The following is a 42,785-nucleotide window of genomic DNA, read 5'->3' as shown; positions in this document are numbered from 1 at the left end:
GCGATGCCCTTGATCTGGTCGTTCAGGCCCCACCATTCCTGGATCACGATGATGCCGGGCTTTCCGGCGCCCGCCTCGGCCAGATAGCCTTTGCAGGTCGAGCCGTCGGGACGCTTGAAGTCGATCATGCTGCCCATGTCCTTCTCCTCCTCTTGCTTATCGTGCCGTAGACGATCCTGGTCTTGCCTCAGATGCGAAAGCGATTCCCAGCCAGAGATGAATAGATGAGTTTAGCCACAGATGAACACAGATAAACACAGATGAAGAGATCAAGAAGGGATGCTCGTGCTCAGAGCGAGATTCTCCGGACTTCGACGCGGGGCTTGCCGAAGTTGAGCAGCAGGCAGAGCCGCAGCCCGGTTGCCTTGAGATAGTTCAGGCATTGCGCCAAGTGCACGTCATCGACAGCGCGAGCATGCTTCAGCTCGACCAGCACGAGCGATTCGACGAGAAGATCGGCTACGTATTCGCCGACGACGACGCCATCGTACTTCGCGACCATTGCGTGCTGCTGAACGACCGACAGCCCCGCCTTGCGCATCTCGTGAGCCAGCGCGTTCTCGTAGACCTTCTCGAGGAAACCGCTGCCAAGGCCGTTACTCACGGCAAATGCGCACCCCAGGATCCTTTCCGAAATCTGATTGAGGCGTGCCCACTCAGCAGTCATCTCAGGCATCCGTCTTCATCTCTGCATCTGTGTTTATCTGTGTTCATCTGTGGCTAATTCTTCTCAGTGAAACATCGGCAACGCAGATGCGGTCGGCTCAGGCGAAGACTCACTAAAGCAGCTTGCGCAGCTCGGTCTTGAGGATCTTGCCGTAGTTGTTCTTCGGCAATGCCTCGACGAACCTGTAGTCCTTCGGCCGCTTGAAGCGGGCGATGTTGTCGAGGCAGAGCTGGTCGAGCTCGCCCGGCGCCGGCGAGCTGCCGTCGCGCGCCACCACGAAGGCCACCACCTCCTCGCCCCACTCCGGATGCGGGCGGCCGACCACGGAGCATTCGGCCACCGCGGGGTGGAGGTTCAGCACGTCCTCGATCTCGCGCGGGTAGATGTTGGAGCCGCCCGAGATGATCATGTCCTTGGAGCGATCCTTCAGGGTGAGCAGCCCTTCCTCGTCGAACGCACCGACATCGCCGGTCCACAGCCAGCCGTCGCGCAAGGAACGCGCCGTCGCCTCGGGATTGTTCCAGTAGCCCGCCATCACCGTGTCGCCCTTGACGATGATCTCGCCGACCTCGCCCACCGGGAGCTGCCGCCCTTCCTCGTCGACCACCCGCACCGTGACGCAGGAATCGGGACGGCCAGCCGAGGCCAGGCGCTGCTCCCAGCGCGGATGCCGGCGGTCGGCATGCATCTCGCGGCTGAGATGGGTGATGGTCATCGGGCTCTCGCCCTGGCCGTAGAGCTGGCAGAGCTTGTTGCCCAGGAGGTCGAGGCCACGCTTGAGATCGGACACATACATCGGCGCGCCGCCATAGGAGACCAGGCGCAGCGCCTCGGGCCGCAGATCGCCGACGCTGGCGTGCTCGATCAGCCGCTTCACCATGGTCGGTGCCAGGAAGATGCTGCAGTCGGGCCAGCGGTTCATCAGCTCAATGGTTTCCGGCACGTCGTACTTGCCGCTTTCGGGAAAGACCTGGACCGCGCCGCGCGCCAGCGTCGGAAAGCTCCACAGGCCCGAGCCATGACTGATCGGCGCGGCATGCAGGATCGAGCCGCCGGGCTGCGGCCGGTCGACGTCGGCATAGTAGTTGAGCGTCATCGCCAGCAGGTTGCGATGAGTGAGCGTGGCGCCCTTCGGCCGCCCGGTCGTGCCCGAGGTATAGAACAGCCAGGCCGGATCGGTCGGCTCGGCATCCGCCAATGCCGTCGGATCGCCGACCGCCATGAAGGTATAGGACCGCGTCGTCACGTCGACGATCTCGCGCAGCGCGGGCGCCTCCCGGGCCGCCTCGGCGATGGTGTCGGCGAGGTCGGGCGTGACGAAGCACAGCCGGGCGCCCGAGTTCTCCAGGATGAAAGCGAATTCCCTGGCGTGCAGCTTGGCGTTCATCGGCACGGCACAGAGGCCGGCGTGCCAGATGGCGTACATCACCTCGATCGACTGCACGCAGTTCGACATGGCGAAGGCCACGCGATCGCCGCGCTCGAGCCGGAAGCGGGTCGTGAGGTGCATGCTCATCACCGAGACCCGGCGCCACAGCTCGCGAAAGCCGAGATGGCGCGAGGTGCCGTGCGCGAGCGCCGGCAGATCGCGGAATTCGCGCGCTGACCCCAGGAGAAGATTGGCGATGTTCATGGCAGGCCGGTCCGTCGGACCGACTATTGCAGGCGTGGCGACGAGCTTGCAATGTGCGGCTCATGCAGCATTTCGATTTCGCCGTCGTCGGCGCCGGCATCGCCGGGGTTTCCGCCGCCTATCACCTCGCCCCGCACGCCCGCGTGGTCATCCTGGAGCGCGAGCACGTCGCGGCCTACCACACGACCGGCCGCTCGGCGGCGTTGCATTCCGAGACCTATGGCAGTGCCGAGATCCGCGCCATCACCGTGGCGTCGGGCCGCTTCTACCGCAAGCCGCCGCCGGGCTTCACCGATCATCCGCTACTGACGCCGCGCGGCGCCCTGATCGCCGGCCGCGCCGAGCAGCAGGCCGACCTTCAGAAGGCCGCCCGGGACTATGCAGGCCTGGTGCCGAGCGTGCGCTGGCTCGACCCGGCGGAGACGCTCAGGCGCCAGCCGCTGCTCAAGCCCGAAGCCGCCGCCGGCGGCGCCATCTTCGAGGAGGCCGAGGACATGGACGTGGCGGCGATCCACGGCGGCTTCCTCAAGGGCGCGCGGGCGGCAGGGGCGGTGCTGCGCCTCGATGCCGAGGTCACTGGCCTCGATCGCAAGGACGGACGCTGGACGATCCGGATGCGCGACGGCGAGAGCGTGACCGCCGCCACCATCGTCAACGCCTCGGGCGCATGGGCCGACGGTCTTGCCGGCCTGGCCGGCGCGGCGCCGGTCGGGCTGGTCCCCAAGCGTCGTACCGCCTTCACCTTCGACGCGCCGGCGGGTCTCGAACTCGCGCACCTGCCGATGGTCATCGACTTCGACGAGACCTGGTACGTCAAGCCCGAGGTCGGCCAGTTCCTGGGCTCGCCCGCCGATGAGACGCCGTCGCCGCCGTGCGACGCGCAGCCGGAAGAGCTCGACATCGCGATTGCCGTCGAACGCATCGAGTCGGCGACGTCGCTGCAGATCCGACGCATCAAGAACAAGTGGGCGGGTCTGCGCAGCTTCGTCGCCGACAAGAACCTGGTCGTCGGCTACGACCCGGGCGTCGAGGGCTTCTTCTGGCTGGCCGGCCAGGGCGGCTACGGCATCCAGACCGGCGAAGCGGCGGGCCGGCTGGCGGCGAGCCTGGCGCTGGGCCGTGGCCTGCCGCGCGACGTCGCCGAGCTCGGCGTCGTCGAGGCGGCCCTCTCGCCGGCGCGCTTCACGCCGCGGTGATCAGATCTTCACGTCGCATCGCCAAGGCCTGACTTCACGACTGGTGCCGGGCGAGTCATGCTCCTCATGGAACGCTGACCGGCGTTTCGCGAGGCGTTTCAACGAGGGAGTGACACATGACCAGGAAGGCTCTTATCGCGACCGCGACGGCGATCTTCGCAGCCAGCAGCTTCGCGGCCACGGCACAGGCCGGCGTGAAGTGCACCGGCGTCAATTCGTGCAAGGGCACGAGCGCGTGCAAGACGGCGACGTCGGCCTGCAAAGGTCAGAATGCCTGCAAGGGCCAGGGCTGGACCGAGACCACCGACGTGATCAGCTGCACGACCCAGGGCGGCAAGGTTACGCAGTAGCGATATCAACCCTCCTCCCCAGCTTCGCTGGGGAGGTGTCCGCGTCATCGCGGACGGAGGGGTCGAAAGCCCCACTGAGACTCCTGACCCCTCCGTCTCGGATTACCGAGACACCTCCCCAGCAGAGCTGGAGGAGAATGAAACCGGCGCCGCGATCGCTCGCGGCGCCTTCGTCTTTTGCAAGTCTGAATCCCGCACGCGATGCATCCTCGCTGCATCACTGCGCGAACAAGCCAGCAGACCCGTCGCTTTGGCGCATTCATTGAAAGTGTAGGTGCGCTGCACCTTCAAATCCTTTTGATGCGACGCCTGCAACCCGTGCTCTTCAACCGATTCGCTGCTTGCCTCAGCCTGCCGATCAGGACGCGGGGTAGCGTCTGCTGCGTCGTCACGGACGAGGCAGGTAGCGTCACGAGGGAGTAGTACGATGAAGAAGTCGTTCGTGGTTGCCGCATCGGTGTTCGCGGCGGGAACGCTGGTCGCCGGATCGGTCTATGCGCAGTCCACTCATAACTGCGCCGGCGTCAATGCCTGCAAAGGGCAGTCCGCCTGCAAGACGGCGAACTCATCCTGCAAGGGACAGAATGCCTGCAAGGGCCAGGGCTGGGTCGAGACGTCAACGACGCTCGAATGCGTCGCCATCGGCGGCCGCCCGATGAACTGAGGAAGCGTCCGGCCGGACAGCCGGCCGACCGACAGGAGTGATGGCGTCGCGGCCGGCCGCGACGCCGTATCCTCACACAAGCGTGACTCTCCCTGCTCGATCGGGCTCTGCGCCTCCCGCGTACAAGGGATGCAGGGGACGATCCTGCGGCGCTGGCGCCTCGCCATCGTGTGCCTGACAGGGAGATAGAGTCATGACCAAGCGTCAGCTCGCAGTGACTGCCGCCACCATGTTTGCCGTCGGCACCTTCGCCGTCGCCGCCCAGGCCCAGGTCCCGTGCCCGGGAGGCAATGCCTGCAAGGGACAGAGCGCCTGCAAGTCGGCCAACTCCTCGTGCAAGGGCCAGAATGCCTGCAAGGGTCAGGGATTCGTCATGACCGGCACGCAGTTCGAATGCACGGTGATCAAGAGCAAGTAGCGGAGTGGCCACCTTTCGAATCCCTCCCCGATGACGGAGCAGGGCATTCGCACATGGGCGCTCTCTCAATTTCCTCCCCAGCGTCATCGCTGGGGAGGTGTCGCCGTCTTCGGCGACGGAGGGGTCATGAGCAGCGAGACTGGGGCCCATGACCCCTCCGCCCCGTATGACGGGGCACCTCCCCAGCGAAGCTGGGGAGGTGAGTGAAAAGCGCGCCCATATGCGATTGCGCTGGCAATGACGGGGAGGCGAGCAAGATGCGAGCTCGGGCGCCTCTCATTTTCCGCCCGTCGCGATTTGCGAGTAGAATGGCGTCATGTCGAACGGCGAGATCGGCTTTGGCCTCGGGCTGAGGCCTGAGCACTACGAGGAGATCGCCGACAGCCCGGGCCGGGTCGACTGGTTCGAGGCGCTGTCGGAGAACTACATGGTGCCGGGCGGCAGCCCGCTGCATTGGCTGGACCGTATTCGCCGCGACTATCCGATGGCGCTGCACGGCGTGTCGCTGTCGATCGGTTCGATCGATCCGCTCGACCGTCGCTATCTCGACGCGCTCAAGGCGCTCGCCGACCGCGTGCAGCCACTCTGGGTCTCCGACCATCTCTGTTTCACCGGCTTGCGCGGCACCAACATGCACGACCTGCTGCCGCTGCCCTACACCGAGGAAGCGCTCGATCACGTCGCCGAGCGCGTGCGCGCCGTGCAGGATCACCTCGGCCGTCGTCTGGTGCTGGAGAACGTGTCGAGCTACGTCACCTACGCCGCCTCCGAGCTCAGCGAATGGGAGTTCATCGCCGAGCTGGCGCGGCGGGCCGACTGCGACATCCTGCTCGACGTCAACAACGTCTATGTCAGCGCCTTCAACCACGATTTCGATGCCCGCACCTTCCTGCACGCCATGCCGCGCGAGCGGGTGCGCCAGTTCCATCTCGCCGGCCACACCCACAAGGGCAGCCACATCATCGACACCCACGACCATCCCATCGTCGCCGATGTCTGGTCACTCTACGAGGAGGCGGTGCGGCTGTTTCCCGGTGTTCCGACCATGATCGAGCGCGACGCCGACATCCCGCCCTATGTCGAGCTGCTGGCCGAGCTCGACATCGCGCGTCGACTGGCCGCCGGCACGCAACGCGCCGCCGCCGAATGAGCGCCCGGGCCGGCAGCAATGGCGGGTCGCTGGGCGACCTGCAGCGCGCCTTCCAGGATTACCTGCTGGAAAGGAGCGACGGCTTCCAGGCTGCCGTGCGCGACAGCCGCAAAGCCGACCGCGCGACCCTGCTCGATGTCTACCGCGACGGCTATGCGCTCCGTCTGATCGAAGCGCTCACGACGGATTATCCCGGCCTGATGGCGATGACCGGACCGGCCGACTTCGACCACGTGGCGCGCGCCTATATCACCCGACATCCTTCGCACCATCGTTCGATCCGCTGGTACGGCAAGGACCTCGCCGGCTTCATGGCCAACACCGCGCCCTACAGCGGCAGCCCGGCCGCGGTCGAGATGGCGCGCTTCGAATGGGCGCTGGGCGAGGCCTTCGACTCGCCGGACGTGACCCCGGTCAAGGCCGAGGCGCTGATGGCCCTGGCGCCGGAAGCCTGGGAAACACTTTCCTTCACGGCCCTGCCCTCGCTGCGCCGCCTGCAGCTTGCTTTCGAGGTGCCGCAGGCCTGGCAACGCCGCGCCGAGGTCGAGCCGGGCAACCTCGAGGTCGAGCGCGCCGCCGCCGGCCCTGTGACCTGGGCGATCTGGCGCCCCGAGCTGGTCTCCAACTTCCGCTCGCTCGAGCTCGACGAGGCCGCCATGCTCGATGCCCTGACCAGAGGCTGCACCTTCCCGGACCTCTGCGAGGCGGTCGCGGCCTTCACCGGCGAGGACGAAGCGCCCGCCCGCGCCGCCGGCCTTCTGCGGGCCATGGTCGAGGGCGGCATGATCGCGGGCTTCACCCACTGAGCCGGCGGATGACACGCTGCGCGCGTGCCCATATGGTCCTGCCGCCGCCCGCTTGATGGAATGGTAGACATACGAGACTTAAAATCTCGAGGCCGCGAGGCCGTGCCGGTTCGAGTCCGGCAGCGGGCACCAATACGGCCTGAATGGCGGCAAGAAGCTCGACGACTTTGCCATTTAGGCTCTCACTCTTTCTCGGGGCTAAGTCGTCCATTGCTTGACGGCTACTGCCGGACCGTCACGCTCGAGGCCATGCTCGCCGAGATCGCGGCGTCGGCGAAGACAGCCCGGGTGGATTAGCAGGGTATTCGCATATGGGCGCTCCTTCTTTTTCCTCCCCAACTCTGTTGGGGAGGTGTCGCCGTCTTCGGCGACGGAGGGGTCATGAGCAGCGGGACTGAAGCTCATGACCCCTCCGCCCCGTATGACGGGGCACCTCCCCAGCGAAGCTGGGGAGGAGAGTGAAAGGCGAGCCCCTATGCGAATGCCCCGGGCGGATCAGGGCGTCTCCTGCCCCGCGGGGCAAAGCGAGAGCTCATGCTCTTCGGACCGCGAGCGTCCCGCTCGCTCATGACTTTGAGCGAGTGGGACCCTTCGACAAGCGCAGGGCAAGCGCTCGCGGTCCGGAAGAGCAGACTAAGAGCCCGCGATGGCCCGCCTCGCCTTGTCCACGCTCTCCGCCTGAATGGCGCCGGCGAGGTCGGCGAGCCGGGCCTTGTCGGCGGCGTCCTTCACCGGGATCGAGAACTCGCAATGGGTAACGACCGGGCCGTAGCGGTCGCAGAGCTTGCGGCCGATCGTGTCGTAGGTGCCGATGGTCACGAAGGTATCCAGCACCTCGTCGCTGATGTGCTGCGGCATCTCCTCCCAACGCTGGGCGCGCGACAGCAGCTTCAGCCGATCGGCGAACTCGCCGAGGCCGAGATGGTCGAAGGCGGCGCGATATTGCGGAGTCGAGGCGTAGAAGGCGATGCGCGCCCGCACGTCGCGCACCTTGGGAACCAGCTCGGCCTCGCTCGCCGCCGCCGCGACCAGGGGCTTCATGCAGACCGCGAAGTCGGCCAGCGAGCGGCCCGACTTGGCCGCGCCGGCGCGAACGGCGGGCAGCATCACCTGGGCGATGTAGGACGGCGTGCACACCGGATGCGGGCGGATGCCGTCGGCCACCTCGCCCGCCACCTGGCACATCACGGCATTGACCGCGGCCAGCTGGATGGGAATCCGCGGATGCTCGATCGGGCCGGGATTGAACAAGGGCACCATGAGGTCGAGCTTGTAATGCCGGCCGCGCACCGCGAGCGGCGCGCCGTTCTGCCAGCATTCCCACACGGCGCGCACGGCGCCGACATACTCGCGCATCCACGGGCCGGCCGGCGACCAGGCCAGGCCATAGCGGCGCTCGATGTGCGCCTTGACCTGGGTGCCGAGGCCCAGCGTGAAGCGGCCATGCGACAGCTTCTGCAGGGTCCACGCGCTCATTGCGGTCACGGCAGGGCTGCGCGGAAAGGCGATGGCGACCGAGGTCGCGAGCTTCAACCGCGTCGTCGCCTGGGCGGCCAGCGCCATGATGACGAACGGATCGTCCTTGGTCTCCTCGACGACCATGCCGTCATAGCCGATAGCCTCGAGCAGGCGGGCGTCATCGCCGATCGTGGCGAGATCGAGCGGAATCTCGGGGGCGCGCAGGCCGGGATCGACCTTGCCGAGCGGCAAAAGAGTTTCTAGGAGCACTGTGTCACGAGGATAGAAGCGGCCGGGGCGCTCCGACAAGAGCGCGATGCGGCGAGGGAGACAGGGGCCATGAAGGATTTCGCAGGCAGGATCGCGGTCATCACCGGCGGCGGCACCGGCATGGGGCGCGAGCTCGCGCGCCAGCTCGTCGCCGAAGGCTGCAATGTCGCGATGTGCGACGTCTCGGCCGCCAACATGGCCGAGACCAGGCGGCTGTGCGAGGTCGAGCGGCTGCCGCAGGGCCTGCGCATCACCACCCATGTCGCCGACGTCGCCAGCGAGGACGACCTCAAGCGCTTTGCCGGCGAGGTCGCCGAGCAGCACGATACCGACAAGATTCACCTGCTGTTCAACAATGCCGGCATCGGCGGCGGCGGCAGCATGATCGCCAACAGCCGCGAGGAATGGGAGCGCACTTTCAACATCTGCTGGTTCGGCGTCTACTACGGCACGCGCACCTTCCTGCCGATGCTCCTGAAGGCCGACCAGGGCCACATCGTCAACACCAGCAGCATCAACGGCTTCTGGGCCTCGGTCGGCCCGATGGTGCCGCATACCTCCTACAGCGCGGCGAAGTTCGCCGTGAAAGGGTTCAGCGAGGCGTTGCAGACCGACCTGCGCCTCAACGCGCCACACATCAAGTGCTCGGTGGTGATGCCGGGCCACATCGGCACCTCGATCGTGTCGAACTCGCGCAAGATCCAGAGCGGCAACCTCAGCGACACGATGAACGCCACCGAGATCGCCCAGATCCGCGCCCGCATCGCCTCGATGGGCTTCGACGTCACCAGGCTGTCGGACGACGACGTCGCCCGGCTGGCGGCCGCGCGTGCCCGCAGCTTCCTCGAGGACGCCCCGACCAGCGCCGCCCAGGCGGCAACGATCATCCTCGACGGCGTCAAGGCCGAGCGCTGGCGCATCCTGGTCGGCGCCGACGCCGAGAAGATCGACCGCCGCGTGCGCGAGACACCGGAACAGGCCTATGACGTCGAGTTCTTCCAGTCCTTCGCCAAGGAGGTCGGCTGGAAGCTCGGCACGCAGTGACGATCAGCCCTCCTCCCCACGCTTTGCGTGGGGAGGTGTCGCCGTCTTGCGGCGACGGAGGGGTCATGAGCCTCAGTCCCGCTGCTCATGACCCCTCCGTCGCGTATGACGCGACACCTCCCCAGCGAAGCTGGGGAGGAGGATGAGAAGGAACCCATCCCGCCGCCGCCCGTTTCCCGGCATCGGGAACAGGAGTGGCGTCATGATTGGAACATCAGGGCGGCGCACGTTGCTGCGTGCGGGTGTGGGAGCAGCAGGTCTGGCTACGGCGGCACTGGCTCTGCCCGGCCAGGCGCAGGACACCAAGAAGAAGCATTCCGACGAAACCATCTCGCCGGCCGAGAGGCTGATGCGCGAGAACGCGGTGCTGGCCCGCATCCTGCTGATCTACGAAAGCGCCATGCGGCGGCTCGGCCAGGGCGAGGATATCGATCCGGCGGTGATCGAGGTCTCGGCCCGCATCGTCCTCGACTTCATCCACGGCCATCACGAGAAGCAGGAAGAGGAGCTGGTGTTCCCGCGCTTCAAGACCGCCGGACGCATGGTCGAGCTGGTCAACCTCCTGATCATCCAGCACGCCGCCGGACGCAAGCTCACCGAGCGCATCGTCGCCGCCGCGCCGCAGGCCCGCAATCGGCAGCCGCGCGAAGCCATGGCCCCCGACATCCAGGCCTTCATCATCCTGTACCGGCCGCACATGGCGCGCGTGGCGACCGACGTCTATCCGACGCTGCGCCACCTCGTGACCCGCGACGAGTACCAGGAGATCGCCGACCAGATGGAGAAGAGCCAGCGCCAGGCCTTCGGCGCCGACGGCTTCGAGAAGGTCGCCAAGAAGGTGCACGAGATCGAGAAGTCGATCGGCCTCGGCGACCTCGACGTCTTCACACCGAAGGGGTGAATTCCCGATTCAGACTCCTCTCTCCACTTGGGCAGAGCATTCGCATATGGGCGCGCTTTCACTTTCCTCCCCAGCTTCGCTGGGGAGGTGCCCCGTCATACGGGGCGGAGGGGTCACAGGCCTCAGTCCCGCTGCTCATGACCCCTCCGTCGCCGAAGACGGCGACACCACAGGCTTTTGGCCGCTTGCGGCCAAAATGCCGACCCCAACAGAGTTGAGGAGGAAAATGAGAGAGCGCCCATATGCGAACGCCCTACCGTCCTCAGCCTCTGTAGTGGCAGGACACCCAGTGGCCGGGGCGGCTTTCGCGCAGCTCGGGGACGCGCTGGGCGCAGTCGGGCCTGGCGATCGGGCAGCGCGTGTGGAAATGGCAGCCCGACGGCGGCCGGATCGGATTGGGCACGTCGCCCTGCAGCATGATGCGCTTGCGCTTGACCGTGGGATCGGGGATCGGCACGGCCGACAGCAGCGCCTCGGTATAGGGGTGCAGCGGCGTCTCGTAGAGCTCGCGCGCCGGGGCGATCTCGACCACGCGACCGAGATACATCACCGCCACCCGGTTGGAGATGTGCTCGACCACGCTGAGATCGTGGGCGATGAACAGGTAGGTGAGGCCGAACTGCTCCTGCAGATCCTCCAGGAGATTGATCACCTGGGCCTGGATCGAGACGTCGAGCGCCGACACCGGCTCGTCGCACACGATCAGCTTGGGCTCGACGGCGAGCGCGCGGGCGATGCCGATGCGCTGGCGCTGGCCGCCCGAGAACTCGTGCGGGAAGCGGCGCATGTGGTCGGGCTGCAGGCCCACCGTCTCGAGCAGCTGGACGACGCGGTCTTCCTGCGCCTGGCGCGAGCCGGCGAGCTTATGGATCGTCAGCGCCTCGCCGATGATGGCGCCCACCGTCAGCCGCGGATTGAGCGAGGCGTACGGGTCCTGGAAGATGATCTGCATGTCGCGCCTGAGCGAGCGCAGCGCCGTGGCGTCCATGCGCGTGACGTCGGCCCCCTTGAACGTGATCTCGCCCGAGCTGGGCTCGATCAGCCGCAGGATGCAGCGGCCGGTCGTCGACTTGCCGCACCCCGACTCGCCCACCAGCCCCAGTGTCTCGCCGGCGCCGATGTCGAAGCTCACGCCGTCGACGGCGTGCACGCGATCGATCTCGCGCACGAACACGCCGCCCTTGACGGCGAAGTGCTTGCGCAGGTTGCGCACCGAGAGGAGCGCGTCGCCCGCGCCGGCTTCCTGGACACTCACAGCACGCACCGCACGAAGTGGCCGGGCGACACCTCCTTGAGGGGTGGCATCTCGTGCACGCAGATGTCGCTGGCGTAGCGGCAGCGCGCGGCGAAACGGCAGCCCGGCGGCGGGTCGAGCAGGCTGGGCACCGTGCCCGAGATCGCCTCCAGCCGCTGCTTCTTCTCGGCCGCCCGGTCGACGCGCGGGATCGAGCGGATCAGGCCCTGGGTATAGGGATGGCGCGGCTGGCCGAACAGCTCGCCGACCGGCGCCTCCTCCACCACCTTGCCGGCGTACATCACCGTCACCCGCTGGCAGGTCTCGGCGACCACTCCCATGGCATGGGTGATCAGCATGATCGCCATGCCGAAGCGCTCCTTCATCTCCTGCATCAGCTCGAGGATCTGCGCCTGGATGGTGACGTCGAGCGCCGTCGTCGGCTCGTCGGCGATCAGGAGCTTGGGCTGGCACGACAGCGCCATGGCGATCATCACGCGCTGGCGCATGCCGCCCGAGAACTGGTGCGGGTAGTCGTGCACGCGGCGCTGCGGGTTGGGAATGTTGACCAGGCGCAGCATCTCGGCGGCGCCCGCGAGGGCCTGCTTGCGTCCCAGCTTCTGGTGCAACCCGATCACCTCGGCGATCTGGTCGCCCACCGTGTAGACCGGGTTGAGCGAGGTCATCGGCTCCTGGAAGATGATGGCGATCTCGCGGGCGCGGATCTTGTTCATCTCCTCGTCGCCGAGCGGGATCAGGTCGCGGCCGCGCCACAGGATCCTGCCGTCCTCGAAGCGGCCGGGCGGCATGTCGATCAGCTTCAGCACCGAGCGCGCGGTCACGGTCTTGCCGCAACCCGATTCGCCCACCACCCCCACGGTCTCGCCGTGGTCGATCCGCAGGTCGACGCCGTCGACGGCGCGAACCATGCCGTCGTCGGTCTTGAACCAGGTTTTCAGCCCGCGAATCTCGAGCAGCGTTTCGACCACGGACCCCTCAGATGACGCGGCGCGGGTCGAGCGCGTCGCGCAGCCCATCGCCGATGAAATTGATGGACAGCACGGTGAGGAAGATCGCGGCGCCTGACGCCAGCGCCCAGTGCGGCGCGATGTCGAGATAGTCCTTGGCATCGGCCAGCAGGCGGCCCCAGGTCGGGATGTCGGGCGGGAAGCCGAGGCCGAGGAACGACAGGGTCGATTCCTGGATGATCGCGGCGGCGACGTCGATGGTGGCGGCCACGATCACCGGCCCCAGGGCATTGGGCAGGATGTGCTGGATGACCTGCCGGCTGCGCGAGGCGCCGAGAGCGCGCGCCGCCTCGACGAACTCCTTCTCGCGCAACGACAGGAACTGGGCGCGCACCAGGCGGGCCGCCGGCATCCAGCGCAGGCCGCCGATCACGATCACGATCATGATGAAGATGCCGCCCTCGACGCCGAACACCGCCTTCAGCGAATCGCGAAACAGGTAGATGATCAGCAGCAGCAGCGGCAAGGTCGGCAGCGACAGGAACAGGTCGGCGAGCCACATCAGCACGGCATCGACCTTGCCGCTCGCCATGCCGGCGACCGCGCCGACCAGCACGCCGACGAAGATGGCGACGACCATCGCCGCCAGGCCGACGGCAAGCGAGATGCGCCCGCCATAGATCATGCGGGCCAGCACGTCCTGGCCGAGATCGTCGGTGCCGAGCGGGTGCGCCCAGCTCGGCCCCTGCAGCTTGGCGGCGAAGTCGATCTCGTTGATCGGCACCGTCCAGACGAGCGGCCCGAAAACGACCGTGGCGACGATCAGGCCCAGCACGACCGCGCTCGCCAGGGCGAGCCGATGACGCCGGAAGCGACGCCACACCTCCTGCCAGGGCGAGAAATGCTGTTTCCTGCGCGCCGGCGTTGCTGCCGCCGCTGCAGGCTGGGCGGTGGCACGGGTTGGCGCACCCTGGGTGACGGTCATGGGCGCGCCTCAGCGGTAGGAGATGCGGGGGTCGAGCCAGGCATAGAGGACATCGGCGATCAGGTTGCAGAGGACGACGAGGCAGGAGAAGACGAAGGTGACGGCCATCACCACCGGCGTGTCGTTGGCCAGCATGGCCGAGATCAGGAGCGAGCCGATGCCGGGGACGCGGAAGATCTGCTCGGTGACGATGGCGCCGCCGAACACCACCGGCATCTGCAGCATGACCAGCGTGACGACCGGGATCAGCGCATTGCGCACCACATGCTTGGTGATCACCTTGCGCTCGCCGATGCCCTTGGAGCGCGCCGTGATGACGTAGTCCAGGCGGACGACGTCGAGCACCGAGGAGCGCACGTAGCGCACCAGGGAGGCGCCCTGGAACAGGCCGAGCACCATGACCGGCATGATCGACTGCTTGACGTGCTCCCAGTAGAATTTCCAGCCGGTGGCGTTGATGTCGGCCCGGTAGACGAAGGGCAGCCAGTCGAGCTGGATCGAGAACACCAGGATCAGCAGCAAACCGGTGAAGAAGGTCGGCAGCGAGAAGCCGATGAAGGCCAGCGTGTTGGCGATCTGGTCGAAGATCGAATAGGGCCGGATGCCGGCCAGCACGCCGACCGGCAGGGCGACCAGGATGGCGATGAGCTGGGCGGCGCCGATCACCACCAGGGTGGTCGGCAAGCGCTGCAGGATCAGCGTGTCGACATCCATGCGGCTGACGAAGGAGAAGCCCCAGTCGCCGCGCAGCATCGCCGTGAACCAGTGGCCGTAGCGGACCCACACCGGATCATCGAGGCCGAACTTGGCCCTGAGCGCTGCCGCCACCTCGGGCGGCACCGCCGGATTCTGCGCCAACTCGGAGAACGGATCGCCCGGCGCAAGGGCCAGCACGGTGTACAGGAGGACGCTGATCCCGAGCATGGCCGGGATCACCAGCAGTATTCGGCGGATCATCCATTGTCGGGACACTCACAGCCTCCGCTGCTCAATCGTCACGACCCGCGCCTCAGGTCTCCTTGTACCAGTTCTGGATGTCCCAGGTGTTGTTGTCCCAGCCGCTCATGGCCGCCTGGAGCTGGTTGCTGATCGCCTGCACGGCCGGGCGGGCCACCACCGGGATCACCACCTGGTCGTTCACCACCATGTCGTTCAGCTTGATGAAGGCCGCGGCGCGCTTGATCGGGTCGACCTCGACCTGGGCGGCCTTGAAGACGGCGTCGTACTCCTGGTTGCGCCAGCGCGTGATGTTGCGGCCCTGCCACTTGTTGTCCTTGGCGGACGCTTCCCACGAGGCGAACTGCAGCATGAACACTTCCGGGTCCGGCTGCGTCATCGTCGTCGTGTACATCTGCAGGTCGGTATAGAAGTGCGGATAGGTGTCCGGATTGGCCACGTCCGAGGAGAAGAACACCGACGCCGTCACCGCCTTGACCTCGATGTCGATGCCGGCCTTCTGGCAGGCCTGCTTGACGATCGCCTGGGTCTTCTGCCGCGGCTGGTTGATCGAGGTCTGGTAGACGAACTTCAGCTTCTTGCCGTCCTTGGCGCGGATGCCGTCGGCGCCCTTCTTCCAGCCTGCCTTCTCCAGGATGTCGTTCGCCTTGTCGACGTTGAACTCGAACTTGGTGTTCTTGGAGCGGAACTTCTCGGGATTGTTGACGAAGTTGGCCGTCGCGTTGCCGGTGCGGCCGTAGATGAACTTCTCGACCGAATCCTTGTCGACCAGCACCGAGAGGGCCTGACGCACCGCCGGATCCGACAGGGTCGGATGCTTGGTCTTGAGGCTCGAACGCTCGCCGTCGACCTCGGTCCACGGGTCCGTGGTATTGAGCTGGATGTGCTCGATGTTGCCGCCGGGGGAGATGACGACCTTGCCCTTGCCGCCCTTCTCCAGGCGCTGGAGGATCTCATCCTCGACCTGCATGTTCCAGGCGAAGTCGAACTCGCCGGTCTGCAGCACCGCGCGCGCCGCCGACACGGCGTCGCCGCCGCCCTTCATCTCGAAAGCATCGAAGTACGGGCGGTTGGGCATGTGGTAGTTGGGGTTGATCACGCCCGACACCATGTCGCCCGGCTTGAAGTCCTTGAACATGTACGGACCGGTGCCGACCGGCTTGAGATTGGCCGGCGCGTCGCGCGACTTGTCGCCGGCGTAGGCCTCGAACAGGTGCTTGGGAATGATCATGCCGCGCGGCCCCACGAAGGCGTCGGCCCAGAACGGCGTGGGCTTGCTGAAGATCACCTTGACGGTGTAGTCGTCGACCTTCTCGACCATGACGTCGGTGTACGAGCCGCTGGTCGTGGCGGCCGTCGCCGGGTTCTTCGCGTACGCCCAGTTGAACACCACGTCGTCGGCCGTGAACGGCTTGCCGTCGTGCCACTTGACGCCCTGCTTCAGCTTCCAGGTCACCGACTTGCCGTCGGCCGCCAGGGTGCCGTCCTCGCGGCCCGGGATCGAGGCGGCCAGCACGGGCGCGAGGTTGCCGTCGGCATCCCAGCCGGCCAGCGGCTCGTAGAACCAGCGCGAGCCGTCCTGGTCCTTGGTGCCGACCGCGAAATGCGGATTGAGCAAGGTCGAGCCCTGCCACCACAGCGCCTTCAGGAGGCCGCCGCCGCCCCGCTTGGTCGGTTTGTACGTCGATTTGGGCTGTGCCATCGCCACACCCGAGAAGGCCAGCAGCTGGGTCGCCATCGGCGCCACCAGTCCCACTGCCGCCATCCGCCGGACGAAGCCGCGTCGCGACAGCTTGCCAGCCTTCACCGCACCGATCAGGCGGCGCAATTCTTGTTCATTCATGGTCCCGCTCCCATCACCCTGCACCAGTTCATTGCCATCCGACGCTCTCGCTATACTGCAAGATGCGTGCAAGTCTCGATCAGAACAGGCCGGCACGCTGTCGTCAACGACGACACGGCATGTGAACGCGGAGAGAAGAATGGCGTGGCTCTATCTCGTCCTGGCGAGCATCTGCGAAATCGGCTGGCCGGTCGGCCTGAAGCTCGGCTGGACCGATCAGGGGCCCCGTTGGGGATGGATCGTCTTTGCAGTCGCCGCGATGACGGCGAGCGGCGCGCTGCTTTTGTGGGCACAGCGCTTCATCCCCATGGGCACCGCCTACGCCGTGTGGACCGGTATCGGCGCAGTCGGGGCGTTCGTCGTCGGCATCGCGGCGTTCGGTGATTCGGCATCCACCCTGCGAATGGTGTCGATCGGTCTCATCGTGGCTGGAATCGTCGGCCTCAAGCTGGCCTGATCGAATTCGCCGAGTCAAATTGGCTCAGTCACATTGGCGCAATCAAATTTGCCACTTCATTCACCTCACGGGAGAGAAACAATGCGTATGAAGGACAAGGTCGCCCTGGTCAGCGGCGCGGCCGGCGGCATGGGTGCTGCGACGGCCCGCCTGCTTGCCCGCGAAGGCGCCAAGGCGGTGGTCGTGGCCGACCTGCTCGACAAGGAAGGCGAGGCGGTGGTCGCCGACATCAACAAGGCGGGCGGAAAGGCGAGCTATGCCCATCTCGACGTCACCGACGAGGGGCAGTGGAAGGGCCTGATCGACCGCATCATGGCCGACCACGGTCATCTCGACGTGTTGGTCAACAATGCCGGCATCTCGGGCTCGGCCGAGCAGGATCTCTACGACACGGCGGCGTGGAACCGGCTGATGGGGATCAATGCGACCGGCGTCTTCCTCGGCATGAAGCACGGCATCGCGGCGATGAAGAAGGCCGGTCGCGGCTCGGTGATCAACCTGTCGTCGGTCTCCGGCATCGTCGGCCAGGGCAACATCCATGTCGGCTACAACGCCTCCAAGGGCGCGGTGCGGCTGATCACCAAGGCGGCCGCCGCCCAGCACGGACGCGACGGCATCCGCATCAACTCGGTCCATCCCGGCCTGATGCCGCCGATGCGCACCTCCGGCCGTACCGCCGATCCGGCGACCCGCGCCAAGACCCTGAAGGGCGTGCCGCTCGGTCGCGCCGGCGAGGTCGACGAGGTGGCCTACGCCATCCTGTTCCTGGCGTCGGACGAATCGTCGTACGTCACCGGCGCCGAGCTGATCGTCGACGGCGGCTGGACCGCCGTGTGATGGCAGACGACAGGAAGCCCGTTGCGGTCGAGCGGTGGCAAGTGCTCGAGACCAGGTACAGCTACCGAGATCGCTGGCTGGCGTTGCGCAGCGACACGGTGCGCGTGCCCAACGGCACCATCCTGTCGCCCTACCACACCATCGAGTTCCCCGAATGGATCTGCGCCGTGGCGCTCACCTCGGACCATCACATCGTGCTGATCGAGGAGTACCGCCACGGCGTCGGCCGGCTTTCGATCGAGCTGCCGTGCGGCACCCCGGACCACGACGGCGAGGACCTGCTCGCCGCCATGCAGCGCGAGCTCCTGGAAGAGACGGGATACGCCGCCGATGAATGGCATGCTCTGGGCTCGTCGACCGCCAACACCGCGCGCCAGAACAACCGCGTGCATGCCTTCCTCGCGCTCGACGCGCGCCGTATCGCCGGCCAGTCGCTCGACCCCGGCGAGGTCATCCGCCCACACGTCGTCCCGTGGCGCCAGTTCATCGCCGAGCTGGGCGACGGCCGGCTCGAGATCCCCGGCCTCCACCTCGCTGCCCTGTGGCAGCTCAGGATTTTCGCGCAGACGACCGGCGATCCGCGGCTGGCGGCGCTGGAACTGTAAGACGACTCCTCGCCGGGAGCGCGCCACTCATTGGCGCTAACATGACTTTGCCGAAAGACGCGTCATGCGCTGGGAGCGCGCCACTCCGATGGCGCTCATGGGATATGCAATCGACAAGAAGAGCGCCATCGGAGTGGTGCGCGCCGTCAATCTCGTCTCGTCTGAGGCCTTCCCCCTCCACCCCTTTCGGGGCACCTCCCCCGTAAGACGGGGGAGGATTAGAGATAAGCGACAACCCGCCCCTTCCGTTTCGCCGGCATTCGTGCGTAGCTGGGGCATGGATCGCAATCACCCCGCATCGGGTTGGCGCGCGGCGGCTTTCGCCGTGGCGTTGTTTGCGGTCACGCTCAACTTCCTGCAACCGCTTGTCCACGCCGCGCTGATGCGCGACGGTGGAGGGACGCCGTGGGCGGCGATGTGCCTGCCCGGCGCTTCGGCCGAAGCCGATCGCGACGGCGCGACGCCGGTTGCGGGCAAGCTGCACGAATGCTGCCTCGGGCTCGCCCACGCGACCCAGGTGAGCGAGCCGCCGTCGCTGTTCGTCATCGTCGGCCTGCCATCCCCCTCCGTCGAACGGCCCGTCCTCACGCAAGAGGCGATGGCGCCGGTCGGCATCCGCGACGGACCCAGTCAACCACGCGCACCGCCCCTCCCCGCCTGACCCATGAACCCGCCGCGCGTGCCCACGCGCGGCATTCGTTTGTCAGTTGGGGAGAGTGCTCATGTTTTCCATCCGGGCGGCGACGTGCGCCGCTCTTGGGCTGTTGGCCCTCGTTCCTGCGTTCGCCGAAGCGCAGCAACCACCGCCTGCCGATCCGGCCGCACCGGCCGTCGACTTGCCGCCCATCACCGTGACCGCCGGCCGCGGCTCGGCACTCGACAGGCTCGACGTCAGCACCACGCTGCTGACGCGCGAGCAGATCCAGGCCCTGCCCGAGACCGGCGTCGACCAGATCGTGAACCGCATCCCGGGCGTCTGGCTGCCCAACATCCCGACCGGCCAGCTGCATCCCACCGCGCAGCCGGTCAACATCCGCGGCTTCGGCACCAGCACGACGATCAACACGCTGGTCATGGTCGACGGCGTGCCGATCAACGATCCCTATTTCCGCACCATCAACTGGAGCACCATCCCCAAGAACTCGGTCGAGCGCATCGAGGTCATCCGCGGCGGCGGCGCCACCAGCCTGTGGGGCAACATGGCGATGGGCGGCGTGATCAACATCGTCACCCGGGAACCGACGAAGACGGGCGCGGCAGCCGACACGAGCTTCGGCAGCTACAACACCGGCACCGCGGAAGTCGCCGGCAGCTATATCGTCAACGACAAGGTCAAGGTCGGGGCGAGCTACAACCACGCCCAGAGCTCGGGCTACAACCTGACGCCGGCGCAGTACCAGAATGCCAACCTGGTGCCGACAGCCTCCAAGGCCGACAACATCGCGGCGAGCGTCTTCCTGGCGCCGGGCGACAAGCTGAAAATCTTCGCCAAGGCCTACTGGAACCAGACCTACGAGGACGGGCTGGTCTGGACCTTCGCCCACAACAACTGGTCGACCTGGCGCCTGCTGCTGGGCGGCAGCTACCAGATCGACGACAAGTCCTCGATCAATTTCAGCGGCTGGCTGAGCAGCGGCTCATTCGGCACCATCAACGTGGCGAGCGGCGGTTACACGCTGAACAACACGAGCTTTCTCAACCAGTTCGTCAGCCAGATCGAGGCTGCCCCCAACGCCGACCAGGGCGGCTCGCTCTTCTACGACGCGAATTTCGGCCCTTTGCGCGACGTCAAGATCGGCGTCGATGCCCGCCGCACCCTGATCACCGACTACAATAACCTCTATGCCAGCGTGAGCGCCAACCCGACGACCTTCGTCGTCAACGGCGAGCATCGGCTGCAGGGCGTGTTCGGCCAGGGCACCTATCGCTTCGGTGGGCTGCCGATCGACGTCACGGTCGGCGTGCGCGGCGACTTCTGGCAAGCAATGAACGCCAGCGTGCTGACCCAGAGCTCCAGCACGCTCAACGTGGTGCCCAACGCCAGCGCCTCGAGCTTCGACCCGCGCGTCGGCCTGAAATTCTACGCCAGTGACGAGCTGACCTTGCGCGCGGCGATCTACCGCAACTTCTCGGCTCCCGGCATGAACCAGATGTATCGCGTCTTCGCCAGCGGCACGAGCTACACGACGATCAATCCCAATCTGCAGCCAATGACGAATTTCGGCCAGGAGGTCGGTTTCGACTTCGAATGGAAGGGCTTCACCCTCTCGGGCACCTACTTCAACAACAACCTCGACAACTTCATCGACTTCGTGACGGTATGCAATACAAACCCGGTCTGCGCCGCACCGTTCGTCTCGGCGGCCGGTCTCAGCCCGGCCTTCACGACGGTCCGCCAATACCAGAACGTCGGTAACGCCACGTTCCAGGGACTCGAGCTGATCGCAACCTGGCAGCCGTTCGAGCAGCTCAGGCTGATGGGAAGCTTCACCAACACGGTCGCCTATCTCACCAGCTCGATCAATCCGACCCTGGTGCGCACCGGCGTCCAGCTCGGCCAGGTGCCGACCTACATGTTCACGGCCGGCGTGGAATGGCGCCCGCTCGAGAACCTGGTCCTCACGGCCTCCCTGAAGGCGTTCCCGCCGTACTGGAACGACACCGGTCACACGACACTGAACGATGGCGCCACCCTGATCGACCTTGGCGTGCGCTGGTCGCCTGCCAAGGATGTCGATATCTATGGCAGCATCCAGAACCTGACGAATGTCCAGTATCTGGCTCAGGGCTACTCGCTGACGTCGTTCGAGGGGTCGACCGTGAACCCTTCGGCGATCCCGCAGCTCGGCATGCCCCTGACGGCAATCGCCGGCTTGAGAGTGAGGTTCTGATGCGTCTGCTGTTGGCACTTGCCGCGCTCTTCCTGTCCGGTTCCACCGCCGTCGCACAGCAGCACCAGCACGGCAAGGCGGGCAACGCGCCCGAGGCCTTCACCGCCGCGCCGGCTTTCGCCCCGGACGGCACGCTGTGGCTGGTGCGGCCGATGGTCGACCGCATCGCCGTGCTGCGCTCGACCGACCTCGGCAAGACCTTCTCCGCGCCCGTGATGGTGACGCCCGAGCCGATGAACCTCGACTGGGGACCCGACGCGCGCGCGCGGATCGCGGTCGATGCCAAGGGAAGCCTGGTCGTCACCTTCGGCATTTTCCAGGACAAGAACTTCAACGGCCGCGCCTTCCTCGCCCGCTCGAGCGACGGTGGCGCCACCTTCACGAAGCCCCGTCCGATCACCGCGGACACGACCAGCCAGCGCTTCGAGATCGCCGGCATCGATCCGGCCGGACGGGTATTCGCCACCTGGCTCGACAAGCGCAACATCGCGCCGGCGCGCGCCGCCGGCAAAGCCTACGCCGGCGCCGCGCTCGCCTATGCCTGGGAGGACGACGGCGCGGCGTTCGGCAAGACCGACATCGCGCTCGACAACACTTGCGAATGCTGTCGGCTCGGTCTCGCCTTCGCCGGGCCCGGCCGTCCCGTGATCGCCTTCCGCAACATCTTCCCCGGATCGGTGCGCGACCACGCCGTCGTCACCTTCAAGGATGCGACGACGCCCGGCCCGCCGCGCCGCGTCAGCACCGACGACTGGAAGATCGAGGCGTGCCCCCATCATGGCCCCAGCCTCGCCGTCGCGCCGGATGGATCGCAGCACGTCGCCTGGTTCACCGATGGCAAGGCGCGCAAGGGCCTGTTCTATGCCCGCGCCGAGACGGCCAACGCAGCCTTCGGCGCGCCGCGCGCCCTGTCCTCACCCGACCGCCAGCCGGCGCGGCCGTACCTGCTCGCCGATGGCCGTGCCGTCCACCTCGTGTGGAAGGAATTCGACGGCAACAAGGTGGTCGTGCGCTGGCAGGTCTCGCGCGACAGCGGCGTGACCTGGAGCACCGCGCGCGCGGTCGCCGAAACCGACGATGCCTCCGATCACCCGCTGCTGGTCAGCCATGCCGGGCGGGCGTACCTGTCGTGGCTCACCAAGTCGCAGGGCTATCGCCTGATCCCGTTGGAGGACCAGCCATGAGACTGTCGATCCTGCTCGCCCTCCTCCTCGCGATGGCGTCGTTCGCCAACGCCGAACCGACCAGCCCATTCGCCTTCGAGCGCGGCAGCTGGGCCAAGCTGCGCGCCAGCCACACTGGTCGGCCGACGGTGATCCATTTCTGGGGACTCACCTGCGGCCCCTGCCTGGTCGAGCTGCCGCATTGGGGCAAGCTGCGCCGGGAACGGCCGGATCTGAAGCTCGTGCTGATCGCCGCCGATCCGCTGCCGCAGGATCCCGGCCGTGTCGCAGCGACCCTCGACAAGGCCGGTCTCTCCGGCAGCGAAAGCTGGAGCTTCACCGACCGCTTCTACGAGCGCCTGCGCTACGAGATCGACCCGGCCTGGGCCGGCGAGCTGCCGCGCACGATCATGATCGACGCCACGGGCGAGGCAACCGTTCTGCCCGGCGTCGCCGATCTTGCCCAGGTTCGCGCCTGGCTCGATACCCAACGCACTTCCCGTCCCTGAGGTCTTTGCTATGCCGATCATTCGCACCGCGCTGGCCAGTGTCCTGGCGCTGATCGCCGTCACCGTCGAAGCCGCCGACTACAAGCTCGGCGCCATCGAGATCAAGCAGCCGTGGACCCGGGCGACGCCGCCGACCGCGCCAACGGGCGGCGGTTACCTGGTCATCACCAACACGGGCACGACACCCGACCGCCTGATTGCCGTGACAAGCCCCAGCGCCGGCAAGGTCGAGTTGCACGAGATGACGATGGAGGGCAGCATCATGCGCATGCGCGAGCTGGCCAAGGGCATCGAGCTGCCGCCCGGCGCCACGGTGACGCTGAAGCCGGGCGGGCTGCACCTGATGTTCATGGAGCTGAAGGCACCGTTCGCACGAGACACCAAGGTGCCGGCGACGCTGGTGTTCGAGAAGGCCGGCAGCATCCCGGTCGAGCTCGCCGTCGAAGCCATGGGCACGACCGCGCCAGGCCAGCACGGGCGGTGAGGAGCCGGACTAAGCCAACGCTTATCGTGTCATCCTGAGCACAGCGAAGGATCTCATCGCCAGAGGTTGCGGAGCACGCCAGCATCTGACGGCGATGAGGTCCTTCACTTCGTTCAGGACGACAAGAACTTGTGCTGCATCGATCCTCATACCGCGACGCGCGCCGGGTGCAGCGCCAGTCCCGGGACATCGACCTTGGTGCGGAACACGCTGCCGCAATTTTCCGACGGACCGCCGCGCGATCCGGTGACGACATAGAGGTCGCGCAGGTCGTCGCCGCCGAAGCACAGGCTGGTGACCATCGGCAGGGGCACCGGCAGGTCGCGCCGATGGCTGCCGTCCGGGTTGAACACGACGACCCGGCCGCCATGGGCGTCGGCAACCCACACCGAGCCGTCGCTCGCCACCTTCAGACCGTCGGGAACGCCGCCGGCGGCGAGAGTCGCGAAAGTCCGCCACGGGCCGACGCTGCCGTCGGCCTTCACGTCGTAGACGCGCACCAGGCCGGAGCGGGCGTCGCAATGGTAGAGCAGCTTGCCGTCGGCCGAGAAGCCGAGGCCATTGGTCAGCATGATGCCGTCCGACACCGTGCGCATGCTGCGGTCGAGATCGATCACGTGCAGATGGCCGGGCTTGGGCGGATCGCCGCCGAACACGCGGAAGGCGAGCGAGCCGACATAGACGCGGCCCGCCCGGTCGGTCGTGAGGTCGTTGAAGCCGGTGGCACCGGGGATCGCTTCCTGGGCGAGGAGCTGGTGCGTCGCGCCATCGCTGCGGCCGACGACGGCAATGTCTCGCCCGCCGACCACCAGACCACCCCCCGCATGCAGCGCCATGCCGCCGATGCCGCGTCGCTTGGGCACCGCCACCGACACCTGGTCGGCCCGGTCGAGCAGGGACACGCCGCCATTGAGGACGTCGCTGAAATAGAGACCGCGAGACGGATCCCACACCGGCCCCTCGATGAGGCCGTAGCCTGTGGCGAGTCGTTGCATGGCGCTCCTCCGCTGAACGCTTGTGATTGCCCGTCGTTCTGGATCACGGGTAGGCGAAGGGAAAGCCAAATCGGGCGCGACGTATCGAGGTGCGAGGCGGCTGTTAGGCGGCGCCCGTATCTCCTTCCTCCCCAGCTTCGCTGGGGAGGTGTCGCCGTCTTACGGCGACGGAGGGGTCATAAGCACCGCGACTGTGACTCATGCCCCCTCCGTCCGCGATGACGCGGACACCTCCCCAGCGAAGCTGGGGAGGAGAAGACTCAGAGCGCCTGCAGCAGGGCCCAGGCGATCATGGCCATGCCGATCACCGAGACGAACCAGACAACGGTGCGCAGCCAGGGGATGCCGATCACGTAGATGATCGCGTAGGCAAGACGCGCCCAGAAGAAGATCATGGCGCCCATCGCCGTCGTCGCGTTGGCCTTGCCGGCGGCGGCGGCGATCAGGACCAGGGCAGCGAACAGCACCAGGTTCTCGATCATGTTGAGATGCGCCCGCTTGGCGCGGCCGGCCCAGCCGGTGATATCGGGAAGACTCTCGCGATTGCCGGCAAGCGTGTTCAGGCCGACCTGGGTGTTGGCGCCCGACGCGGCGACCAGCACCTGGACGAAGCACAGGATCGTGGAGAACAGGAGATACTTGAGATCCGGAGACATCGGTACTCCCCTTTATTGCTTCTACTTGGTCCCGAAGAGGCGGTCGCCCGCGTCTCCCAGGCCGGGGACAATATACCCGTGATCGTTGAGCTCCGCATCGACCGCCGCTGTGAATACCGGCACGTCGGGGTGAACCTCTGCGAAAGCATTGGCACCCTGCACCGAGCCCAGCACGCAAATGAACTTGATTCGCTTGGCGCCCGACTCCTTCAGGCGATCGACGGCGGCGATCGCCGAATGCGCGGTCGCCAGCATGGGATCGCAGACGATGACGTCGCGGTCGGAGATGTCCTGCGGGATCTTGAAGTAATATTCGACCGCCTGCAGCGTGCGCGGATCGCGATAGAGCCCGACATGACCCATGCGGGCAAGCGGCACCAGATCGATGATGCCCTCGGCCAACCCCAGCCCGGCGCGCAGGATCGGCACGACCACCAGCTTCTTGCCGTCGAGCAACGGTGCCTTCATCGCCGCGATCGGCGTCTCTATGCCGGTCTCGACCAGCGGCAGGTCGCGCGTGGCGTCGTAGCCCAGCAGCAGACCCATCTCGCGCAGCAGACGGCGGAAGTTTGTGCTCGAGGTCTGGCGGTCGCGCATCTTGGTGAGCTTGTGCTGCACCAGCGGATGGCTGACGACGTGGACCGACTTCGGCAAGGACATCTCAGCTCTCCCCAAAAAACCCCCAAGCGCAGCGAGGGACCTTTGCTCATGGCCTCAGCTTGAAAGGTCCCTCGCTACGCTCGGGATGACAACGGTGCTTTGTCAAAACACGGTGCCGTCGCTGGCAACGGCAATCGGCGGCCCGCCCCCCGGGCGCCGTTCTGCAGCAAGTACGCGCCCGGCGAACCAGGTGCCCGCTTCCAGCACCTTGACCAGCGGCAGGCGCGCGGCATCGAGGCCGAGATGGCCGCGCACATGGCCGGCAATGCGATCGAGCAGCGCCACCGTCAGCGCGCGCCATTCGACGATCGGCTCGTCGCCGGGCTCAAAGGATTGCTGCAGCAGCGCCGCCTGCTTGGGCCGAAGTGCGCCGGCGTCGACCAGCAACCCGCCGTTGCGATACTCGGGCAGGCCGGTCAGGCGATCCAGCTCGACGACCTTCAGGCCGGCGCCTTCGAACGGCTCGACCAGCGAATAGGACAGCCACTGCGACAGCTTGTGGAAGGGCACCAGCCCAAGCGCCGGATGCGGCCAGACATCGCCCATCGGCCGCGGCCAGATCGACGCGAGCTTGTCGAGCACGGTCGCGAGAATCGATTCGGCCTTCACCTCGCCCGCGACCGCGAGGATGTCGAACAAGGCGCCGGGCCGCGCCAGCCCCGTGGCGCCCAGCTTGCGCAGCAACTCGGCACGCCCCTCGAGGCCGGTCAGGGGGTTGTGCGCCCGCACCTGGAACCCGAACGCGATGTCGGCCGGCGTCAGGTTGGCCAGCCGTTCGGCGTCGACGCGCAAAGGATCGGTGCGGTCGCGGCTGAAGGCGCCGGCGGCGAACATGTGCAGGCTCGCCACCCCCAGCCCTTCCGAGCGGGCGAAGGTCTCGCCGCCGCCAGGCTCGCGATAGGACCAGTCGGGTCCGGCGCCGGCATCGAGCAGCACCGAGACGACGGCGAGGTCGATACGTCGCCGGGCGATCTCTTCCCGCGGCATCCCAGCCAACCGGGCAGCGAGCTCGGACCAGCGGTCGCGGCCGCCGGCCTCGAATTGCCGCCAGCGCGAGTGAAATGGGATCGTCGCCGGGTTGGGAAAGCGACGGCGCGTGATGTCGAGGGTCGCCTGCACCGCGGCTTCGAGTCCGTTGGGATCGACCGCGAACCAGGCGGAGCGACCATCTTCGACGTATTTGAGCATGCCTTCGGCACGCTCGCGGATCGCCACGGGCGTGCGCAGGTACGCAGACAACTCATTCATGGCTAAGCGCGCCGCTCCCGTGGCGCGCCCATAGGCGCGAACTTTGGTCGACGACCCAACGAAAACCTCATCCTGAGGAGGCCGCGTAGCGGACGTCTCGAAGGATGGGCCGCAGACGAAATCGCTGAACAAGCAGTGTCGCAGCACCTGCCACGCTGCCGTCCCTTCGAGATGCGGCCCTGCGGGCCGCTCCTCAGGGTGAGGTTCCTTTGTAAGTTAGCGCCTATGAGGGGCGCGCCCACAGCACTATTCATCGAGGCTCCGCCCCTTGGCCTTGGCCAGATCGGCTGTCGCCGGCTTCAGCAGCGTGAAATAGCCGGCCGCCTTCTTGGCATCCATCTCGACCTGGGCGTCGGCCGGAATCAGCTCGTCTGGAATCGGCACCTGCTCGACCACGTCGATGCCCTGCTCACGCAGGGCGTCCGACTTCATGTTGCTCATCGAGGCGAAGCGATCGATGCGGGCGATGCCCAGCCAGTGGAACAGGTCGGGCATCAGCTCCTGGAAGCGCATGTCCTGCACGCCCGCCACGCATTCGGTGCGGTTGAAGTACTGCGCCGCCGAATCGCCGCCGGGCTGGCGCTTGCGCGCGTTGTAGACCAGGAACTTGGTCACCTCGCCCAGCGCCCGGCCTTCCTTGCGATTGTAGATGACGACGCCGACGCCGCCCCGCTGGGCCATGTCGATGCAGATCTCGATGCCGTGCGCCAGGTAGGGCCGGCAGGTGCAGATATCGGAGCCGAACACGTCGGAGCCGTTGCATTCGTCGTGGAGGCGGCAGGCAATCTTCGTCTCGGGCTTGCCGAGCTTCTCGACATCGCCGAAGAAATAGATCGTGGCGCCGCCGATCGGCGGCAGGAACAGCTCGAGGTCGGGCCGCGTCACCAGCTCGGTGTACATGCCGCCGGTATGCTCGAAGAGCGTACGGCGCAGATCGCTTTCCTTGACGCCGAAACGCTCGGCAATGCCGGGCAGCCACCACACCGGCTCGACCGCCGCCTTGGTCACCCGCACGTCGCCGTTCGGCATCAGGAGATCGTTGTCGGGGCGCAGGCGGCCGGCCGCGATCGCGTCCTTGATCTCGGGCATCTGGACGTGCGCCTTGGTGACCGCGATGGTCGGGCGGATGTCCCAGCCTGCCGCGAGCTTGTCGGCGAAGACGTCGGCCACCATGTGGCCCCACGGATCGAGCGAGACGATCTTCTTGGGGTCGAACCAGCTCTCGAACGGCCCGATCGGCTCGGCGGGGGCGGTATTCGTGAAGTCCGGACGATGGCTGGGCTTCAGTTCCTGGGCCGCAATGGCGAGTGCGCGGTAGATGCCGTAGCTGCCCGAATGGACGCCGATTGCGTTGCGCCGAGCCGGGTTCGCCACCGTGCCGACGACAGGGCCTCTCACCTTGGGATCGCGCGCGCCCCAGACCACCGCGGGGGCCGCTTGGCCACCCTGCGCCGGATGGGTGTTCAGTCTGATGTGAGCCATATGCTTTCCGAGTGCCAAACGCTGGGAAAGCGAGGCATCTTAAGGTCTGAGAGCTAAGAAGGAAAGACGCCCGCAGGGCCAGGAGAGCGATGCCGCGCAATGACGGAGATCAAATCGGACCGCCCCGGGCGCGGGTCCGGGTGGCACTTATTGTCGCACTCGCCGCAACCATTCTGCCCCTGGCAGCGTTGGGGCAGCCGTCGAGCCTGCCGTCCATGTCGACGATCACTTTCGCCCCGGGCTCGTCGACGGTGACCGTCAGCGGCCACGCCCAACCGGGTAGCCGCACGCTTTACTATGTGGCGGCCCAGGCCGGACAGACGATGACCGTGTCGCTGAATCCCGCAGCTGGCTTGGCTTTTCAGGTTTATGGACCGGACACGACCATCGCCCGCGCGGCCGATGGAAGCCCGCTCATCACCGGCCGGACGCTGCCGGGCGCCGGGTCCGCGGACAATGCGCAGGCCTGGATGGGAGCCCTCCCGGCCACCGGCAATTACCTGATTACGGTCGGCCCGATCGGCGCCGCTGGCGCGCTTTTCAGCCTGACCGTAACGCTGCAGTAGATATGCGTTCCCGTATCCTCTTGCCTTCAGGATGCAACTACAGCATAACTACTACCGTCAGCTTGCTGGGCAGGAAAAGGTACGTCTTGGGGCTTATCTAGGGCTTGCCCGCGCTGACTGTGAAGTGCGTGGAGTGCCGGCATGTCTGGGGTGGACCGCCGGCATTTCCTTTTTCTGGGCCTCCGCGCCTACTTCCAATCCACCTTCTTCCAATCCCCAATCCAGTAGTGCGCTCATGGTCTTCCGGACCGCGGGCTGCCGGCCCTGAGCTTGTCGAAGGTCCCGCCCGCTCATGAGCTGAGCATGTGCCCCCCGGTCCAGGGCCAGGGCATTCGCATACCTGGGTAGAGAGCGCGGATATGCGAATGCCCTGCGGACCAGGAGGACCATTGCCCGAAGGGTCGCCTTTGCAGGCGGGCCGCTCGTAATGACACGGCGCCCATGCGGCGTCTAAGCTCGCGCCATGCAGTTCGGTTGGCTTACCCTCTCCATGTCGCCCTCGCCCGACGAGGACAGTGCGCGTATCGACCAGATCATCCAGCAGGTTTGCGCCGCGGAACGATTGGGCTTCTCCGACGTCTGGCTGACCGAGCATTATTTCACCGGCGAGAGCGTCTACAACGATTCGCTTATGTTCGCGGCGGCGCTGGCGATGAAGACCGAGCGCATCCGCATCGGCTTCGCCGTGGTGCAGACACCGTTCCATCATCCGGTGCGCCTGGCCGTGCAGCTCGCCCTTCTCGACAATCTCAGCAAGGGCCGCATCGATGTCGGCATCGGCAAGGGCACGGTCTACAACGAGTACGAATTTGTCGGCCACGGCCTGCGCAGCCACGACAGCCGCGAGCGCATGGAGGAGGCAGTCGACATTCTCGAACGCGCCTGGCGAGAGGCGCCGCTGACCTACGAGGGCAAGTTCCACAAGGTGCACATTCCGGCGCTGAGACCGCGTCCGGTGCAGCAGCCCGGGCCGCCACTCTGGCGCAGCGTCATATCACCCGGCTCCTTCGCCGAGTGCGGCCGCCTCGGCGTGCCCATCCTGACGGCGCGCCTGCCGGTCAATCGAATCAAGGAGCGCTGGGAAACCTATGCCCAGGGCATCGATGCCGGAGGGCATGACGAGAAGACGCGAGCGCGCCTGCTGGCACAGAGCGCGCTATGGCGTAACGTCTATGTCGCGGAGTCGAACGCTCAGGCCGAGGACGAGCTCGCCGCCCTGCTGATCGAGACGCGCGCCCACATGATGCATGTGCGCGAGGCGTACAATCCGCACGACTTCGAGCCAGATCCGGCAACGCTCAATGCCTGGACCGATCCCAAGGTCGGCGACGACAAGGCGATCCCCTACGTTCTCGGCACCGGCTGTCTCTACGGCACGCCGGCGCGCGTGCGCGAGCAGGTGGCCGAACTGCGCGACGTCGGCGTCCGGCACCTGCTCTGCCAGACCGGCTTCGGCGCCATGAGCCACGACCAGAACATGGCCTCGCTGCGCCGCTTCGGCGAGCAGGTGATGCCTGCCTTCAAGTAGAAGGCCGCGTCAGCAGTCGCCGATCCGTTTGCCGCTCACTACCGAGCTGCCCTTGAGCGTCGTGCCGGCCTGGTCCTTGATTAGAAGCTGGCCCAGGCTGCAGCGCAGTCTGTGCCTCCCCTTCGCCGGCAACCATTGACAAGGCGACGACCGCCGCTGCGAGGCTGACAATCTTCAGGTGTCGCGTCTTACGGCGATACCTCCCCAGCGAAGCTGGGGAGGAGGATGAGAGAGTGCCCGGATGCGAATGCCCTCCCCTGCGCTCCCGGGAATCGGCTAGGCTCCGCCAGCACCGGAGGGGACAGCACATGCAGATCGGCATCACGATGTTTGCGACGGACTATGCGATCCCGCCGCACGAACTGGCCATGGAGGCCGAGGCGCGCGGTTACGAATCGGTCTGGTTCCCCGAGCACAGCCACATTCCGACCAGCCGCAAGTCGCCTTGGCCCGGCGGCGCCGAGCTGCCGAAATGGTACTACGACACCTACGATCCGTTCCTTGCCATGGCTGCCGCCGCGGTGGTCACCAAGACCATCAAGCTCGGCACCGGCGTCTGCCTGGTGGTGCAGCGCGATCCGATCCACACCGCCAAGGAAGTCTCGACCGTCGACCGGCTGTCGAATGGCCGGTTGCTTTTCGGAATCGGCGGCGGCTGGAACGCCGAGGAGATGGCCGACCATGGCACGGCGTTCGGCACGCGCTTCAAGCTGATGCGCGAGCGCATCGAGGCGATGAAGGAGATCTGGGCAAAGTCGAAGCCCAAATACGCCGGCGAGATGGTCACGTTCGACGAGATGATGCAATGGCCCAAGCCGGTGCAGAAACCGCATCCGCCGATCATCGTCGGCGGCGGCTTCCCGCAGGGCGCGCGCCGCGCCGTCGCCTACGCCCAGGGCTGGATGCCGATCGGCGGCCGCGGCGGCGATACGCTGGCCATGCTGCCGCCGTTCCGCGCGATGCTGAAGGAGGCCGGCCGTGCCGAAGCCGACGTGCCGGTCACTTTGTTCGGCGTCGGCATGAGCGCCGAGGGGCTGAAACGCGCCCGCGATGCCGGCGTCGCCCGTGTCGTGTTCGGCGTGCCGGCCGAGGCCAAGGACAAGGTCCTGCCGTTGCTCGACAAGGGCGCCGCGCTGATGCGCGAGGTCTGATCGGTCTTGCCGTGACCCCGCCTCTTGCCGGCCTGACGGAAGTCCCCGCCGAGCCGATCCCGCTCTCGGTGCTGACGGGCTTCCTCGGCAGCGGCAAGACCACGCTGCTCTCCAGGGTGCTGGCCGTCCCCGATCTCCGCGACACGGCCGTGCTGATCAGCGAGTTCGGCGCGGTCGCGCTCGATCATCTGCTGCTGGAAGGGACGACCGACGACGTGGTCGAGCTGCCGAACGGTTGCACCTGCTGCGCCGTGCGCCAGGGCCTCGCCGACTCGTTCTACCGGCTGCTGCGCTCGCGCCAGGCGGCCGGCCGACCGGCGTTCCGCCGTATCGCGCTCGAGACCAGCGGTCTCGCCGATCCCGCGCCGACGCTCTACACGCTGTCCGCCGATTCCTTTCTCGAGGCGTCGCTCCGGCTCGACCGCGTCGTGACGACGATCGATGCGGTGCTGGGCGATGCGACGCTCGCGCGCTATCCCGAAGCCACAGCGCAGGCCGCGGTGGCCGATCTCCTTGTCCTGACCAAGACCGACATCGCGCCTGCCCCGGACCCCCTCGTGCAACGCCTGGCGTCCCTGAACCCGCTGGCGCCGATCGTCGATGCCGGCGACGCCGAGGCGAGTGCGATGCTGTTCGGCGGCTCTCCCAAGGCGCTGCCGCGGCCACGGCCGAGCGCGAGCGCGGTGCACGCGCACGGCATCCATGCGCTTTCGGTTCGCCTCCAGAGGCCGATGAGTCGGCTAGGCTTCGCCATGGCGCTGGGCAGGCTGGCGAACGACTATGGTGAGAAGCTCTTGCGGGTGAAAGGTCTCGTCGAATTCTCCGACCGGCCCGAGGGGCCGGCGGCGATTCATGCCGTTCAGCACACGCTTTACCCGCCGCGCTGGCTGGAGCGCTGGCCGGATGCCGACCACACCAGCCGCCTCGTCTTCATCGTGCGGGATCTCCAGCCGGAAGAGATCCTGCACCGGTTCGCCGATGGCGAGCCGGTCTGTGTCGCCCCTCCGGCCGGAGTGACCTGATGCTCGACCTCGCCATCACCGGCGGCACGTGCGTGCTGCCGACCGGAACCCAGGCCGCCGATATCGGCGTGAAGGACGGACGCATCGTCCTGGTCGGCGGCGCCGGCAGCCTGCCGCAAGCGGCGCGCACCGTATCGGCGGAGAACCGCTTGGTGATCCCGGGCGGCATCGATCCGCACATCCATTGCCTGATGCCGGTGCGTGCACCTGGCCGGCCGGACGTGCTGACCGATCCGCCGTCGCAGGTCAGCAAGGCGGCGCTGCACGGCGGCACGACGACCCTGATCGATTTCGTGCAGTGCGTGCACGAGCGGACCGTCCAGGAATCGATCGAGCAGACACAGGCCGCCTGGAAGGATGCCTGCTACTGCGACTACGGCTTCCACCTGACCTTGATGGGCGAGGTACCGACACCGCATTTCGGCCAGCTCGCCGATGCGATGCAGGATGGCCACGCCAGCATCAAGATCTTCACCACCAACATCCGGCCGGGCAACCTCGGCCGGATGGTCCCGCACGGCCATATCTGGGAGGCCTTGAAGGTGGTGGCGGCGGCCGGCGGCATCGCCTGCATCCACGCCGAGGACAACGACATCGTCATGTTCATGTACGAAAAGCTGATGCGCGAGAACCGCGTCAGCTTCGAGCACATGGCCGAGGTGCACAACGCGCTGTCGGAGGAGCTGTCGTTCAACCGCGTGATCCGTCTGGCCGAGAATGTCGAAGGCGCGGCGCTCTACATGGTGCATGTCTCGGCGGCGACCGGCGTGGCGGCGCTTGCCCAGTCGCGGGCGCGCGGTTTCCCGATGTACGGCGAGACCCTGCACCAGTACCTGATGTACAACGCCGAGGACTACAAGCGGCCGGGCGGGCAGATGTTCCACACCTACCCGTCGCTGAAATATCCCGAGGACCAGAAGCGCCTGTGGGAGGCGACCAATCGCGGCGCCATCCAGGTCATCGCCACCGACGAGCTGTGCTGCCCGCTGCGCGTCAAGCTGCAGGGCAGCCGGATCGACGACACCACGGGCGGCAACTCGGGCGTCGAGCCGCGCGTCGGCCTGATGTACACGCAGATGGTCAGCAAGCGCGGCTACTCGGCCGAGCACTTCGTCGACATGATCTCGAGCAACGCCGCGCGCATCATGGGCCTCTATCCGCGCAAGGGCGCGCTGGCGGTGGGATCCGATGCCGACATCGTGCTGCTCGAGACCGGGCTCGAGAAGACGATCCGCGCCGCCGACCTGCACGAGACCGACTACACGCCCTGGGAGGGCCACGTGGTGACGGCGTGGCCCACTGTCACGATCAAGGGCGGCAATGTCGTGGTGGAAAACGGCGCCTTCCACGGTGACCTGCGCCACGGCAAGTTCCTGAAGCGCAAGGTCGCCGACGACATTCGCAGCCGGCCGGCAGTGTAATTCACCTCCCCAAGCAAAGCTTGGGGAGGTGAATGATCATCCCCACCGCCTGGCAATCGCCGCGATGATGTCGTCGACCCGTGCCGCCAGGAGACGCTCGCCCTTGAAGGCGGTGGCGCGGGTCGGGTCGCCGGTGGCGCCGGTGCGCTCGAACGGGCCGTCGAGTGCCAGCCTGTCCATGCGCACGCTGCGCGGGTCGAGCGCCAGCATCACCGACGTCTCGCGCTCGTCGGCGTGGCCGCCCTCCCTGACCTCGATCAGCCGCTCGGCTGTGACGCCGAGGCCGCGCATGTGCAGGATCAGGAGATCGTCGGCACCACCCGAGAGCTCGTCGATCGGCGTCTCGGTCGAGACGCCGGTGTTGAGCAGGACGATCCGCTTGACGCCGTGACTGCGCAGATTGCCCAAAAGCTCCGACAGGAGCGCCTTGAAGGTCGCCGCCGACAGATGCTGACTGCCGGCGAAGGCGGTGAAGGCCGGATAGAAGCCGAAGCCCACGACCGGCGCCACGACGACGGGCAGGCGTTCGACCAGGTGCTGGCCGAGTGCCCGCGCGGTCAGGGCGTCGGTCTTCAGGGGCAGATGCGGGCCGTGCGCCTTGGCGGCGGCGCCGATCGGCACCACGACCACCGTCCCGGCGTCGAAGCGCGCCTTGGCCTCGGGCCAGGTGAGATCCTCCAGCCAGGCTCCAGTGTTCTCGGGCATGAGACGACGCTAGCATGGCGCAACACCGACGAGGAGAACGTCATGCACAGGTTCGCGATCGCCCTGGCCTTGCTGCTCATGACCGCCAGCGCGGCGGCGGCCGATCCGGAGGCCAACAAGAAGGTCGTGCTCGACTTCTACGAGAAGGGCCTGAACCAGAAGGATTTCGAGGCGGCAGCAGTGCATTTCGGGCCACGCTACATCCAGCACAATCCAGGTGCGCCCGACGGCATCGACGGCTTCAAGGCGTTCATCGCCCTGCGCAAGGAGAAATTCCCCAACGCCAGGAGCGAGATCAAGCGCGTCTTCGCCGACGGAGACTTCGTGATTCTGCATGTCCACGGCGTGCGCGAGCCGGGCGAGCGCGGCGTGGCCATCGTCGATATCTTCAGGCTCGAGAAGGGCAAGATCGTCGAGCACTGGGACGTCGTACAGCCGATCCCCGAGAAGCCGGCCAACACCAACGGAATGTTCTGACGCCGATCAACTCTGCCAGGGCAGCTTCACAGGCCTGGGCGGCCGGCTGCCCGGGACGATCATCCTGCGCCACGCCGCGCCCGGTGCCGAGTCGTCGAGGGCAATGCGGCCGCCGATCGGGCTGACGCCGAGCTCCTTCCACAGGGCCGCGAGATCGAGCGGCTCGCCGCGATTGAAATGGCGGTCGACCAAGTTGCTCATTGCCCGAGTGCCGGTGGCGCGATCGCAGGCGGCGGCATAGTCGCCCACCGAGGCGCGCTGCGCTCCGTCGAGCCCGCTCCACAGCACGCCACCCAGGCAATCCTCCAGGCCCTTGGCGCCCTGGCTGGCGCGCCGGATGGCGAGATCGGCGAGCAGCATGAAGGTGGCGCCGCCCCAGTAATTTTCGCGGCCCGAGGCGTTGGCGAGACCGGACGCGAAGGCCGGCACGCCCTTCGGCATGTTGTCGACCCACTCGCGCCACACCTCCTCTTCTGTCTTCCACCCAGCCCGGGCGCGGATGATCGGCTCGACGTAGGTGGCGGCGCCCTCCATGAACCAGGTGCCGCGGCCGCGGATGAACGCCATGCCGGTATGCACCAGCTCGTGGGTCAGCACCCAGTCGCCGAACAGGCGATGGCGATCGACGTCGCTGCCGATCTCGACCATCACGGTGACGCCACCGCCAGGAACGGTGCGGCCATAGCCGACGCCGCGCCGCCCGGCCATCGGCACCAGCCCGAGCAGCGCCTGCCGCGCCGTAAAACCCTGCCAGTAGTTCGCCTGCGCCTGGACAGTCCGCTCGACCCAGTCGAGGACATCGGCGCGGCCCGCCTCGGCGACACCGTCGAGCAGGGCGACGCGCAGCACGCCGTGGGCTGCCGGCTGGCCGGGCCGCAGCGATCCGGGGGCCGGCACGGCCAACTCGCGCCAGGTCAGCCGGCCGAGCGCCGTGTAGCCGGCGAAGCGCACGGTGGTACCGGCGAGCCGCCAGGCATCGCCGACCCTGGGCAGGCCTGCGGCGAACGCCAGTCCTCGGGCATTGGTCACGCGGATGTCGATGACGGGGGGCCGGTCGTAGCCGTGCGGCTCGATCAGCCAGCTCCCCAAGGTCGCGAGCACGCCGTTGCCGCGCTGCACGGCGAGCGATGTCGAGTCGGCGGCGCGCGCAAAGCCCGACAGGTCGAAGCGATAGCGCGCCTCGGCGAGGCCGTTGCCCTGCTCGACCTCGAGGTCGCCGACGTACGGCGCGGCGCGCGCCTCGCCCATCTCGAAGGCGACCGGCTGCGGCGCGCGACAACGAACCGTGACATCGAGGCCGAGGCCGCCACGCTCGCTCAACCGGGCGTCGACCGTGCAGTCGGGGACCGCGACCGGCTGCGCCAGGACCGGCGAGGCCGCCAGCAGGGCAGCAAGGAGCGTTCGGCGGAACATGGCAAACGCTACCATGTGCTAGCGTGGAGCCAATGAACCCGGTCGTTCACGTTTTGCGGCGCATGGGGGGACGCGCCACCACGATCCTGCCGCTGGCGCTGGGCGTCGGCTTGCTGTTCCAGGACGTCGCCGCAGCGGCGCGGCCCCTGCTCTGGCCGCTCGCCGTCGTGCTGCTGATGCTGGCACTGGCCCGCATGGACTGGGCCCGCGTGTCCTATCTGTTGCGCCGGCCCGGCCTCGCCATCCTGCTGTCGCTGGCGAGCCTGATCGTCGTCCCCCTGGCCGTCTGGCCGGTCTGGCAGACGCTCGGCCTGTGGCCTGGCCTGGTGACCGCGCTCTGCCTCAGCGCCATGGCGCCTGGCACCATCTCGGCGCCGACCACCGCTGGCTTCCTGCGTCTCGACTCCTCGCTCGCGGTGCTGATGACCCTGTTCAGCAATTTCCTCGTGCCCTTCACCTTGCCCCCGCTGGCCCTGTGGCTGCTGGGCTTCGAGCTGCACATCAGCGCGGTCGAGCTCAGCCTGCGGCTGGCGCTGATCGTCGTGCTGGCCGCGCTCGGCGCGTGGGCGATTCGCCGCGCCCTCGCCGGTCGCCTGGTCGAGCACGTGCCGACGCTCGACGGCCTGTCCGTCATCGTGCTGATGATCTTCGCCATCCCTCTGATGGACGGGGTGGTGGCGCGCGCCATTGCCGAACCCGTCAAGCTCGCCGGCTTCATCGCCGGCGCCTTCGCCGGCATGGTGCTGTGCAACCTGATCCTGACAGCGGGCTGCCTGCCCTTCCTCTCCGGGCGCGAGGCGCTGACCGCGGGCTACTGCTCGGGCGGCCGCCACAATGCGCTGCTGATGGCGGTGCTGCCGGCCTCCGCCGATCCCGACGTCTTCCTGTTCATCGCCGCTGTGCAGTTCCCGCTCTACCTGATGCCCACCCTGCTCGAGCCGGTGTATCGAAGGTTGTTGCGAGGGTGAAGGAACAAAAGTGATCCATCATTCTGTCGTCCTGAGCGCAGCGAAGGACCTCATCGCCGTGGGCCACGAGTGTGCTTTGAGACTTCTGGCGATGAGATCCTTCGCTGCGCTCAGGATGACAACGGGGGTGTCGCCTAGCCCACCGCCGGCTCCGGCCATTTCCTCTGCGCGCCGCGCGCTGCCTCGAACCAGCGCGCCAGGCGCATCACGCCGAGATCGTCGAAGCGGCGGCCGGCGATCTGGACGCCGATCGGCTTGCCCTCGCTGCTGTAGGCGCAATTGATCGAGGCGGCCGGCTGCTCGCTCATGTTGTAGGGCATGGTGAAGGAAATGTGCTCGAGCGGCCGCTTGACGTCATTGGTCGGCGTCTCCCACTCGGCGCGATAGGTCGGGACCGGCGAGACCGGCGACAGGACATAGTCGAAGCCACGCGTCGCTTTGATCGCGGCGGCGCGGATCGCCATGTAGTTGTTGACCGTGCGGATCACCGCCGCCCCCGAGACGTCGGCACCGCCGCGACACCAGTCGGCGATGAAGGGCAGCACGCTCGCCTGCCGGGCGTGGCTCAGGCCCGAGAAATCGACCCAGCTGCGCACCCGCCAGAACAGATCCTGCAGATGCAGCATCTCGGGCGAGAGGAACGGCGCCACCGGCTCGATTGCGGCGCCGGCATCGGCAAACAGCTTCGCTGCCCCTTCGATGGCCGCCTTGACCTCCGGATCGACCGGCAGACCCGAGCCGGCGTCGAGATGGAGGCCGATCTTCAGGCCGTTGGGCTCGAGTGGCCCCGCGCTCCAATCGAGACTCGCCAACGGCAGGCTCATGTGATCACGCCAATCCGCCTTGGCGAGCTCCGCCATCAGCAGGGCCGAATCGGCCACCGTGCGCGTCATCGGTCCGACGACGCGGCCAAAGTAGGGCGGATCGACCGGCACGCGGCCCAGGCTTGGCTTCAGGGTGAAGATGCCGTTCCAGGTCGCCGGCAGGCGCACCGAGCCACCAATGTCGGTGCCGAGATGCAGCGGGCCGTAGCCGGCGGCCGCCGCAGCGCCCGCGCCGGCGCTCGAGCCGCCGGGGTTCCAGGCGAGATTCCAGGGATTGCGCGTCAGCGGATGGAACGAGCTCCTGCCCGACGACAGCATGCCGTAGTCGGGCATGGTGGTTTTGGCCAGGATCAGAGCCCCCGCTTCGCGCACCCGCGCCGCTGCTGGCGCATCGGCGGCAGCCGGCATAAGCTCGGCCGCTGCCGTACCGAGCGGCACCGGCACCCCCCTCGTGGCGATGTTCTCCTTGATGGTGATCGGCACGCCATCCAGCGCGCCTTTCGGCTCGCCCTTCTGCCAGCGCTGCTCCGCGGCTTTGGCTTCCTTGCGTGCGCCGTCGAAATCGGGCGCGTAGAGCGCCTTCAGTTTGGGCTCCCAGGCCTCGATGCGGGAAATCACGGCGTCGACCGCCTCGACGGGCGACAGCGTGCGGGATTTGTAGGCGGCCAGCAGGTCGACCGCGGCCATGTCATGGATGTTCGTCATTCGGAGACCTTAGCCGTTGCGCGATGAAGCGCGTCAAGATCGGAGCAAGAAACAGCACGGCGATCATGCGCACGGTTTGCATGGCCATCACGAAGGAAACGTCGACGTTGGTCGAGGCGGCGATGATGGCGATCGAATCGGAGCCGCCCGGGCTGGTCGCGAGATAGGCGGTCAGCGGATCGATGCCGGCGCCGTAGACCAGCATGGCCGCCACGCCGCCGCACAACGCGATCAATACAAAGGTGGCGGCAATGATGCGCGGCAAGGCGCGCGCGGCGTGCAGCAGCAGGGGACGGGTGAAGCGCAAGCCCACGTTCCAGCCGACCAGCGTATAGCTGATCGCCATCAGCCAGGGCGGCAGCTCGATCGTCATCAGGCCGAAATGGGTGAGAACGATGCCGCCGATCATCGGCACCAGGAAGGCGCCGGCGGGAATGCGCAGCCACTTGGCCAGCAGCGGGCCGATGATGGCGAGCGCCAGGGTCTCGCCGAGAGCCAGCCAATCGAGCCTGGGGAACCACACGACCTCGGAGTCGCCGTGGGCGACGCTGACTCCGAACAGCTTGGCGACCAGCGCCGCGACGCCGGCCACCATCACGACCCGCAGATATTGCATGAGGGCGACCAGCCGTATGTCGGCGCCGTAGGATTCGGCCATGATGGTCATGACCGAGGCGGCGCCCGGGCTCATGCCCCACAGCCCCGTGGTCCCGGGCAGAATCTGCAGGCGGGTCATCAGCCAGCCGAGGAAGCTCGAGGCGGCGACGACGAACAGGATCGCAGCAGTGAACATCTGCCAGTGGGCGAGGATGTCGCCCATGATCGACAGCGGCACCATCTTGGCGATCAGGCAGCCGATCAGGCCCTGGGCAAGCACGAACGGCGTCAGGGGAAAGTGCACGCGGCCGCCGGCGGAGGCGATCACGATGGCAGCGATCAGCGGCCCCAGCATCAGGGCGGCGGGCGCATGCAGCCAGAACAGCAACGCACCGAGCGCGGCGGAGAGACCGAGCAGCGCCGTCCAGACCAACACCTACTGGGCGAGCTCCTCGGCCTCGCCGTTCATCGTCCGGATGGTCGCCATCAGCTCGGCGGCCGCTATCTCGAGCCGCGCCGCATCGATGCCGCGCAGCACCAGCGAGACGCTGGGCTTGCCGTTGCGGAAAGCCGGGTAGCTGCCGATATCGAGATCCTGGTAGCGCTGCTGCAGGGCGCCCAGCGGCTCGGCGATGATGCCCTCCGGCAGGTTGGTGCGCACGGTGCGCGACAGCATCGGATCGCCGCCGACCAGCCGGTGCTTCATCGACTGGAACATCGCCTCGGCGACCTTGGGGATGCCGGCGAAGGTGAAGACGTTCTCCATCTGGAAGCCGGGCGCCACCGATACCGGGTTGTCGACCAGCGTGCCGCCATGGGGAACCCGCGCCATGCGCCGCCGGGCAGGCGTGAACAGGGCGACATCGCCGTAGTGCCGGGTCATGCGCGCCACTGCCTCGGGATGCTCGGAAATGCCGACGCCGAAGGCCTTGGCGATGGAATCGGCGGTGATGTCGTCGTGCGTCGGGCCGATGCCCCCGGTGGTGAACACGTAGTCGAACTTGGCGCGCACCTCGTTGATGGTGGCAACGATGGTCGCCTCGATGTCGGGGATGACCCGGCATTCCATGACCCGCACGCCCAGCAGGCCGAGCTCGGTGGCGAGGTACTGGATGTTGGAATCGCGGGTCCGGCCGCTCAGGATTTCGTTGCCAATGACCACGATGCAAGCGGTTACGGTCTTTACCGGCGGCGACATGCGACTCTCTTTTTCCTTTCGTTTCAGGACATTAGCGGAGGGCGACCGGTCGGCCAAGCGGCGCACGGCCTTGTTACCGCCGGTATCGCATGCCAAATAGGGGCCATGAGCAGCCCCCGCGACATCATCGACGACAGCGCCGACTACTGGCGGCGCGACGAGCGCACGATCAAGCTCCATGGACCCGAGGGGTTCGAGGGCATGCGGCGCGCCGGCCGGCTGGCCGCCGAGACGCTCGATTTCATCACCCCCCATGTGCAGCCCGGCGTCACCACCGGCGAGCTCGACAAGCTCTGCCACGACTACATCCTGGATCACCAGGCGATCCCGGCGCCGCTCGGCTACCGCGGATACCCGAAGTCGATCTGCACCTCGATCAATCACGTGGTCTGCCACGGTATCCCATCCGACAAGCGCCTGCAGAACGGCGACATCGTCAACATCGACGTGACGGTGATCCTCGACGGCTGGTATGGCGACACCAGCCGCATGTTCTTTGCCGGCGAGGTCGGCGTGAAGGCGCGCAAGCTGTGCGATATCACCTACGAAGCGATGATGCGCGGCATTGCCGCCGCCCGCCCGGGCGGCCATGTCGGCGACATCGGCCATGCCATCCAGAGCTATGTCGAGGCGCAGCGCTTCTCCGTGGTGCGCGACTTCTCGGGCCATGGTCTCGGCCGCATCTTCCACGATGCGCCGAACATTCTGCATTACGGCAAGGCCGGCACCGGTCCGGTGCTCAAGCCCGGCATGTTCTTCACTGTCGAGCCGATGGTGAATGCCGGCACCTGGCAGGTGAAGATCCTGAGCGACGGCTGGACGGCGGTGACGCGCGACAAGCAGCTCTCCGCCCAGTTCGAGCATTCGGTGGGCGTCACGGAGACCGGTGTCGAGTTCTTCACCCTCTCGCCGCGCGAGCTCGCCAAGCCGCCCTACGACCTCGGCACTGCCTTGCCGGCCGAGCAACGCCAAACCGTGACGGCCTGAGCCCGCATGGCGCGGCGCAAGGCGGAGGCCGCAGAGCCGGCCCTCATGGCCGGCGCCGCCAGCGACGATGCGCTGCTCTCCCTGCTCGCGGCCGGCCTGCGCCTGCAGTCGGCCGGTGACTCCCGCTGGAAGGTGAGCGGCAACACCCTGCCCAACCGCGATCTCCTGCGCGGCGTCGGCGGCACCTGGAACAAGCTCGACCAGTGCTGGGAGTTCGCCGGCGACGACCCGACCACGCGGCTCGCCGCTGCCCTCGCCGCAGCGCCGCCCCCGACCGGCCACAACAGCGGCGCGTCGGAACCTCGGCCGAAGCCGCACTATCACGGCCATCGGCAGCGCGTCCGCGAGCGTGTGATGGCGGCCGGCGTCGAAGCGCTGGCCGACTACGAGCTGCTCGAGCTGCTGCTGTTCTATTCGATCCAGCGCATCGACACCAAGCCGCTGGCCAAGCGCCTGCTCGAGCGCTTCGGTACCCTGGGCGACATATTCGCCGCCGAACCCCAGCAGCTGCGCGAATTCGACATCGACCAGCGCACCCTGGTGCAGTTCAAGGCGCTGCGCGAGGTTGCCCGCCGGCTGGCCGAGCGCAAGGTCAAGAACATGCCCGTCCTGACCAACTGGCAGCAGCTCATCGACTACTGCCACACCGCTCTGGCGCACGAGAAGACCGAGCAGTTCCGCATCCTCTTCCT

The 42,785-nt window shown here is 67.1% G+C and carries 44 protein-coding genes and 1 tRNA gene; 26 read left to right on the top strand and 19 right to left on the bottom strand.

All coding sequences use genetic code 11. The features are described from left to right. From ACILR9_RS34560 to ACILR9_RS34550, 3 genes are all read right to left on the bottom strand, one after another. The coding region (locus tag ACILR9_RS34560) for a dienelactone hydrolase family protein (protein WP_395714538.1) at positions 1-137 on the bottom strand (137 nt) is incomplete at its 3' end. A gap of 152 nt (positions 138-289) precedes the next feature. Beyond that, entirely contained in the window at positions 290-667 is a 378-nt protein-coding gene (locus ACILR9_RS34555; RefSeq protein ID WP_395714534.1) for a GxxExxY protein, read from the bottom strand. Between the two features lie 112 nt (positions 668-779). Beyond that, entirely contained in the window at positions 780-2,300 is a 1,521-nt protein-coding gene (locus ACILR9_RS34550) for an AMP-binding protein (RefSeq protein WP_395714533.1), read from the bottom strand. A gap of 62 nt (positions 2,301-2,362) precedes the next feature. Here ACILR9_RS34550 and ACILR9_RS34545 point away from each other — a divergent pair, with 62 nt between their 5' ends. From ACILR9_RS34545 to ACILR9_RS34515, 7 genes are all read left to right on the top strand, one after another. Continuing rightward, complete coding sequence (locus tag ACILR9_RS34545; protein WP_395714537.1) at positions 2,363-3,496, top strand: NAD(P)/FAD-dependent oxidoreductase; 1,134 nt, start codon at positions 2,363-2,365, stop codon at positions 3,494-3,496. A gap of 116 nt (positions 3,497-3,612) precedes the next feature. Continuing rightward, on the top strand, positions 3,613-3,846 hold the full coding sequence (locus ACILR9_RS34540) for a hypothetical protein (protein ID WP_395714532.1): 234 nt from the start codon (positions 3,613-3,615) through the stop codon (positions 3,844-3,846). 427 nt (positions 3,847-4,273) lie between these two features. Then, the gene (locus tag ACILR9_RS34535) at positions 4,274-4,510 is read left to right on the top strand and encodes a hypothetical protein (protein ID WP_395714531.1); all 237 of its coding nucleotides are present in this window, start codon (positions 4,274-4,276) and stop codon (positions 4,508-4,510) included. A 193-nt stretch (positions 4,511-4,703) separates the two neighbouring features. Then, the gene (locus tag ACILR9_RS34530) at positions 4,704-4,928 is read left to right on the top strand and encodes a hypothetical protein (RefSeq protein ID WP_395714530.1); all 225 of its coding nucleotides are present in this window, start codon (positions 4,704-4,706) and stop codon (positions 4,926-4,928) included. A gap of 316 nt (positions 4,929-5,244) precedes the next feature. Next, entirely contained in the window at positions 5,245-6,078 is an 834-nt protein-coding gene (locus ACILR9_RS34525; protein ID WP_395714529.1) for a DUF692 domain-containing protein, read from the top strand. Further along, the gene (locus tag ACILR9_RS34520) at positions 6,075-6,884 is read left to right on the top strand and encodes a DUF2063 domain-containing protein (protein WP_395714528.1); all 810 of its coding nucleotides are present in this window, start codon (positions 6,075-6,077) and stop codon (positions 6,882-6,884) included. Before ACILR9_RS34525 ends, ACILR9_RS34520 begins: the two co-directional genes overlap by 4 nt. 46 nt (positions 6,885-6,930) lie before the next feature. Then, positions 6,931-7,016: transfer RNA gene (locus ACILR9_RS34515), tRNA-Leu, on the top strand. Positions 7,017-7,517: 501 nt separating this feature from the next. Here ACILR9_RS34515 and ACILR9_RS34510 read toward each other — a convergent pair. Beyond that, positions 7,518-8,594 carry a TIGR03617 family F420-dependent LLM class oxidoreductase gene (locus tag ACILR9_RS34510; RefSeq protein WP_395714527.1) on the bottom strand — a complete coding sequence of 359 codons (1,077 nt, stop codon included), beginning with the start codon at positions 8,592-8,594 and terminating at the stop codon, positions 7,518-7,520. An 87-nt stretch (positions 8,595-8,681) separates the two neighbouring features. Here ACILR9_RS34510 and ACILR9_RS34505 point away from each other — a divergent pair, with 87 nt between their 5' ends. Together ACILR9_RS34505 and ACILR9_RS34500 are read left to right on the top strand one after the other, a co-directional pair. Continuing rightward, the gene (locus ACILR9_RS34505) at positions 8,682-9,656 is read left to right on the top strand and encodes an SDR family oxidoreductase (protein ID WP_395714526.1); all 975 of its coding nucleotides are present in this window, start codon (positions 8,682-8,684) and stop codon (positions 9,654-9,656) included. Positions 9,657-9,858: 202 nt separating this feature from the next. Then, positions 9,859-10,557 (top strand): hemerythrin domain-containing protein, encoded by a 699-nt coding sequence (locus ACILR9_RS34500; RefSeq protein ID WP_395714525.1) that lies wholly within the window; start codon positions 9,859-9,861, stop codon positions 10,555-10,557. Positions 10,558-10,819: 262 nt separating this feature from the next. On the opposite strand, the gene ACILR9_RS34495 is transcribed toward ACILR9_RS34500, so the two are convergent. From ACILR9_RS34495 to ACILR9_RS34475, 5 genes are all read right to left on the bottom strand, one after another. Then, the gene (locus ACILR9_RS34495) at positions 10,820-11,821 is read right to left on the bottom strand and encodes an ABC transporter ATP-binding protein (RefSeq protein ID WP_395714524.1); all 1,002 of its coding nucleotides are present in this window, start codon (positions 11,819-11,821) and stop codon (positions 10,820-10,822) included. After that, positions 11,809-12,720: an ABC transporter ATP-binding protein gene (locus ACILR9_RS34490; protein WP_395714536.1), complete on the bottom strand. Its 912-nt coding sequence runs from the start codon at positions 12,718-12,720 to the stop codon at positions 11,809-11,811. Before ACILR9_RS34490 ends, ACILR9_RS34495 begins: the two co-directional genes overlap by 13 nt. A gap of 67 nt (positions 12,721-12,787) precedes the next feature. Further along, positions 12,788-13,744, bottom strand: a complete 957-nt coding sequence (locus tag ACILR9_RS34485; RefSeq protein ID WP_395714523.1) for an ABC transporter permease — start codon at positions 13,742-13,744, stop codon at positions 12,788-12,790. A 9-nt stretch (positions 13,745-13,753) separates the two neighbouring features. Continuing rightward, positions 13,754-14,701, bottom strand: a complete 948-nt coding sequence (locus ACILR9_RS34480; RefSeq protein WP_395714535.1) for an ABC transporter permease — start codon at positions 14,699-14,701, stop codon at positions 13,754-13,756. A 52-nt stretch (positions 14,702-14,753) separates the two neighbouring features. Continuing rightward, on the bottom strand, positions 14,754-16,544 hold the full coding sequence (locus ACILR9_RS34475) for a peptide ABC transporter substrate-binding protein (RefSeq protein ID WP_395714522.1): 1,791 nt from the start codon (positions 16,542-16,544) through the stop codon (positions 14,754-14,756). A 139-nt stretch (positions 16,545-16,683) separates the two neighbouring features. On the opposite strand from ACILR9_RS34475, the gene ACILR9_RS34470 reads away from it, so the two are divergent. The 8 genes from ACILR9_RS34470 to ACILR9_RS34435 all read left to right on the top strand — a co-directional run bounded on the left by ACILR9_RS34470 (position 16,684) and on the right by ACILR9_RS34435 (position 23,490). Next, positions 16,684-17,001 (top strand): DMT family transporter, encoded by a 318-nt coding sequence (locus tag ACILR9_RS34470; RefSeq protein ID WP_395714521.1) that lies wholly within the window; start codon positions 16,684-16,686, stop codon positions 16,999-17,001. An 81-nt stretch (positions 17,002-17,082) separates the two neighbouring features. Then, a complete protein-coding gene (locus ACILR9_RS34465; RefSeq protein WP_395714520.1) occupies positions 17,083-17,838 on the top strand; it encodes a glucose 1-dehydrogenase in 756 nt (251 codons plus the stop codon). Next, positions 17,838-18,443 (top strand): NUDIX hydrolase, encoded by a 606-nt coding sequence (locus ACILR9_RS34460; protein ID WP_395714519.1) that lies wholly within the window; start codon positions 17,838-17,840, stop codon positions 18,441-18,443. The genes ACILR9_RS34465 and ACILR9_RS34460 overlap by 1 nt, the downstream gene beginning before the upstream one ends. Positions 18,444-18,720: 277 nt before the next feature. Then, the gene (locus ACILR9_RS34455; RefSeq protein WP_395714518.1) at positions 18,721-19,104 is read left to right on the top strand and encodes a DUF2946 family protein; all 384 of its coding nucleotides are present in this window, start codon (positions 18,721-18,723) and stop codon (positions 19,102-19,104) included. A 61-nt stretch (positions 19,105-19,165) separates the two neighbouring features. Beyond that, positions 19,166-21,334: a TonB-dependent receptor gene (locus ACILR9_RS34450; RefSeq protein ID WP_395714517.1), complete on the top strand. Its 2,169-nt coding sequence runs from the start codon at positions 19,166-19,168 to the stop codon at positions 21,332-21,334. After that, on the top strand, positions 21,334-22,518 hold the full coding sequence (locus ACILR9_RS34445; RefSeq protein WP_395714516.1) for an exo-alpha-sialidase: 1,185 nt from the start codon (positions 21,334-21,336) through the stop codon (positions 22,516-22,518). Before ACILR9_RS34450 ends, ACILR9_RS34445 begins: the two co-directional genes overlap by 1 nt. Then, on the top strand, positions 22,515-23,006 hold the full coding sequence (locus ACILR9_RS34440; RefSeq protein WP_395714515.1) for a TlpA family protein disulfide reductase: 492 nt from the start codon (positions 22,515-22,517) through the stop codon (positions 23,004-23,006). Before ACILR9_RS34445 ends, ACILR9_RS34440 begins: the two co-directional genes overlap by 4 nt. A 10-nt stretch (positions 23,007-23,016) precedes the next feature. Further along, on the top strand, positions 23,017-23,490 hold the full coding sequence (locus ACILR9_RS34435) for a copper chaperone PCu(A)C (RefSeq protein ID WP_395714514.1): 474 nt from the start codon (positions 23,017-23,019) through the stop codon (positions 23,488-23,490). A gap of 146 nt (positions 23,491-23,636) precedes the next feature. Here the strand turns inward: ACILR9_RS34435 and ACILR9_RS34430 are convergent, their stop codons facing one another. The 5 genes from ACILR9_RS34430 to ACILR9_RS34410 form a co-directional block, all read right to left on the bottom strand. Then, complete coding sequence (locus ACILR9_RS34430) at positions 23,637-24,485, bottom strand: SMP-30/gluconolactonase/LRE family protein (protein ID WP_395714513.1); 849 nt, start codon at positions 24,483-24,485, stop codon at positions 23,637-23,639. 260 nt (positions 24,486-24,745) lie between these two features. Continuing rightward, positions 24,746-25,141 (bottom strand): MAPEG family protein, encoded by a 396-nt coding sequence (locus tag ACILR9_RS34425; protein ID WP_395714512.1) that lies wholly within the window; start codon positions 25,139-25,141, stop codon positions 24,746-24,748. 21 nt (positions 25,142-25,162) lie between these two features. After that, on the bottom strand, positions 25,163-25,801 hold the full coding sequence (gene upp, locus ACILR9_RS34420; RefSeq protein WP_395714511.1) for a uracil phosphoribosyltransferase: 639 nt from the start codon (positions 25,799-25,801) through the stop codon (positions 25,163-25,165). 102 nt (positions 25,802-25,903) lie between these two features. After that, positions 25,904-27,049, bottom strand: a complete 1,146-nt coding sequence (locus tag ACILR9_RS34415; protein WP_395714510.1) for a URC4/urg3 family protein — start codon at positions 27,047-27,049, stop codon at positions 25,904-25,906. A 246-nt stretch (positions 27,050-27,295) separates the two neighbouring features. Beyond that, positions 27,296-28,549 carry a GTP cyclohydrolase II gene (locus ACILR9_RS34410; protein ID WP_395714509.1) on the bottom strand — a complete coding sequence of 418 codons (1,254 nt, stop codon included), beginning with the start codon at positions 28,547-28,549 and terminating at the stop codon, positions 27,296-27,298. Positions 28,550-28,620: 71 nt separating this feature from the next. On the opposite strand from ACILR9_RS34410, the gene ACILR9_RS34405 reads away from it, so the two are divergent. From ACILR9_RS34405 to ACILR9_RS34385, 5 genes are all read left to right on the top strand, one after another. Continuing rightward, positions 28,621-29,097: a hypothetical protein gene (locus ACILR9_RS34405; RefSeq protein ID WP_395714508.1), complete on the top strand. Its 477-nt coding sequence runs from the start codon at positions 28,621-28,623 to the stop codon at positions 29,095-29,097. A 463-nt stretch (positions 29,098-29,560) separates the two neighbouring features. Then, on the top strand, positions 29,561-30,625 hold the full coding sequence (locus ACILR9_RS34400; protein WP_395714507.1) for an LLM class flavin-dependent oxidoreductase: 1,065 nt from the start codon (positions 29,561-29,563) through the stop codon (positions 30,623-30,625). A 308-nt stretch (positions 30,626-30,933) separates the two neighbouring features. Beyond that, entirely contained in the window at positions 30,934-31,776 is an 843-nt protein-coding gene (locus ACILR9_RS34395) for an LLM class F420-dependent oxidoreductase (protein WP_395714506.1), read from the top strand. Positions 31,777-31,787: 11 nt separating this feature from the next. Next, complete coding sequence (locus ACILR9_RS34390) at positions 31,788-32,798, top strand: CobW family GTP-binding protein (protein WP_395714505.1); 1,011 nt, start codon at positions 31,788-31,790, stop codon at positions 32,796-32,798. Further along, positions 32,798-34,219, top strand: a complete 1,422-nt coding sequence (locus ACILR9_RS34385; protein WP_395714504.1) for a dihydroorotase family protein — start codon at positions 32,798-32,800, stop codon at positions 34,217-34,219. The genes ACILR9_RS34390 and ACILR9_RS34385 overlap by 1 nt, the downstream gene beginning before the upstream one ends. A gap of 36 nt (positions 34,220-34,255) precedes the next feature. Here ACILR9_RS34385 and ACILR9_RS34380 read toward each other — a convergent pair whose 3' ends face one another. Then, positions 34,256-34,924 carry a creatininase family protein gene (locus ACILR9_RS34380; protein WP_395714503.1) on the bottom strand — a complete coding sequence of 223 codons (669 nt, stop codon included), beginning with the start codon at positions 34,922-34,924 and terminating at the stop codon, positions 34,256-34,258. A gap of 42 nt (positions 34,925-34,966) precedes the next feature. On the opposite strand from ACILR9_RS34380, the gene ACILR9_RS34375 reads away from it, so the two are divergent. Then, positions 34,967-35,401: a nuclear transport factor 2 family protein gene (locus ACILR9_RS34375; RefSeq protein WP_395714502.1), complete on the top strand. Its 435-nt coding sequence runs from the start codon at positions 34,967-34,969 to the stop codon at positions 35,399-35,401. A 6-nt stretch (positions 35,402-35,407) separates the two neighbouring features. Here ACILR9_RS34375 and ACILR9_RS34370 read toward each other — a convergent pair whose 3' ends face one another. Next, positions 35,408-36,814: a hypothetical protein gene (locus ACILR9_RS34370; protein ID WP_395714501.1), complete on the bottom strand. Its 1,407-nt coding sequence runs from the start codon at positions 36,812-36,814 to the stop codon at positions 35,408-35,410. Between the two features lie 32 nt (positions 36,815-36,846). On the opposite strand from ACILR9_RS34370, the gene ACILR9_RS34365 reads away from it, so the two are divergent. Continuing rightward, positions 36,847-37,782, top strand: coding sequence for a hypothetical protein (locus ACILR9_RS34365; RefSeq protein WP_395714500.1), 936 nt, complete (start codon positions 36,847-36,849; stop codon positions 37,780-37,782). A gap of 134 nt (positions 37,783-37,916) precedes the next feature. Here the strand turns inward: ACILR9_RS34365 and ACILR9_RS34360 are convergent, their stop codons facing one another. From ACILR9_RS34360 to ACILR9_RS34350, 3 genes are read right to left on the bottom strand one after another with little or no spacing between them, the layout of a single operon-like run. After that, positions 37,917-39,311 carry an amidase gene (locus ACILR9_RS34360; protein ID WP_395714499.1) on the bottom strand — a complete coding sequence of 465 codons (1,395 nt, stop codon included), beginning with the start codon at positions 39,309-39,311 and terminating at the stop codon, positions 37,917-37,919. Next, positions 39,295-40,344 (bottom strand): AbrB family transcriptional regulator, encoded by a 1,050-nt coding sequence (locus ACILR9_RS34355; RefSeq protein WP_395714498.1) that lies wholly within the window; start codon positions 40,342-40,344, stop codon positions 39,295-39,297. The genes ACILR9_RS34360 and ACILR9_RS34355 overlap by 17 nt, the downstream gene beginning before the upstream one ends. Next, the gene (locus ACILR9_RS34350; protein ID WP_395714497.1) at positions 40,345-41,106 is read right to left on the bottom strand and encodes a competence/damage-inducible protein A; all 762 of its coding nucleotides are present in this window, start codon (positions 41,104-41,106) and stop codon (positions 40,345-40,347) included. A gap of 105 nt (positions 41,107-41,211) precedes the next feature. On the opposite strand from ACILR9_RS34350, the gene map reads away from it, so the two are divergent. After that, positions 41,212-42,093 carry a type I methionyl aminopeptidase gene (map, locus tag ACILR9_RS34345; protein ID WP_395714496.1) on the top strand — a complete coding sequence of 294 codons (882 nt, stop codon included), beginning with the start codon at positions 41,212-41,214 and terminating at the stop codon, positions 42,091-42,093. Positions 42,094-42,099: 6 nt separating this feature from the next. Continuing rightward, positions 42,100-42,785 (top strand): UPF0758 domain-containing protein (locus tag ACILR9_RS34340; RefSeq protein WP_395714495.1); only part of this gene is annotated, 686 nt, incomplete at its 3' end.

The sequence above is a fragment of the Reyranella sp. genome, from assembly GCF_044224635.1.
GTDB lineage: Bacteria > Pseudomonadota > Alphaproteobacteria > Reyranellales > Reyranellaceae > Reyranella.
The sequence above is the reverse complement of the archived record's forward strand: the minus strand, read 5'-3'. Positions and strand labels throughout refer to the sequence as shown.

Coding starts and splice junctions, on each gene's coding strand:
- ACILR9_RS34415 (WP_395714510.1), bottom strand. CDS start 27,049: ATGAATGAGTTGTCTGCGTACCTGCGCACGCCCGTGGCGATCCGCGAG.
- ACILR9_RS34475 (WP_395714522.1), bottom strand. CDS start 16,544: ATGAATGAACAAGAATTGCGCCGCCTGATCGGTGCGGTGAAGGCTGGC.
- ACILR9_RS34485 (WP_395714523.1), bottom strand. CDS start 13,744: ATGACCGTCACCCAGGGTGCGCCAACCCGTGCCACCGCCCAGCCTGCA.
- ACILR9_RS34395 (WP_395714506.1), top strand. CDS start 30,934: ATGCAGATCGGCATCACGATGTTTGCGACGGACTATGCGATCCCGCCG.
- ACILR9_RS34375 (WP_395714502.1), top strand. CDS start 34,967: ATGCACAGGTTCGCGATCGCCCTGGCCTTGCTGCTCATGACCGCCAGC.
- ACILR9_RS34370 (WP_395714501.1), bottom strand. CDS start 36,814: ATGTTCCGCCGAACGCTCCTTGCTGCCCTGCTGGCGGCCTCGCCGGTC.
- ACILR9_RS34455 (WP_395714518.1), top strand. CDS start 18,721: ATGGATCGCAATCACCCCGCATCGGGTTGGCGCGCGGCGGCTTTCGCC.
- ACILR9_RS34540 (WP_395714532.1), top strand. CDS start 3,613: ATGACCAGGAAGGCTCTTATCGCGACCGCGACGGCGATCTTCGCAGCC.
- map (WP_395714496.1), top strand. CDS start 41,212: ATGAGCAGCCCCCGCGACATCATCGACGACAGCGCCGACTACTGGCGG.
- ACILR9_RS34535 (WP_395714531.1), top strand. CDS start 4,274: ATGAAGAAGTCGTTCGTGGTTGCCGCATCGGTGTTCGCGGCGGGAACG.
- ACILR9_RS34440 (WP_395714515.1), top strand. CDS start 22,515: ATGAGACTGTCGATCCTGCTCGCCCTCCTCCTCGCGATGGCGTCGTTC.
- ACILR9_RS34460 (WP_395714519.1), top strand. CDS start 17,838: ATGGCAGACGACAGGAAGCCCGTTGCGGTCGAGCGGTGGCAAGTGCTC.
- ACILR9_RS34465 (WP_395714520.1), top strand. CDS start 17,083: ATGCGTATGAAGGACAAGGTCGCCCTGGTCAGCGGCGCGGCCGGCGGC.
- ACILR9_RS34430 (WP_395714513.1), bottom strand. CDS start 24,485: ATGCAACGACTCGCCACAGGCTACGGCCTCATCGAGGGGCCGGTGTGG.
- ACILR9_RS34385 (WP_395714504.1), top strand. CDS start 32,798: ATGCTCGACCTCGCCATCACCGGCGGCACGTGCGTGCTGCCGACCGGA.
- ACILR9_RS34425 (WP_395714512.1), bottom strand. CDS start 25,141: ATGTCTCCGGATCTCAAGTATCTCCTGTTCTCCACGATCCTGTGCTTC.
- ACILR9_RS34405 (WP_395714508.1), top strand. CDS start 28,621: ATGCCGCGCAATGACGGAGATCAAATCGGACCGCCCCGGGCGCGGGTC.
- ACILR9_RS34470 (WP_395714521.1), top strand. CDS start 16,684: ATGGCGTGGCTCTATCTCGTCCTGGCGAGCATCTGCGAAATCGGCTGG.
- ACILR9_RS34530 (WP_395714530.1), top strand. CDS start 4,704: ATGACCAAGCGTCAGCTCGCAGTGACTGCCGCCACCATGTTTGCCGTC.
- ACILR9_RS34505 (WP_395714526.1), top strand. CDS start 8,682: ATGAAGGATTTCGCAGGCAGGATCGCGGTCATCACCGGCGGCGGCACC.
- ACILR9_RS34480 (WP_395714535.1), bottom strand. CDS start 14,701: ATGATCCGCCGAATACTGCTGGTGATCCCGGCCATGCTCGGGATCAGC.
- ACILR9_RS34490 (WP_395714536.1), bottom strand. CDS start 12,720: ATGGTTCGCGCCGTCGACGGCGTCGACCTGCGGATCGACCACGGCGAG.
- ACILR9_RS34525 (WP_395714529.1), top strand. CDS start 5,245: ATGTCGAACGGCGAGATCGGCTTTGGCCTCGGGCTGAGGCCTGAGCAC.
- ACILR9_RS34380 (WP_395714503.1), bottom strand. CDS start 34,924: ATGCCCGAGAACACTGGAGCCTGGCTGGAGGATCTCACCTGGCCCGAG.
- ACILR9_RS34360 (WP_395714499.1), bottom strand. CDS start 39,311: ATGACGAACATCCATGACATGGCCGCGGTCGACCTGCTGGCCGCCTAC.
- ACILR9_RS34350 (WP_395714497.1), bottom strand. CDS start 41,106: ATGTCGCCGCCGGTAAAGACCGTAACCGCTTGCATCGTGGTCATTGGC.
- ACILR9_RS34500 (WP_395714525.1), top strand. CDS start 9,859: ATGATTGGAACATCAGGGCGGCGCACGTTGCTGCGTGCGGGTGTGGGA.
- ACILR9_RS34520 (WP_395714528.1), top strand. CDS start 6,075: ATGAGCGCCCGGGCCGGCAGCAATGGCGGGTCGCTGGGCGACCTGCAG.
- ACILR9_RS34365 (WP_395714500.1), top strand. CDS start 36,847: ATGAACCCGGTCGTTCACGTTTTGCGGCGCATGGGGGGACGCGCCACC.
- ACILR9_RS34555 (WP_395714534.1), bottom strand. CDS start 667: ATGACTGCTGAGTGGGCACGCCTCAATCAGATTTCGGAAAGGATCCTG.
- ACILR9_RS34435 (WP_395714514.1), top strand. CDS start 23,017: ATGCCGATCATTCGCACCGCGCTGGCCAGTGTCCTGGCGCTGATCGCC.
- ACILR9_RS34450 (WP_395714517.1), top strand. CDS start 19,166: ATGTTTTCCATCCGGGCGGCGACGTGCGCCGCTCTTGGGCTGTTGGCC.
- ACILR9_RS34545 (WP_395714537.1), top strand. CDS start 2,363: ATGCAGCATTTCGATTTCGCCGTCGTCGGCGCCGGCATCGCCGGGGTT.
- ACILR9_RS34400 (WP_395714507.1), top strand. CDS start 29,561: ATGCAGTTCGGTTGGCTTACCCTCTCCATGTCGCCCTCGCCCGACGAG.
- upp (WP_395714511.1), bottom strand. CDS start 25,801: ATGTCCTTGCCGAAGTCGGTCCACGTCGTCAGCCATCCGCTGGTGCAG.
- ACILR9_RS34550 (WP_395714533.1), bottom strand. CDS start 2,300: ATGAACATCGCCAATCTTCTCCTGGGGTCAGCGCGCGAATTCCGCGAT.
- ACILR9_RS34445 (WP_395714516.1), top strand. CDS start 21,334: ATGCGTCTGCTGTTGGCACTTGCCGCGCTCTTCCTGTCCGGTTCCACC.